Source organism: Pseudoalteromonas sp. SG43-5, from assembly GCF_014164345.1.
In the GTDB taxonomy this organism is placed as follows: domain Bacteria; phylum Pseudomonadota; class Gammaproteobacteria; order Enterobacterales; family Alteromonadaceae; genus Pseudoalteromonas; species Pseudoalteromonas distincta.
The window spans coordinates 1-50,319 of record NZ_JACJFA010000024.1 but is presented as its reverse complement, the minus strand read 5'-3'; the positions used below and the strand labels follow the sequence as shown (position 1 = coordinate 50,319).

Genomic DNA, 50,319 nt, shown 5'->3' with positions numbered 1-50,319 from the left:
ATCTTTGATCAATTTAACGAATTAAATTGCACTATAACGTCGTTAAAAATTTTTTATTTAGAACAACTAGATACAAAAATTTTTGCCTAGTTCTAGCGTAATTTTCTTAACGTTAAATAGACCCCATATATAAGCAGATTGGTATTAAAGGGATTTAAAATGAATAAAATTATTATTGGGTTTGCTTTTGCTATTTCATCATTTGGCGCATTTGCACAAAGTACTGATGATTGGCCAGAAGGCGGTGCAATGCACACGGGCAATACTTATAATTTAGAGGGCAATAGATACAAAACTAAAATCAGTAAAATGATGGATGAGATCTACCCGCAACTAACTGATGATTACCAAGTAGATGCAGTTAAAGCGCAAATAAAAGCATGGGAGCAGTATATAGATGCTACATGTAACGTTGTTGGCATAGCAACGGGTGCCGGTGGCTCTTGGCCCTCAACGTATAGTGTTAAATGCGAAAGAAGCCTAAGTTATGATAGATACTTTGCGACTAAAAATGCGCTGAAGTGTGTTAATAGGTTGAGCAAAGAAGAGTTTGTAGGACGTAGCGAAAAGTTAAACTGTTTAATCCAAACTCTAAACATAAAAATATTTTAAATTAGAGTAGCGCTACAGCTAAATTATACAGTTAGCTGTAGCATGTTAGGCTTTATAACACCTCAATACTTTATAGCAACTCAATACTTACTGTTGCGCCTTTTTCGATATTGCCGCTTTGCGCAGGCACTACAATTAAGCAGTTAGCTTTACTAAGCGACGAAAGTACACCCGAGCCCTGTTTATTAAACGGGGCAACCACTAAGTCACCTTGCTCGTTAATTGTTGCAGTACCGCGTTGAAAGTCAGCTCTGCCAGGGCGCTTTTTAATAACGGATGTAGTAACCGCGTTAAATCGCATTTTAGGATTTACTTCACCAAGACCCGACAGCTTTTGCAGTGCAGGCTCTACTAACTGATTAAACGTAACAGCAGCCGACACAGGGTTACCTGGCAAGCCAAAAAAGTAACTGTTACTTAGTTTACCAAAGGCAAAAGGTTTGCCTGGTTTCATGGCTATTTTCCAAAAGTGAATTTCGCCAATTTCGTTGAGCACTTCTTTGGTAAAGTCGGCTTCACCAACCGATACGCCGCCTGAGCTTATTACGGCATCGGCGAGTTCATTCGCTTTTAAAAATGCATTGGTGATGAGGTCTTTGTCATCAGGGATAATTCCTAAATCAAGCACGTCGATATTTTTTTGTTGCAGCGCACTAATAATAACAGCGCGGTTACTTTCAAAAATAGCGCCTTGCTTAAGAGGCTGACCAGGTTCAATTAGCTCATCGCCTGTAGAAAGTACGGCTATTTTCAAAGTTCTCACCACGTCTATATTGGCAATCCCTAACGATGCAAGTAACCCCACATCAACGGCTTTTAATTTATCGCCTGCTTTTAAAATAACATCGTCTATAGCAATATCTTCGCCAGCAAAACGCACGTTTTCATTTAGCTCAGGTTGCGCGGTGAACGTAATTTTATCGCCATCTACCGAGGCGTTTTCTTGCATTACAACGCCGTTAGCGCCTGGTGCAATGGCGGCGCCGGTCATTATTCTTACGCATTGCCCTGGGGTAAGTGTTCCTTCAAAAACTTGACCTGCAAACACGCTGCCTACTTGTGTGTAGGTTAAGCTTTTATCTGAAATACACAGCGCATAGCCATCCATTGCTGAGTTGTTATGAGCGGGTACGTTTATAGTTGACTTAACATCGCTTGCTAAAACGCGATCAACACTTTGCATTATAGAAATGGTTTCAACGTCTTTAACAGGCGTTATTGTGCCAAGTATATTTTGTATTGCAGTTTCAATTGGTAATAAACCGGGTGCATTGCAAACATCGTTCATATATATTGCTTACTTAAATCATTTTATTTTGAAACAATACTTATAATGTCAAAGCTTTACAATACATGGTTGGGTTATTTTTTGTGTGTGATATGCATGCTTTCGTGCAGCGTAAACGCAAAAGAAACGCTGCATGTAGCCGTAGCGAGTAATTTTAAAACTGTATTGGAAACCCTACTAAAAAAATCCCCATTACCTAATGTTGACGTGAAAATATCAGCCGCTTCTAGCGGTGTTTTATATTCGCAAATAGTGCATGGCGCGCCATTTGATGTGTTTTTATCGGCCGACGATTTTCGCCCGCAATCGCTTATTAAAGAAGGTTATGCCGAGCAAAGTAGTTTGATCACTTACGCGTTAGGCGAACTTGCTTTGTGGCAACCCAAAGCTGAAAAAGTAAATGATAAAGTAGCCATTGCTAATCCGCGTTTTTCACCATACGGACGTGCCTCAGAGCACTACGCGAATAACCATTTTAAAAAACCAATAAATTATGTGTACGGGAATAATATTACGCATGCGTTTCAGTTTGTGCAAAGTGGTAATGTAGGAGTAGGGCTGGTGGCTGTTTCATCCCTAAAGGCGGCTTACCGTAACACGCAAGATCAAAAATATTTAGATTATACCGTGCTGCCTACCAATCAATATCCCGATATAATTCAACAAGGCGTTATTATTAGCTCGACTAAAAAACATGCTAGCGCTAAGCAACTTATGCAATTTTTAATGGCAGAAGCTACGCAGCAGCAGTTAATTGAATTAGGTTACAGAATAAAGGACAACAATGCTTCAAAGTGATTTAACCGCGCTGTGGTTAACTATAAAACTTGCCTTTATAACCGCAGTACTTCTTCTTATTTTTTGTATTCCTCTGGCTTACAAGCTCGCTGGCTATAACGGTAAATTTAAACCATTTTTAGAGGCATTAATTGCAATGCCTTTAGTGCTACCGCCTACGTTGTTAGGGTTTTATTTACTTGTTTTGTTTTCGCCTGATCACGCTTTTGGGCAGTTTTGGTTTTGGCTAACGGGTACGCAGCTTGCGTTTAGTTTTCAGGGCGTGGTTATTGGCTCGCTTTTTTATTCGCTGCCTTTTGTAATGCAGCCGCTTGTGGCTGGGTTTAAGCATATTAATCAAACCTATAACGAAGCTGCCATTGCGCTTGGATTAAGCCCATTTAAACGCTTTGTGCATTTAATTATTCCGCTTTTAAAACCCAGTATTGGTAGCGCATTTGCTTTAGGCTTTGCGCATACATTGGGTGAATTTGGTTTGGTATTAATGATTGGCGGTAATATTCAGGGGCAAACACAGGTGGTGTCTATTGCGCTTTATGACCATGTTGAATCGTTAAATTATACGGCGGCGCATCAGCTTTCACTTATTTTACTGGCTATTTCGTTTGCCTGTTTAGTGCTGTTATTTAAGTTTAATAAAAGCATTGTAGGGGTTAAGCAATAACATGATTAAGTTAAGCCTTTTTAAAGCACTCAATAATTTTGATTTAGATATAAACCTTGAGCTTGAGTCGTTTAATGTATTGGGTGTTTACGGTCCTTCAGGCTCTGGTAAGTCAACATTACTGCGTTGTATTAGTGGTTTAGAGCCTGCAAAAAGTGTTCATATTAATAATCAGCCAGTGCATGAGTTGCCAAGTGATAAACGCGGTATAACGCTTCAGTTGCAATCGTGCCCGTTGTTTCCTCATTTAGATGTGGCAGGTAATTTAGCGTTTACACAAAAACACTGCGAAAATAAGCAAACCAGCTTAACGCTTCAATACGTTGTTAAAACACTTGAATTACAAGATTTACTAAATCGTGATGTACAAAGCTTATCGGGTGGCGAGCGCCAGCGTGTAGTATTTGCGCGCACTTTGCTTGCCGGTCAAAAATTTATAATGCTTGATGAGCCTTTTAGTGCGCTTGATTGGTCATTGCGTTTTAAAACGCTCACTAAACTCAATGAGTTAGCCGTTAAGTTTAATATTAAATTTATAATAGTAAGTCACTCATTAAAAGAGCTGCTATTTTGCTGCGATACCCTTATTCAGCTTGATAAAGGTAAGGTGATAAACCAAGGTGCAAGTGCGCACGTTGCAAAGGCTATTTACGCAAACGACAGGCAAACACCGCTGAGCTTAATTAATTACGATGTGGTTAAATTTGATAAAGACTACGGGCTATATCAACTGCAATTACAGCAAAGTGAGCAACCGCTTTTTGTGCTTCCTGCACTTGTCGATAGCAGTAATAAGCTAATTATAGAAAGTGAGCAAATGTCGCTTAGTGTGTTAAAGCCTGAGCAAACAACGCACAGTAATGTTTTAAGGTCGGTATTAACTCAGGCTGAGCTTATTAATAATAAGTGGCAGTTAACGCTTAATGTTGACGGGCAAACTTTGTTTGGCTTGGCTTCAAGGCGAGTGTGGGACAAAAACAACTTTAAAGTTGGCGATGTGCTTTATACAACAATCAGTAATCTAGAATAACTAAATGCTGCACACCGCACATTGACTGTTTTTAGCTATTTTAAAACGATTAAACTCCATGCTTAAACCATCCACCAGCAATAAGTGTTTGTCTAAGCCACTTGGCAAACCAGCAAGCATTTTTAGCGCTTCAGTTGCCTGAATACTACCTATTAGCCCCACAATAGGAGAGAGCACACCGGATTCAGAGCAGCTTTGTGTTTGTTCACTAAAAAATTGCGATAAACAACCATAACAATGACTGTTTTCATCCATAGTAAAACACGCGACTTGTCCTTCCATTCGTATTGCAGAGCCTGACACTAGCGGAACTTTAGCTTTAAAACAGGCGCTATTAAGTGCATTACGCGTTGCTAGGTTATCTGAGCAATCAATTACTATATCAATGTTATTAAATAGCTGCTCTGTAGAGGTATTTGCATCAAAAAATGCCTCAATAGTATTTATGTTTATTTCACTATTAAGCGCGTTAAGCTGTTTTTTAGCAACACTGCATTTTGAGATACCAATGTCGCTTTCTTTATACAGTATTTGCCTTTGCAGGTTGGTCACGTCTATTTCATCGTTATCAACTAAGGTAAGCGTGCCAACGCCAGATGCCGCTAAGTATTGACCTACCGCGCAACCAAGCCCACCCACACCAATAATTAAAGCATGCGATTGCCATAGTTTCTCTTGTCCGTCTATATCAAGCTGCGGCAGCATAATATGCCGAGAATAGCGTAGTTGCTGTTGGTACGTTAACGGTGCTTTTTGCATTTTTAAATATCTCATACTTTTTTTGAACAATACCAATTTGTTAAATCCTAGAGCAAGTAGTAACGCTTTTTATTTGCACTGTAACAGCCCTTACCCCCTCACTCATATAGTGCAACTATAACGCATTAAAATAATAAATACATATAACTAGCTGAAATATATGGTTTTTAATTAGTGGCTCAGTAATTGCTGTGTTTGGTTAACTAAAATTTAACAAAGTTTGAGCTACTACTCATATAAAAGAGTGGGGCATTTATAAAACAATAATACGTTTACGAGGAAATAAACATGCAACCGAGTTCTGGATTTAACTTAATATCCTTTAAAGGAAAAATGAAAGTATTACATCTGAGTTGGATGGTCTTTTTTGTGTCATTTTTTGTATGGTTTAACCATGCTCCTTTATTAGGTGCAATTGCGGGCTCGCTTGGTATTACCATGGCACAAGTTAAAACATTACTAATTTTAAATGTAGCGTTAACTATTCCTGCCCGTGTTGTGGTGGGTATGCTGACCGATAAATTTGGTCCCCGGATTGTTTATGCCGCGCTACTTATTACCTGTAGTATTCCGTGTTTTATGTTTGCTATGGCAACCACATTTGAACAAGCCGCTATAGCGCGTTTTGCGCTAGGCTTTATTGGTGCTGGCTTTGTTGTGGGCATTCGTATGGTGAGTGAATGGTTTCCTGCTAACGAGCTGGGCATAGCAGAAGGTATTTATGGCGGCTGGGGTAACTTTGGTTCAGCAGCAGCGGCTATGTTATTGCCAATTATTGCACTTATGTTTGGTGGCGAAGATGGTTGGCGTTACGCAGTAGGTTTAACGGGTGTATTAAGCGTTATATTTGGTATTATTTGGTACTTAAATGTAACCGATACACCAAAAGGCGGTACATACTTTAAGCCTAAAAAAGTAGGCGCAATGGAAGTAACCAGTAAAGGCGACTTTGTATTACTTCTTATTATGAAAATCCCTATGTATGGTGCACTAGCATTACTTACTTGGAAGCTTTCACCAACCGGTGCTAACCTAATTTCGGCTAACTTTGTACTTGCCGTGTATGCTTTTTTAGTTCTGCTTTATATTTACGAAGTGTATAAAACCTTTGACGTAAATGGTCATATTTTTAAAGAGCCTGTACCTGAGTCTCATCGTTATGAATTTAAGCAAGTGGCTGTTTTAAATATTTTATATTTTACAACTTTTGGTTCTGAGCTTGCAGTTGTATCTATGTTACCGCTATTTTTTATGGATGTGTTTGCGCTTGATATGGTGTACGCGGGTATTTTAGCCTCAGCTTATGCATTTATGAACTTAGCATCTCGCCCAGGTGGCGGTTGGATTTCAGATAAATTAGGTCGCCGTATTACCCTTATTGTACTTACAACGGGTCTTGCTGTTGGTTATTTTGTAATGGGCTTGGTTGATGCATCTTGGCCTTTATGGCTTGCAGTTGTTGCGGCTATGGCGTGTTCGTTCTTTGTGCAAGCTGGTGAAGGCGCTGTATTTGCCGCAGTACCGCTAATTAAGCGTCGTTTAACTGGGCAAATAGCTGGAATGACAGGTGCTTACGGTAATGTAGGTGCAGTAGTGTACTTAACGGCATTGTCACTTGTTGATTATCAAACTTTCTTTTTCATTATTGCGGGTAGTGCATTACTTGGTCTAGCTGCACTGTTTTTTATGAGAGAACCAGATGGCCATATTACCGAAGTAAATGAAGACGGCACCGTTGAACTTATTTCAGTGACTTAAGGCATTATTGGCTATGTTTGATGAAACACTCCACGCTAAATCGCTAAAAAATGAACTCAACGTTTCATTTGGCGGGCACAGTGCTAAAGGGTTAAAAGCAGAAAACCAAGATGCGTTTGCAGCTCTCAATACCAAAGCGCAAGAAAAAGAGTCTAAAGGCGTTATTGCCTGCTTAGCCGATGGGTGTTCATCAGCAAAAAATGCTAAACAAGCGTCTCAACTTTCGGTTACTCATTTTATAAATGAGTATTTAAATACCCCCGAAAGTTGGGCGGTTAAAAAGTCAGTGTCGAAGGTGTTAGCAAGTTTAAATCAGTGGCTTTATTCGCAATCGGTTAATTACAATCACTTAGGTCAGCGTCAAGCCGATTGGATGACGACTTTTACAGCACTTATTTTAAAGTCGGCAACGGGTTATATATTCCACTTAGGTGATACGCGTATTACTCGCTTGCGAGGAAATAAAATCGAGGCAATAACACGGGATCACAAAGTAAACGATACGCTAACGCGTGCTCTTGGCGCGCAACTTCATCAAGAAATAGATGTATACGAGGTTGACCTAAAAGCAGACGATATTTATATATTAACCTGCGATGGCGTACACGATGTGCTCCCAAGTAGTGATATAGCTAAATTAATTAACGAGTACACTAATTTAGAAAATGCAGCTAAAGCAATTACCGAACTTGCATTAGCACGAGGCAGTGACGACAACGTAAGTTGTTTACTGGTAAAAGTAGAAAATATTGCCGAGCAAAAGTTAGATGAACTTTACCATTCGCTAACACGACGAAAAATTCCACCTGCGCTTAATGTTGGGCAAAAAATTGATGACTACACGGTTATTCGTAAATTACATGCCAGTAGTCGCTCGCACATTTATTTAGTGCAACAAGCGCCCGATATACCGCCAGTGGTTTTAAAAGCACCTTCGGTTAATTTTGAAGACGATGTGCACTACCTTCAAGGCTTTATAAGAGAAGGCTGGGTAGGGCAACGCATAAACCATTTAAACGTGATGAAAGTGCTAAGTACGCAATCGCAGAGTCGTTTTTTGTATCATATTTGTGAGTACATGGACGGGCAAACACTCAGTGATTGGAAGCACGACGTGCCGCACCCAGAAATAACCCAAGTACGCAGTATTATTGAACAAATAGTACATGCACTAAGGGCGTTTCAGCGACTCGATATGGTACATCGTGATTTAAAACTCGATAATGTAATGATAGATGCGCACGGTAAAGTAACGCTAATAGATTACGGCACAGTAAGTGTTGCGGCTATGGACGAGTCGGTTAAACAAATTGCGGATGATTGCCCGCAAGGCACTGCCGACTACACCGCACCCGAAACACTTATTACTATGCACGCCGATTTTAAAAGTGATTTGTTTTCACTTGGCGTGATTGCATATGAGTTATTGTGCTCAAAATTGCCTTATAAACCACTGCCACTTAACCACGTAGCGCCAAAAGATTACAGCCATTGGCATTACACAAGTATTCGTAAATACAGAGCCGATATTCCGTTTTGGTTAGATCAAGCCCTTATGAAGGCGCTTGCCCCTAAACCTGAGCTCAGATACCAAGCTTTTTCTGAGTTTATAAACGATATCAACAAACCTAATCCTTATTTAGAAAGTACCGCTAATAAAAGTTCAATAATGAAACGCGATCCAGTTATGGTGTGGAAATGTATTTCGCTGTGTTTATTTATTGCTTTGGTATGTGTATTAATAATTAAAACTTAGAGAACCAAAATGCTTAATTACAAGAACAACTTACCTATTATTTTTATACTGGGTTGCTTCACTGCGCCTTTAATAAGCCAAGCTGCGCAAACTGATCTTGATTTTAGACTGCGTTTTGAAAGCGTTGATCAAGAAAATGCTCTAAAAGATGCAAGCGGCTTAACACTTAGAACCCGCTTAACGCATCAAACAGACGAGGTGAATGGTTTTTCAGCACTTATTGAAGTAGAAGACACTCGCAGCCTATTGGGCGTAGATGATTACAACAATACAGTGGGGAAAAACACTAATTATTCTGTTATTGCAGACCCAGAAAACACTGAGATAGACCAAGGCTTTGTTAAATATGCCCGCGATGGTCTATCGCTAAAAGTAGGGCGCCAAATAATAGCTCTTGATGGGCAGCGTTTTGTTGGGCACGTAGGTTGGCGCCAAGACAGACAAACCTTTGATGCCGCGACCATTAATTACGCATTTAATAACATAAATTTACAGTACAGTTATTTAAATAAGCGTAACCGCATATTTGCTGACGATAAAGACATTAAATCGTCCGATCATTTAATTAATGCAAGCTTTAAAACAGACTACGGTAAAGTGGTTTTATACAGTTACTTATTAAGTGACGATGCACTACAAGACGACAGTTTAGATACTTATGGCGTTTCTTTTAACGGTAATAAAACCCTAAACGACATAAAATTTTATTACAAAGCGGAGTATGCAACGCAGTCTGCTTCAACAAGCGTGAGTGATTTTGATGCCGATTACTATGCACTTGAAGGCGCTGTCGATTTAAATGGGTTGGGCATAAAAACAGTAACATTAAAAGTTGGCATAGAGTCACTTGGCTCTGATAATGGCGATTACGGGTTTGCAACACCGCTTGCCACGTTACATAAATTTAATGGTTGGACAGATACGTTTTTAAATACACCCACACAAGGTTTGGACGACACTTACATAAGCTTAAACGGTAAAGCGTTTGACGGAAAATGGCTGGTGGCTTATCACAGTTTTGATGCTAATGAGCAATCAAATGGGGTTGACGATTTAGGCAGTGAACTAAACGTACAATACGTTAAACCTATTAATAAACAATACGCAGTAGGTGTTAAGTATGCTGATTACTCAGCGGGCGATACTGCTGCTAATAAAGTCGATACTCAAAAATTGTGGGTATGGATGAGCGCTAAATTTTAACCCTCTCTATCTTCTAATATTCACTTGTAATTTATAGCGACACACGATGGTGCAATTGCACCATCTTGTGGGACTTTATGCTTTTCACCTCTGCACCAATGTAGGCAACTTGCTGATTTTAAATGCTTATATATTTGGCTTACATATTGCTATAACAAACCTATAACAAATTATTCGATTTCAATTTTAGTCAATTACTAAAATAGGTATCACTTTAAGGTGGGTAAATGTTAAGCAAGCAGCGTGTTGTAGTGGTAGGAAACGGAATGGTCGGGCACCATTTTGTGCAGCAGCTAGTTTCTCAAAATCAAGCTGATGAGCAATTTGAAATTACGGTACTTAGCGGTGAAGACCGTTTAGCGTATGACCGTGTACAACTATCCTCTTTTTTTAAAGGCAAAACCGCAGACGACCTCGCACTTACATGTAATAAAACCTATGACGATTGGCAAGTACGCTTTCATACTCATTCTAAAGTGGTTGATATAAATCGTGATACGCAAACTATAACGACCGCTAAAGGGGAATTGTTTGAATACGACAAACTTGTGCTTGCTACAGGTTCATTCCCATTTGTACCGCCTATACCGGGTAAAGATCGCGAGCATTGCCTTGTTTATCGCACCATTAACGATTTACACGCAATAAAAAATTCAGCCCACGGCAGCAAAGTAGGCGTGGTAATTGGTGGCGGTTTACTGGGGCTTGAAGCTGCAAACGCATTAAAGCAATTGGGTTTACATACTCACGTAATAGAATTTGCACCGCAACTTATGGGTGTACAAGTTGATGCTGGTGGCGGTCGGTTACTAAAAAACAAAATTACGGATTTGGGCGTTACTGTACATACAGCGGTAGCAACTGAGGAAATAGTAGAAGGCGAAAGTTGCCGTTATAAAATGTGTTTTAAAGGTGGCAAAACCCTTGAAACAGACATGATTGTATTTTCGGCGGGTATTCGCCCTTATGATAATTTAGCCCGCGAGTTTAATTTAGAGTTAGGCGAGCGCGGCGGTATTGTAATTAATAACCACTGCCAAACGAGTGATAAAAACATATACGCTATTGGTGAATGTGCACTGTGGAATAATTTTATTTTTGGCTTAGTGGCACCCGGTTACGCCATGGCTAAAATAGCAGTTGGGCATATTTTACAAGATACGCAGCAAGGTACTTTGCAAAGTACTGGCTTAGACAATAAAGCCGATGAATTTAATGGTGCCGATATGAGCACCAAGCTTAAATTAATGGGTGTTGAAGTAGGCTCTATTGGCGATGCACATGCACGCAGCGAAGGCGCAATAAGCTATTACTTTGAAGACCAAGCCAATGGTATTTATAAAAAAATAGTCACTAACTCACAAAGTAATAAGCTGATTGGCGCGGTACTTGTTGGCGATACCAGCGATTACGACAATTTGCTGCAATATCATTTAAACGACATTGAACTTACCACCGCTCCCGAAGCGCTCATTATGCCCCTTGCCGGCGACATAGCAGAGCTAAGCGCCGATGACTTGCCTGATAACGCCATTATTTGCGCGTGTCATAAAGTAACTAAACACACCATTGAACAAACAGTCGCTAAAGGCTGCATAGATTTGGCAAGTGTGCAGCAAAGCACCAAAGCCAGTACAGGCTGTGGAGGGTGTGAAAAGCTCGTTCAAAATGTAATAAACAGCGCGCTAGCTAAAGCAAGTAACACTATTAACGTAGTTACCCTTAATGAGCCTGTAAAACAGCCTGCATAAATTAAAGCACACTAAAAGAGAGCAGTATGACAACCGCAAACACGTCACCAACTATAAATAAAACCAGTTTAAAACAAACAACATGTGCTTACTGTGGTGTAGGGTGCGGTGTTGATATTTCACTTTTTAATAATGTGCCAACCAAGCTTGAAGGCATGCGAGAGCACCCCGCTAACTTTGGTCGTTTATGTGTAAAAGGCACGCATTTGCTAGACACCACAGGCAGTGATAACCGCTTAACGTCGCCCCTCATTAATAATAAAGCAGCCACGTGGGATGAAGCAACCGACCACGTTGCCAATAAATTTAACGACGTAATACAAAAGCACGGACCCGATGCGGTGGCATTTTATGTGTCAGGGCAGTTACTTACTGAAGATTACTACATCGCGAATAAATTAATGAAAGGCTACATAGGCTCAGGCAATATCGATACAAATTCGCGCCTGTGTATGTCATCTGCTGTGGCAGGTTACAAACGCGCTTTTGGTGAAGACGTAGTGCCGTGTACCTACGAGGATTTAGAGCAAACTGAGCTGCTTATTTTAATTGGCTCAAATGCAGCGTGGACTCATCCGGTTTTGTATCAGCGAATGGAGCGTGCAAAGCAGCTTAACCCAAATATGAAAGTGGTGGTTATTGACCCGCGAAAAACCGACACTGCTGAGCTTGCCGACACATTTTTAAATATAAAACCAGGGAGTGACGCCGCCCTTTATAACGGCTTGCTTAATTATTTAAATGAGCATAACCACCTCGATACGCAATTTATTGCTCAGCACACAAACGGCTTTGAAAGCGCACTGCAAGAGGCACAAAAATGGAGCTGCCAGGCAGTTAGCGACTTTTGCGATATAACAATTGAGCAAGTCACTGAGTTTTACACGCTATTTGCTAAAAGCCGAAGTGCGATTAGCTTTTACTCAATGGGTATAAATCAATCAAGCTCGGGTGTAGATAAATGCAACGCCATTATTAATGCGCATTTAGCCTCAGGTAAATTACTTAAGCCAGGTAGCGGTCCGTTTTCGATTACTGGACAACCCAATGCGATGGGCGGGCGCGAAGTAGGTGGTTTGGCTAATCAGTTAGCGGCGCATTTAGATATTGAAAACGAAGCGCATCAATCACTTGTACAACGTTTTTGGCTCTCGCCAACTATTGCTAAAAAAGTAGGCAGCAATGCCATTGATATGTTTGATGAAATAGCCGCAGGCAAAATAAAAGCAGTGTGGATAATGGCAACAAACCCAATGGTGAGCTTGCCTAATAACGCCGCTATTAAAAAGGCATTAGAGACCTGCGAATTGGTGGTTGTATCTGACTGTATTGCAAAAAGTGATACGTTAAAATTCGCCGATGTTGCTTTTCCATCAACCGGTTGGGGTGAAAAAAACGGCACTGTGACTAATTCAGAACGCAGAATATCAAGGCAACGACCGTTAGTAGCGCCTTATTCGGGTGCTAAAAACGATTGGCAAATTATGTGCGATGTTGCTAAAAAAATGGGCTTTGAAGGATTTGATTTTATAGACCCAAGTGGCATTTTTGAAGAATGGGCACAATTAACCGGCTTTGAAAATAACGGCAGCCGATTACTAAATCTTTCTGGTTTAGTTGGGCTCACAAAAAGCCAGTACGATAATTTAAAACCCATTATGTGGCCGGTTGTTAAAAATCAGTCTTATAAAAATGGTCAAGTTTTTACAGATAACCAATTTAGCACCGCTGATAAAAAAGCACGTTTTATACCCATAACGCCGCAATTACCTGTGCAACAAACATCAAGTGATTATCCGTTTATAATGAACTCAGGACGTATACGCGACCAATGGCATACGATGAGCCGCACGGGTAAAAGCACTGCGCTTTCATCGCATATTACACGCCCGTACATTGAAATTAATCCGCTTGATGCCAGTAAATTAGCAATTAAACAAAACGATTTAATAAGTGCGATTGCGCAAACTGGGCAGGTTACCGCGCATGCAAAAGTAACCGATTCCGTGCGAAAAGGTGAATGCTTTATGCCTATTCATTGGAATAAGCAATTTGCGTCATCAGCAACAGTAAGTGGGTTGTATCAATCGGTAGTTGACCCTCTATCTGGTCAGGCTGAGTGCAAACACGGCGCTGTTAATATAGTTAAGGCACCCTTTGTGCAATATATGCAGCTGTTTGTTAAAAACGAACTTGTTATAAACAGTGATTTTTGGCTCAAAGTTAATGCAAGCAATTGCTTTAATTACCAATTGGCGCTTAATGAACCACAAAGTGATTTACTGTATTACTGCCAAACCTTAACCGGTTTACAAGGGCAGTGGTCGGCTATGAACACGGCAAAAGCCATGCATGTGCAGTGTATTCAAAACGATCAATTAGCGTTTGTTGGTGTTATTTCTAACGAGCAAAAAGAAATATCACTTGAGTGGATAAACCATTTATTTGCAGAGCCATTACTGACCTTTACACAGTTACAGTCTTTGCTTTATGCAACCCCCGATGAAGAATTTACCCAAGGCGTGCAAGTGTGTAGCTGCTTTAAAGTAAGAGAGCAGCCAATTATAAACGCCATTAAAAACGGTGCAAACACAGTCGAGCAATTGGGGTCTGAACTTAAATGTGGGACGAACTGCGGTTCGTGTAAAACGCAATTAAGCCAATTAATAAAACAACATTACAAAGCCGGTTCTAGCAGCATTGATGTTGCGGTTGAAATGTAAACAAACAAGGAAGCATATGCTTAATGATCAATTTGGTCGGCAGTTTAACTATTTGCGCCTCTCAATAACTGATGTATGTAATTTTAGTTGTAGTTATTGTTTACCAAACGGGTATCAGTGCGATACGCCGCGTAATTTTTTAAATAAAAACGAAATTAGCACGCTAGTAAATGCGTTTGCAGAGCTAGGTACTAAAAAAGTACGCATTACAGGTGGCGAACCGTGCTTGCGAAACGACGTAACCGATATTATAAAACTCTGTAAAAATACACCTGGCATAGAAAAAGTAGCCATTACTACCAACGGGTTTAATTTATTAAAGAAAATTGATGAATTTGCTGAGGCAGGGCTTGATGCGCTTAATGTCAGTATTGATAGCTTAAATCCGAGTATGTTTAAACTCATAACAGGGCACGACAAACTTAACCTTATTTTAAAAGGGATTGAACGCGCGGTAGATCTGGGCATAAAAGATATAAAAATAAATGCAGTGCTTGCCAAGCAGTTTAATAAAAACCAATTGAAGGATTTTTTAGCGTGGGTAAAACACCACAAAGTTACAGTGCGCTTTATAGAATTAATGGAAACCGGTGACGGCGCAACATTTTTTGAAGAAAACCACTTAAGTGGGCAAACGGTTAAAGCCCAATTACTCGACCAAGGTTGGTTACAAGTCGTTAGGGGGAAATTAAACGGACCCGCTGAGGAATTTTGTCATCCTGATTACGATGGTCGTATTGGTTTAATAATGCCTTACAGTAAAGACTTTTGTAAAAGTTGTAATCGCTTGAGGGTGTCGGCTCTGGGTAAATTACACTTATGTTTATTTGCAGAGCAAGGTATAGATTTACGCGAACTACTAAACGAGGACGATACTGCAGCGACCGTAAAGGCAATTCAAGCCGCTATGGGCAATAAAGAAATAAGCCATGAGCTGGATAAACGCTTAACAGGTGCGACAACTCACTTAGCCATGTTAGGCGGCTGATATGAAACTTAAGCGAGATTTTACAGGTGTTGTGCTTGCTGGTGGTAAGTCATCAAGAATGGGCACAGACAAAGCCGATTTAGTTTTAAAAAATAAAACGCTATTGCACAATGCGTGTGATTTATTAAAAGACGTAGGCGCTAAAAACATACTTATAAGTCGCAACGTTACAAATCCAGTCAAGTCATTGAACCATTATTCACCGAGCGATTATCCCTCAGAAAAGTACGTTAAAGATATATACCCAAATAGTGGACCCCTTGGCGGAATTTATTCCACATTAATAGCCACTGAGCACGACTTACTTATTACTGCGGTAGATATGCCTCTACTTACGAGTAGTTTGTTAAGCATAATTGTGCTGGCTTCTCAGTCAAATAACGTACAAAGTGTGAGCAATCAATTAAATCAGTCACAAATACATGCTTGGCACTTTGAAAATGAACCACTACCGCTGTATATTCGTAATACAAGCAGTGTAAAAAATCATTTAAAACACATACTCACAAACGCTAACAGTCATAAATCAATAAAACAGTTTACCCAAAGCATTGGTGTGCAAACGCTTTTATGTAATAAAGCGCACGCATTAATAAACACCAATACACCGGCGCAATTTAAAGCTGTAAATGAGCATTTTGACCAAAGCATTAATCAATTAAGAAGAACATTATGAGTCACACAACTGAGTCACAAATAGCATTAAACATTGCCGTAATGACGGTAAGCGATACACGCGATGCGATTACCGATACTTCTGGTCATTACTTAATTAAAGCGCTAACTGAAGCTGGTCATCACTTAGCTGATAAAGACATAGTTAAAGATGACGTTTACCAAATGCGTGCAGTGGCATCGCAGTGGATAGCCGATGACACCATTCATGCTATTTTAGTGACTGGCGGTACAGGTTTTACTGAGCGCGATTCAACACCAGAGGCATTTGCGCCGCTGTTTGATAAAAGCGTAGACGGTTTTGGTGAGCTATTTAGGCACATATCGTACGGCGAAATTGGTAACTCTACTATTCAATCTCGTGCATTGGCAGGACTTGCTAATAACACCGTTATTTTTTGTATGCCAGGCTCTACAGGCGCATGTAAAACTGCGTGGACAGGCATAATAAAAGATCAACTTAACTCAATGCATAAACCGTGTAACTTTGTACCGCACATTACCATTGGTAAAAAGTGTGAATCGCGTGAGCAATAGTATGTTGAGTCACGTTGACGAAAACGGCCAAGCGAATATGGTTGATGTATCGCTCAAAGACGTAACCTTGCGCGATGCCTCAGCTGAAGCATTTATTAGCATGAGCAAGCTTGCCTTTGAACAAGTAATGCTTAATCAAAACAAAAAGGGTGATGTGTTAGGCGTGGCACGCATTGCAGGTATTCAAGGCGCTAAAAAATGCGCTGATTTAATTCCGCTTTGTCATCCGCTTGCACTTAGTAAAGTCGCTGTTGATTTTGAACTTGATGAAGCAAACAGCCAAATTAAAATAACCAGCTACTGCAAACTTGCAGGTAAAACGGGGGTTGAAATGGAAGCGTTAACAGCGGTATCTGTGGCTAGCCTTACTTTGTTTGATATGTGTAAAGCAGCCGACCCACTAATGGAAATTAGCGGCATGCGCGTTACTCAAAAAGCAGGGGGCAAAAATGGTAGTTGGCAACGCGATTAATCCAAACGATGCAATATCTAGCGCCGGGAAAGTAGAGTTATTGTTTTTTGGGCAACTAAAAGAGCGGTTAAAGTGCAGTAAATTAAGTCTTGAGATTACGCAGCCGCTTACTATTTCAGAGCTTAAATTAAAATTAGTGAGTCAATACCCGCACTGGCAACCGTGGCTGGAAGAGCGTGAGCTACTTGCAGCGCTTAACCAAACTATGTCATCAAGCGACGAAATAGTGAAAGCAGGGGATGAGCTTGCCTTTTTCCCGCCGGTTACAGGTGGCTAATGAGCATACATATTCAAGTACAAACCGATGATTTTAATGTAGGTGACGAGCACAATACGCTTTGTAGTAATAATAAAAGCGATGGCGCTGTTGTCACCTTCACAGGTTTGGTAAGAGAGTTCAGCAGTGGCGATAACGTTATTGCACTTGAGCTTGAACACTACCCTGGTATGACCGAGCAACTCCTTCAATCTATTGCAGAGCAAGCACAAACTCGCTGGCAACTGGCGCGAATATTTATTATTCACCGCGTTGGTTACTTAGCACTTGGCGAGCAAATTGTATTTGTAGGCGTAACGTCCCGCCATCGCCAAGCCGCGTTCGAAGGCGCACAATTTATTATGGATTACTTAAAAAACCACGCCACGTTTTGGAAAAAAGAGCACTTTAAAGACTCATCAAATTGGGTTGAGTTTAAACAAAGTGACAAACAAGCGCTGGATAAGTGGGAAAAGTGATGCAGATATTTCATTACTTGTGCTCTACAGAGGTTATATAGCTCTCAGTTTGCGTGTGAAGTCTGCGTTTTTCGTGTTATAAATCAGCAATATTAGATTGTTAGCTCGACCCAAGTCTGGAAGACATATGCGCACATCAAAAATGTTATATTTTACAATATTATTACTTGTTCTACTTTCAGCTTTTCTTGCTGTATGGGTATATGATTTAAAAGAAGGTAAAGATTTACTGAGCTTTACCATATCAACAGTAAGCTTTTGTATAGCCTTATTAGCCTTATTAGCCTTATTAGCTTTATTTATTACTGTTAGAACATATACATCAATTGATAGTGTAAATAATATTAGCAAAATGGAAGGTAACATTTTAGATAATGAAAATTACGTAACCTCACTTCCAGAGTTAATTAATCAGTTTAAGTCCCAAAATGAAAATACACTAGAGAAAGAAATTTTTGACTCTATTGAGCATAAACTAAAAAAAGAGTCAGAAACCGCCGTTCTTTTTGCCGATACCCTTCAGTATATAATTGACCTAATTGTATTATTTCCAGCTGTTTTTAATGCATCAGAAACTAACAAAGTACTTTATAAAAAGCGTATGGATACAATTTTGTCAGAAGTTGATAGGCGCTGTGAAATATTGCACTCGGTGAGTAAAGGTAATTCAATTCAAATAACGGAAACGATAAAGCTATTTAAAGCTGTTGTGTCTTACCAAAGTTTTGTAGCTGATGATAATTTTAATATTCATGCAGACTTACTTCATGTGAGAGGTCCAATTCTTCGTAATCCAGTGACAAAAACCATTTACCATAATTACCTAGGTTTGTATTACAACAAAAAAGGCATGCATTTGCTGCGAGAGTCGCTAAATATGAACTCTGTAGATATTTTGTCGATTGATGGTTTAGAGCTGGCTCAAAAAAATATTAATACCATAGAGCCATCAATACTTGAAGAAGTAAGTATGTATCTTAAATCTGCCGCTGAGCAGTTCGATAAAGCACTTAAAGTATCTAGCGAAGATGTTATGTGGCCTGGTTTTATTAATTACAATAAAGCACGTACGGTATATTTTTTAGCTTTACTATCAAATAGCGAACTTAATTGGTTAGATATTCTCGACGAAGCAATAGAGTCTCGCAGCAGGTTAAATCGACTAATTGACGAAATTTTAATGATAGACAGATCAAAACCAGCCAATATTGTTAGCACACATTTAAGAGAATTTTTTCTATATCAAGAAGAGTTAGCACGTACAGTAAAATTGAATATTTTACTGTCGAATAATCTAACCAGACAAAATAATGCACCTATTATATATAAAGGGATTAATATCACTGATATATCAAACGAAAAACTAACTGACTTATTTGTTTCAATACAAAAGTTTTCTACAGTTAGTATTTACCAAGAAAAAATTATAAGTCGACTCAAGAATAACCTCGCTGTGACAAACTAACAAAGCTTCAGCGAGAAAGTAGGGGATATACTATTTTTACGGCTTTTTGCTCATCATAAAAAAGCCACCTACCGATGCATGAAAAGTCATAGCAAGAATAAATGGCTCTTTATTAAAATGTTTTTTGGACTGAACTTATTTTATTACACTTTTCCAATGCTCAAATCAGGCATTAAATTTAGCCTGTTATGGATAGCATGATGGATGAAAGATAACTTAGTTCGCACCGCTTGAGTTAATACAAATGGGTAGGCATCGGCAAGTCCCATGCTGCGATTTAGTGAATTTAGAATGATCGAAAATTCCATCCAAGTATCTAAAATAGCATCAATCGATGTTTGTGAATTAAAGTAATATGCACTTTGTGGCAATCTAAGCTCGTCTGCTTCATCTAATTCAAACTCATTACCCGTTGTTGAGCCTGTAATTGAAAAGTTTTTGGCTGTTTCTAAAGTATCGATAATATGCATGTAATGCGCCCATGTTTCCGCCCAGTCTTCATAAGGGTGCATAGTAGCGTATTCACTGATAAAGGTTTCATGCCAGTTAGCAGGAGCGCCTTGTTTGTAATGAGTATCGAGCGCTTGCTGGTAATCTAATTCGTCATCACCAAAATATTGCTTACATAAAGCATGTTTTTTTGGTGAATTTGCGATTAGTTGATCAAAATAATAATGACCGAGTTCATGGCGAAAATGGCCAAGTAAAGTACGGTAACGCTCGCCCATTGCTATTTTAGCTTGAGAGCGTGCTACGTCGTCTGCCTCGGCTAGGTTTATAGTGATATGCCCGCAATCGTGTCCTGTAAATACAACGTCTTGACCTATAATAGGGCTTACAAAGTGATCGCTTACGTTACGGTCTGCTATAAAATCGAAGCTTAATCCGCTTTCAGGTTCTTGAATCGTTGTATTTAAAGGGAGTGATAATGATTTTAATGTATACAAAGCGCGACGTTTTGCTGTCTCCATTTTTTTCCATAATGGAATATGTTCAACAATACTTAAATCGGGCACCGTTTCATTAAAGCGGCATGAAAAACACAGCACTTCGTCTTTATCGGCAACAGGTATAAAGGTGTCTAAATTAACCATACCATTGCATACGTGATACTGAGCGTTGTTATCACATTTTTTATAAAAAACTTCAGGCGCTTCTGCTTTGTAAAATAACCCCGATTGCTCATCAATTTCATAGGGTTCAACTTGGTCGAACTCATCATCAATACCCACGGTTCTGCCGCAAGCCAAACAATGGCTGCTTTCAAAAAATAAAATAAGTTGATCTGTGCAATTACATTTAAATGTTTTCATATGTTACCGAATAAAAAAGAGACCGTATAAACCACTTTTACTTAGCGCTATGCTATTGGAGGATAGTGGTTAAATCCTTTTTAAAAGTTCAGACTTTTTAATATTAAATTCATCATCACTCAACGCATTAGAGTCGCGAAGTTGTGCTAACTTTTCAATAATTTGAAGTGTTTCGTCTACCGAGTATTGTCCCACAGTATTATTAGCCGGTGCTTCAACTTGGTTTGGTGTTGACGATGCAAAATTCGGCTGCGTTCCTTGCTGCGTAAAATCTTTTTGTGGTTCTGGAGGCGTTGGCGTTTGCCCTGAAATTAATGGCAGGGTATTTACATTAATTGTCCCCCACTGACTGTTAAATGTAAGAGAAGTATTATTGCCTTGCTGTTGGCTTACACCACCAATATTATGATCTAACGTGTCGTATACGCTCACTTGTCCATTTAATTCAACGGCTAAGCGATTAGGGAATATAGCGTAGCGAATATTATTTTGCGCACCACTGCTAAATGGGCTGCCTAGATTACCTGGCCACCACTGATTGCTGCCAGGCGATCCTGCAGGAATAACCGGAAATATTTGGTTATTGCTCAATATATTAGCAAGTTCGTTGCACAAGTTATCAACGGTTGATTTTAAACCGTTGTTAAACATGTCGCCAACCATTGTCATTCCGCCACGCATCCATTGACCAGAACCACCAAGTTCTGGGCAATTAAACTGTGCCATTGAGCAACCGCCATTATTAACGCTAACTAACATGTGAATTACTGCATCGTGACTGAGGTTATAACGAGATGCTATACCATTAACTAAGTTTTCACCGACATCTGTTAGCTTTTGCATAAGAGAATATCCTATTAGGTAGATTGGGTTGATTTAAAAAATCTTAAATACGCTAGGGCGTGTTGATTTTTGGGATTGAAATTTGTTCAATCTAGGGGCGATTTAATCGCGGCGCGAGGTTTGTACCCTAGTGGGCTAAGTAAAAACCGAGCAACAAAGAGTCAATCGTCCCTAGAAAGAACCCAGGGGCAGCGCATGTTTGGCATTTATGCTGCGTTATCGCCTATGTATGGGGAACAACCACACATCATAGACTCTGCCTTGCTTAAATACCAAACACACTGCTGCAAATTCAACCACCAAAGAACAACACGCCCTAGTGCTGCATTACCTTTAGCTTTGATGATAATGAAAAATTAACAGGTTAGTGAGGTGTGCTGGTTTTTCAAATTGGACGAGTTCTGTTTTGTCTGAAATGAAAACACACCACTGCAAAGCTAATCTTTAAAGTAAGCATCTATGTATTAAAAGTTGCTTGTTTTATCTCATAGAGATTGTTAGTTTTGCTGTAACGTAAGCGGTTAAAAATCGATCTAGTATAGCACCGTTACTTACTTTAACAGCAGCTTTATCGTGAACTATTTCTTACTATTTAATAATTACTTTGAATGATTTTTAAACTCTAAATAAATCCTTTTAATTATATCAGTTTAGCGGTATAAATAACGCAGTGAGTATTTTAAAAAATCTAAATATATTTGTTTTATTTCAATATTTTAAATTAACAGGATTTAATTGTAAGTTATTTTAAAGCACTATTTTGGTGCGTTTTCTGCACCATTAAAAATCTAAAATTGATGGTTTAAATTACACTAAGTTTACTATTTATTGAATAGGTGTGTTTTTCCTATTAATTAGGTCAAAACCTTTATGCATAACGTTGCTTTGTGCAAGAGCCGCGAGTGGATGAACAGTACTACTTAAGCAAGTCTTTTGGTATAAAAATTGCAAAAGTGAATTAGTCCAAATAATATTTTCAGCGTTATATTGTGGCCATACATTATTAAAGGGGAATTAATAGATGACAATTACAGTTGGGATTTCGCACCATACTCAGTATAAATACGACCGGTCAGTTAATATGGGGCCGCATATATTCCGATTACGTCCAGCGCCACATAGCCGTACAAAAATTAAAAGCTATTCTTTAAAAATAGTACCAGAAGATCATTATATAAATTGGCAACAAGACCCTTTTGGTAATTACCAAGCAAGGGTGGTTTTTAACAAACCAACCACCGAATTTAGTTTTACAGTTGATTTGGTCGCCGAACTAACGGTTATTAATCCTTTTGATTTCTTTTTAGAAGATTACGCCGAAAACTTCCCGTTTGTTTACGATGCTATTTCAAAGTCAGAACTCTCTCCTTATTTAAAAAAACGCAAAGCCAGTCCAAAATTTAAAGAATTAATTGAATCTTTAAACCCTAAAGAGCCGCTTAGAAGCGTTGATTTTTTAGTGGCTGTTAATCAAGCTATTTATGAGTTAGTTGGTTATGGCATTCGTTTAGAACCTGGCGTACAAACACCGAACGAAACAATAAGTAAAAAAACAGGTTCGTGTCGTGATTCTGCTTGGTTATTAGTACAATTGTTTCGTCATTTAGGGTTGGCATCTCGATTTGTATCGGGTTACCTAGTACAGCTAACCTCAGATCAAAAATCACTAGATGGCCCAAGCGGTCCAGAAGAAGATTTTACCGATTTGCATGCATGGACCGAGGTGTATATTCCGGGTGCAGGTTGGATAGGGCTTGATCCTACCTCGGGTTTATTTGCTGGTGAAGGTCATATTCCATTGGCGTGTACGCCAGAGCCAAGCTCGGCAGCGCCGGTAACCGGCGGTATAGATGACTGTAAATCTGAGTTTAGCTTTTATAATAAAGTAACGCGTGTACACGAAGACCCACGTGTTACTAAGCCGTATTCTGAGGCGCAGTGGGCGGCAATTAACCGTTTAGGTCAGCACGTTGACAATGTTTACAATGAAGAAAACATACATTTAACCATGGGCGGCGAACCTACGTTTATTTCTATTGACGATATGGAACATCCTCAGTGGAATACTGATGCCGATGGCAAAGAAAAAAGAATATTAGCTCAAAATTTATTTGTAGAAATGAATAAAGTATACACAAAAGGTGGCTTTACTCATTACGGACAAGGTAAATGGTATCCGGGTGAGCCATTACCACGTTGGCAATATGCGTGCTATTGGCGCAAAGACGGCGAGCCTTTATGGCAAGATGCCGCACTATTAGCCGATCCTAATAAAGATTATAAATTTGATCATACCGATACTAAAAAGTTTGCTGATAAACTGTGTGACTCACTTGGTCTTGAAACCAAGGCACTTACTACGGCTTATGAAGATATTTTATATCACATGTGGCAAGAAGCCTCATTACCTACCGAAATAAAGCCAGATCAACCAGAACTTCTCCATGCAATGAGCCGAAAAGGCTTTTTAGCTAAAATGGATAAAGGCATAGAAAAGCCTGTTGGCTATGTTCTACCTTTAAAATGGAACGATAGTAAAAACTGTTGGCAGTCGTGTACGTGGGAGTTTAAACGGGGTCATTGTTTTTTATTACCGGGTGAATCACCACTTGGTTATCGCCTACCTTTAGACAGCCTTGAGTGGAGCGGCAATATTATTGACCGCGACCCGTTTGATATTCCAGAAAATTTTACCAAAGCTAAAAAGCTTAAAAAGGGCTTTATTGGTAAAGAAATGGTTAAAACTGCGCTTGTAATGGAAGTGAGAGAGGGGCGTTTATATATATTTATGCCACCAACAAGTCATTTTGAACATTACATGGGTTTAATAAGTAGTATAGAGAGTGTGGCTAAAGAACTTAAAATGCCGCTTGTTATTGAAGGCTATAGCCCACCTAAAGATAGCCGCGTAGAAAAATACGCTGTAACGCCAGATCCAGGTGTTATTGAAGTAAATATTCATCCTTCAACATCGTGGGATCAATTAGTCAGTCGAACTACAACGCTATATGGTTTAGCAAAAGAATGCCGATTAGGTACCGATAAGTTTATGGCAGATGGTCGTCATACAGGTACTGGTGGTGGTAACCACGTAACGCTGGGTGGCGAAACACCTGAGCAAAGCCCATTTTTACGCAGACCCGATATTTTAAGAAGTTTTATTACCTATTGGCAGCATCATCCTGGTTTATCGTATTTATTTTCGGGGCTTTTTATTGGTCCTACAAGCCAAGCACCGCGAGTGGATGAAGCCCGTGATGAAGTTTTATACGAGCTAGAAATTGCCTTTTCGCATATGCCCGAAGGTGAGGTGCCTGAACCTTGGTTAGTTGATAGGCTACTTCGTAATTTATTAGTGGATTTAACGGGTAATACGCACAGAGCAGAGTTTTGTATAGATAAGCTCTATTCACCCGACTCAGCCACAGGTCGTTTAGGGATTGTAGAATTTAGAGGCTTTGAAATGCCTCCGCATTCACAAATGAGCTTAGTGCAAATGCTGCTGTTGCGTACTTTACTTGCTTGGTTTTGGAAAAAACCTTACCACAAGCCATTAATACGTTGGGGTACTGAGTTACACGATAAGTTTTTATTGCCACAATATGTAGAAAACGATTTAGCTGAAGTAAGCCGCGATTTACAACAGGCAGGTTTTCAATTTCAGTTAAGTTGGTTAAATCCATTTTTTGAATTTAGGTTTCCGGTATGTGGTACGCGAGAACTTGATAACGTTACACTTGAGCTTAGAACCGCAATCGAGCCTTGGCATGTACTGGGCGAAGAGGCGAGTGCGTCGGGTACGGCGCGCTATGTGGATTCGTCATTAGAAAGAGTACAGATAAAAGTACAAGGAACAATGAGCGACCGCTATGTTGTAACGTGTAATGGTCGAAGAGTGCCGCTTAAACCGGTTAAAGGTAAAGCAAAAGATGAAATGGTCGCGGGTATACGATACAGAGCTTGGCAACCACCTACAGCGCTTCACCCAACTATTGGCGTACATGCACCATTAGTTTTTGATTTAATCGATACGTGGGAAGGACGTTCAGTTGGAGGCTTTGTATATCATGTGAGCCATGCTGGTGGGCGTAATCCTGAAACGCTACCGGTTAATGCATTTGAAGCAGAAGGGCGCAGGGTTGCAAGATTTTGGGAGCATGGGCATACACCATCTTTACTTGCATCAGCAGAACCAAGCTGGAGCCCATCGGCGGTTACGCATAGTTTTCAATCGGCGCAAAGCGCAAGTGAATACGTAGTGCCTGATGAAGAAAGTAGTAATCCTGATTATCCAAATACCTTGGATTTACGCAGGCAGCCTAACTTTAAATAATAATTGATAGTTGTGTCATTCCACTTTGAAATTATTTAAAGTGGAATGACTAAATATTTTTAAAGCATCATTATGAACACGGCTATTTACTATAAATTGGAGCGCTTTCAGCTTGTATATTAACAATAACGCGATGCCGGAATTGCCTGAGTGGTTGTCTTTATACCTTGATAAATCACATGGACATGATGAACTAGCAAACCACAGTGGTTTAAACCCAGACCATTGGGATACTTTATTTAAGCGTTTAGCTAGTCTAACAGCAGATGATGTTAGTAGCCGCGCTACAGAAATTAGCCAATTGCTACAAAATGGCAATATTAAAAATGAAAGCAATAAGCAGTGGCACTTCGACCCATTGCCATTTATGTTATCTAAAGCCGATTGGGCATTGCTCGAAGAGGGAATAAAACAAAGAACCCTTTTATTAAATAAAATTCAGCAAGATATTTACGGTGACCAAACATTATTAGTCGATGGTCATATTCCTGCAAAGCAGCTTTTTCAAGACCCTAATTACTTACGCGAAGGTTTTAGCTTACCTAGTAACGAATTAACACTATTTTTTACTGCATTAGATGTTTACCGCACGCCAACAGGCGAATTTAAAGTATTAAGCGATCATTGTCAGTGCCCGTTAGGCTTAGGGCTATTAATTAAAAGCCGTATTATTGCAAGGCGTGTAATGGCTGAAGAATTTGCAGAATGTAATGTTCAGCAAATTAAAGAATTTTTAAATTTATTCCAAGAGGGTATTAACGAATATACCCATTATATGGATGACCCACGAATTGTAATTTTAACCCAAGGAATTGATGACCCTAACTACAACGAGCATGCATTCCTATCTACCTACTTTGGCTACACATTAGTACAAAGCGCCGACTTAACCGTACGTGGTGGTGACGTTTGTTTAAAATCGTTACAAGGCTTGGGTAAAATTAATGTCATTTTACGCTGGGTTTCTGATCGTTGTATTGACTCTTTAGAGCAAACTGAATATTCACTTCATGGTATTCCGGGCTTATTACAATCGGTACGACAAGGGTCGGTTAAGGTTTTAAACCCGTTTGGTAGCGGTGTGCTCTCGTCACCTTCAATAAAGTGCAACTTAGAAAAGTTATCGCAGCAAATTTTAAAACAACCGCTGTTATTAGGTGAGCCAAATTATTTAAGTGTAAAAGAAGCGCAAGCCGTTGATTGGAATAACCTCGAACTACTATCTGCTATAGACCCTACACTCAAGTTAGATGGAGTGTTAGACGAGCAAGAAATAAAGCTACTTATTAGCAAAGAACCCGATAATTACTTTTTCCAAGAAAAACCTTCTTTTAGCAGTGCACCATTTTGGCATGACGGGCAATTAATCTCCAAGCCAGTGGTGTTTAGATGCTATGCATTAACCACTGAAAATGGCGTAGAAGTACTTCCTTCAGCACTGTGTTTTTCGAACGAAAAAAGTAACAACCCAAGAGTATCTGGTTGGATCAAAGATACATGGATAAATACAGCCGATAGAGTTGATTTAGGCGAGCATAATCCACCGGTACCAATTAGAAAAAGAATGGATGTAACGCTACTCGAAGGGGTTATTTCGAGCCGTACGGCTGAGCACCTTTTTTGGTTGGGCCGATACTTAGAACGCTGCGAAAATACCATACGTATATTGCGTATTTTTATAGACAAGTACACCGAATTTTCTGTTTACCCAGATTCAATACGAAAAAGTATAGTTGCACGGCTTTCTAATGCCATTAGGTCGCAATATATTGTTTATCCATATGTAGAACCTGATTTAAAACTAGATGGCATTGATGTAAATCTGTCTAAAGAAACTGCTTTTCAACTCCTTGCAGACGAGCAATGCGCTGGCAGTATTATTAATACAATAAAGTACATTGCTAATGCGTCGGTGCAAATTCAAGAATTACTATCTCATGATAGCCGCCGAATAATTGATGATATTAATGAGCAAATTAAAGTATTTAAAAATGTAAATATTAATATTCCAACGCGTGCAATGCAAAGCAGCCTAGATAGAGTTATAGGCTCAATTATGGCTTTTAATGGCTCGATTACAGATTGTATGCCAAATAGTAATGGCTGGTTTTTACTCGAAATGGGCAGAAGAGTAGAGCGTAGCTTACAAATAACATCATTAAGTGCGGCTTTATTAACCAAAGAGTTAGACGAGCCCGAAGAGCTTGGCTTACTTGAAGCAGTACTAAGTTGCCAAGTTAGTTTAGTTACGCATAAGCGCCGATACAGAATGTATCAAACCATTGGTACAGGACTTGAGCTATTACTTTTAGATGCTGAATACCCACGTTCTTTATTATTTCAGTTAGAGGAAATTAATAAGTTATGTAAGCATTTACCCACAAAACGCAGGCAAGGCGTAATTGCGGCACACGAAAAAGCAATTTTACTATCTAAAACAAGTTGTTATGTAACTGAGAAAGATTACCTACAAAAAAGTGAAAATGGACAACGTAACCAGTTAATCGAATTTAACCATAATACGCGTATGAACTTAGATACATTTTGTGATGTATTATTACTACAGTATTTTTCTCATACCCAAACGGCAAATAAATTGAACTGGACTAATATTGAGCAAGCTCAATCGTGAAATATAAAATAAAGCACTCGACTACATACAACTATTCAGACTTTGTTAGTTTGTGTCAAAACCAAGCGCGATTAACGCCAAAAACGAATCGCGGGCAAATATGCCACAGTAGTCGTATAGAAATTGAACCTACTCCGACTTACTTACAAACATTTACTGATTATTTTAATAATCAGGTAACAGCGTTTGAAATAGCAATACAGCATAAAAAACTTAAAGTAACGATGATCAGCGAGGTAGAACTGTTAGTCGGCGCTAATAGCAATTTAGAGAGTGTTGATATTACTTGGCGAAAAGTACGTGATTTATTGGTTAAACCAAATACGGCAGAATTATTAAAAACGTCTGAATTTGTACTACCTTCACAACTTATTCCAATAGATAAAGGAATTAAGGAATACGCATTAATTTCGTTTGATGCACACAAAAATATAATTTCTGCATGCAAAGATTTAATGGCACGGATTTTTCATGAATTTCATTATGATCCTGGTTTTACAACAATTAGTACGCCTTTGAGCACTGTTTTTGCACAAAAAAGGGGCGTTTGCCAAGACTTTGCACACTTTGCGCTTGCATGCTTACGTAGCGTAGGGTTAGCAGGTCGATACGTAAGTGGGTACATAGAAACCATGCCGCCAGAAGGCGAAGAAAAGCTAGAAGGTGCAGATGCAACTCATGCATGGTTTGCGGTATTTGTGCCAAACTTTGGCTGGGTTGATTTTGATCCAACAAATAATGTTTTACCACGCGATCAGCATATTACTCTAGCGGTAGGGCGAGACTTTTCTGACGTAACTCCTTTAAAAGGAGTGGTATTTGGTGGCGGTAGTCAATTGCTTGATGTAGCGGTTGATATGATTCGAATGGAATAGCAGTTTAACTACGTCATATATGATGATGGATAAGGTGAAAGAGTGTATGAAAATTGATTGGAAAGCGTACCAAACAAAAGGTTTCTTTGATGAATTAATTGATGCACAAGGAAACGTTAGATCGCATGGAACACAATTAGCACAATTTTTTGCTAATTTATCAGCAGAAGAATTAGTAAAAGCCAGAGCGGTTGCTGATTTAGCAATTAAAGAAATGGGTATTACTTTCACGGTTTACAACGAAGGTAATATGATTGATAGAGCCTGGCCGTTTGATATTATTCCTCGAACTATTGGTAAAAAAGAATGGCAAAGCGTAGAGGTTGGTTTAAAGCAACGTGTTGAAGCGCTAAACCTTTTTATAGATGATTTATACCACGACCAAAAAATAATAAAAGATGGTGTTTTTCCAAAAGGGTTACTAGAAAAATCAGTTAACTTTCGCCAGCAATGTGTGGGAATAAACCCGCCAAATAAGATATGGGCGCATATTTGTGGCTCAGATTTAGTACGCGATGGTAGCGGTACAATGTATGTGCTTGAGGATAACCTGCGTGTTCCTTCTGGTGTATCTTATATGCTTGAAAATCGCTCTGTAATGAAGCGTGTATTCCCTGAATTATTTGAGCAAGTATCGATTTTACCTGTTGATGATTACCCTTCACAATTATTTGATATGCTAGCGGCAATGTCGCCTCGTCCACAAGATAAACCAGAAGTCGTGGTACTTACTCCAGGGGTATTTAACTCCGCTTATTTTGAGCATTGTTACCTTGCCCAAGAAATGGGTTGCGAACTGGTAGAAGGGCGCGATTTAGTTGTTGAAAAAGATGACTGTGTATACATGAGAACAATCACAGGGCTACAACGAGTTGATGTTATTTATCGTCGTATAGATGATTTATTTTTAGACCCAGAAGCCTTTTTACCAGAATCCCAACTTGGCGTCCCTGGATTAATGCGTGCTTGGTCTAAAGGTAATGTGGCTTTAGTTAATGCACCAGGCGCAGGTGTTGCTGATGACAAAGTAGTTTACGCCTATGTACCTGAGATGATTAAGTACTACTTAGGCGAGGAAGCTAAACTTGCTAATGTCCCAACGTTCAAATGTTTAGATCCGAAAGAATGCGACCATGTGATTAAAAATATCGATAAGCTTGTTGTTAAACCTGCAAATGAATCTGGCGGATATGGATTATTAATTGGTCCTAAATCGACTAAAAAAGAACAAGAAGCGTGTATTGCTCAAATTAAAGCGGACCCACGAAATTGGGTAGCTCAACCAACATTAGATTTATCAACAGTACCAACATTTGATGGTAATAAACCAGATGGTCGACATACCGATTTAAGACCGTTTATTTTATCATCAGGTAAAGATACGCAAGTTACCACTGGTGGATTAACGCGTGTTGCTATGGTTAAAGGCTCTTTGGTGGTTAATTCATCACAAGGTGGTGGCAGTAAAGATACTTGGATTGTTGACGAAGAGGCTAAATAATATGTTATCAAGAGTAGGCGAAACTTTATATTGGGTATCTCGATACATTGAGCGCGCGGAAAATGTGGCTCGTTTAATCAACGTTAACAATTTACTGATGATGGACTTACCCAAAGGCGTATGTACCGGCTGGGAGCCATTAATTGATATTATTGGTGTGCGTAAAGCGTATTCAGAAAACCATACTGATTTTACTGAACAAAAAGCATTAAGGTATTTACTTGTTGGTAGTGATAACAGCTCGTCAATTTTAAACTCTATTACTTCGGCACGAGAAAGCGCGCGTACAATTCGCGATGTAATACCGCGAGATGTATGGGAAGAAATTAACTCTCTTTATTATTATGTAAAAGATAATCAAAAAGAAGGGATAACAAAGCGCGGACGTTTTGATTATTTAAAAAAGATTATAGATTCAGCCCATCAAATATTTGGGGCGTTAGATGCCACAATTAATCATGATCAGGGCTATGTTTTTATCCGCTTTGGTTCGATTATAGAGCGCGCAGATATGACATCGCGAATTTTAGATATTCGCTCTGCTACGTTAATTACTAATGAAGAAGAAGTGAAGCCGTTTGATAATATTCAGTGGATCAGTTTATTGCGTTCGTTAAGTGCTTATCAAATGTATCGCCAAGAAATGGGCGTTAGAGTACAGCGTGCTGATGTAATAGAATTTGTGATGCACAGCAAAGTATTCCCACGATCTATTTTATTTTGTATGAATGAATTAAAAGCATTGGTTTTACCTTTGCCAAACTCAACAGAAATTATTAAATCAATTGATGATGCAATTGTTGAGTTAGAAAATAAAGACGTACGAGTACTTAAAAATGGTCTGTTGCATGACTTTATCGATGAAATACAAATAGACTTAGCTGGAATACATAACGGACTGGCCGAAACGTATTTTTTAAAACAAGCAGAATAATAAAAACTGTATATTGTGAGATGACTGCTTAGTCTTAAGCGGTCATTTTTTTGCTTAAATTTATTTATAATAATTTTAAAACCTGCATAATTAATCTTTACTTCCTCATCCGTTGGTATCGCAATGAAAATCATCTCGACTAATATCTCTAAAATTAAAACTCTTATTCATAATGGTAAAGAGGTGAAAACGGGAATATTCAAAACGCCAACTAACGAACCTGTTGTTATTGAAAAGCTAAATATTATAGGGGATGAGCAAGCTGATTTAGTTAATCACGGCGGGGTTGATAAAGCGGTTTACGCGTTTTCGCACAATCATTATGATTATTGGAAACAAACCCTCGAGAATGATGATTTGGCAGTAGGTGCCTTTGGCGAAAACTTCACGATTTCTGACCTTGATGAAGCGAATATACACATAGGTGACCATATTCGAATTGGTACTGCATTACTTGAAGTAAGCCAGCCTCGTGTGCCTTGTTTTAAATTAGCTATCGCCCTTAATAATAAAAACAGCCTTAAACTGTTTACGCAGCATTACTGCACTGGCGTGTATTTTAGGGTACTAGAGCAGGGCGTTGCAAAAACGGGTGATAGTGTTGTTATCGAGAAGAAAGCCTCGCACGACATATCAGTAAAAAAACTGTTCCAGGCTTTTTTTGATAAAAAATATCCAGATTATGAAAGTGTATTATTAGCAGCACTCGAATTGCCGGAGCTTGCTCTTGAGTGGCAAACTAAAATTAAAAAGAAGCTTTGTATTAAAAATGAACTAAGTTAAGCGTAAATTGTTATTTATAGAGGAGCTAGTAAAAAAGATAAAACCTGCTATACCTAATGTGATAAATACTATAATTATTATAGTGTTATTAAAAAACTGTTGGGTTAGTAGCTAAAATAGGTGTCGTATATGAATATCTCCAGAAAACTGATGCTTATTGTGATTTTAACAGCTGCAGAGGTAAGTATTACTGTTTACTCAGCTTTTGAAATAGCTAAAGGGGCCAAGTTTCACCAACTTAATTTTCTTCACTTAAAATATACTCATCAACTTACTAAGTCAGTTAAAAAAATAGAAAATGATCTCCCCATAGATATAAATACCATTGAGTCAGATATATTGTTAATTAGGCAGCAACCAATTGACTGTATTGAAGAAATAAATCCATTAAATTATGCTGTTATGAAATTTATTAACACAGAGCAAACTTTAACAATTTGTGAAAAAGATATAGAAATTGCGGATAAAACACTACTGTCAGTTACTCAGTATGAAAAAGGTGAGCTCAGTAGAGCTGATTTTTTACTAAACCTTAATGTTGCACTTGTCAGCTTTAACAAACACTCTGAGATGTTTGAAGAACCAATCAGAAAAACAGTATCGTTTATACTAATGACGTTAATTCCACTTGTTATCGTCATATCTTTTTTTAATATTATTTTTATAAGTTACCTTTCTCGTACTATATCCAGCTCTATTCGAAATCTTACCCTGCTCTTATCAAGTAAACCCGAAAGCAATATTAACCTAGATGATGAGCTTGATATAAAAACGTCGGGTGAATTAAAAGCACTCGTTATCGCGGCCAGGCAGCGGATTAAAAATGATCTTTTAAATATTGAAAACAGTATTGAACTCAAAGAGATTATAAATAGCCAAACAGCCTCCCTGCAGCAAGCAAATGACGAACTTGCACAGTTTGCTTATCAAGCTTCTCATGACCTGAAATCACCGTTGTCAGGGGCTAAATCCCTAGCGCATTTTGTTATTGAAGATATAAAAGCAGGAGATACTGAAGAGGCAAGTCGAAATGCATTGGTTATCTATCAACAAATGGAAAAGTTAGAGACACTTGTTGTTGATATTTTACTATTAGCTAAAGCTGAAATTGGTAGTGAAGATAGAGATGTAATTGATTTTAATCAGTTGATTATTGATATGAAAGAGCGACTCACTTGGCTTATGAAAGACAACCCTTGTAAGCTCGAGACAACAATTAATCTATCAGTACCTATAAAGTCAGAAAAAGCGCGTTTTTCTCAAATTATTGAAAACTTAATTTCAAACGGGTTGAAGTATTACGACAGAAATAAAGACTCCCCTTATGTCCGCTGTGATATTTTCAATGAGCAAGAGACGTTTTTTATTACTGTTACAGATAACGGAATGGGAATACCACAAAAGCATCAAGGTGAAGTGTTTGATATGTTTAAGCGATTTCATGCACAGACGAGTACGGGCTCTGGTTTAGGGATGGCGTTGGTTAAAAAACATATTGAGTACTTAAACGGTGAAATATCACTGCAAAGCTCTGATAAAGGCACAACATTTAAAATAGTAATACCATTGGATAAGCTAATATGACAAAAATTAAACCCCCTATATTAATTGTCGATGACAACGAAGTTGACCGGTATATTCTTAAAAGGCTAATAAAAGAAGCCAAGTTAGATCTTACAATTTTTGAAAAAAAAGATGGTCAAGAAGCATTAGAATTTTTAGAAAATTATGAATCTAATAGAATAAAGTACCCTGATGGATTTCCTCCAATTCTTATATTTTTAGACATTAATATGCCAAAAGTTAATGGCATTCAATTTTTAGAGAAGTTCTCTAAACTCAGAAAAATGATAGAGATAAGCTCGTGTGTAGTTATGATGTTTAGCTCATCTGAAAGAGAAGAAGAAAAAAAGATTATAATGTCACACGACTTTGTAAAAGGTTACCTTGTAAAAGGAAGTTTTCAGGCAGCAGAGTTAAAAGAAAAAGTCATGGCTGTTATTGGTCAGCATTTAGATAAATACAGCTGATGTGCATGTATTTTAAGTTTTAACCTATTAGGCTGTGCCAATTGAAGAGCCTTTAGTTTGAGTATGTGGCTCAAATCAAAGGTTTTTAGCTTAAAGTTATATAGGTGTCTGATTTAAGCTTCAATTTTACAGAGGCTCAAAATAACCTATTTATTTAAAGATGATTTTTTACAATAGTCATCGAGTATCAAGTTAATCTCGTTTGCAGGCATAGGTTTTGAAAATAGAAAACCTTGCAAGTAGTCTATGTTTAGTTTTTTACATAGCTGATGTTGGGCTTTCGTTTCGATTCCTTCAGCTACCACAAAAAAATCTAATTTTTTTAGCATTAAAGATAAACTCTCGATTATTTTTAATCGCTTATTATTTTCTCCATCCAACGACTGCATGCTTTTGTCTAATTTTACTATATCAATAGGGTAAGATATTAGATGAGATATGGATGAGTACCCCATACCAAAATCGTCCAAAGCAATCCTAAATCCCTTGTTAGACAAAGAAGTTAATATCTCAATCACTTCTTTACTATTTTCCATAAAAGCTGTTTCTGTTATTTCAAGAATAATACTGTTGGTTTTTAAGTTGTATGTTTTGACTGTCTCTAATAAATAGCTCTCTAAAATCTCTTTTTGTAGCTGAATAGGTGAAATATTGATAGATAGTGTTAAGGGAGTTTCATAGCTTTGCTGCCATAAAGATAACTGCTCTAAAGCGCTCGCAATTATCCATTTTCCTAGGGGTTTTATTAAGCGACATTCTTCAGCAATAGGAATAAATTCATCAGGAGTATAATGAATGGTTGTACCTGGCCAACGGATAAGGGCTTCGACACCTGTCATTATTTGTGTTTTTGAGCAATAAACAGGTTGATAAAATAGCCTAAAGTTTTTTTCCTCTATATGCTCTTTTATACTATTTTGAATATCTACTCGGCGACTAAATTCGTACTGATATTGCTCTTTGTAAAAGCTAATTCTACTTTTACCACTTTGCTTTGAGCGATACATTGCAATGTCAGCACATTTTAGCAGTTCATGAGATTCAGTAGCATCATTTGGGTATATGGCACTTCCAATGCTAACACTGCAATTTAAAGTTCTGCCTTCATGCAAAAAGGGTTTAGACACTTCAGCTAGTATTCTATTTGCTATCATACCTATTTGATTAATATTGCAAATTCCACCTATTATAACTGCAAATTCATCGCCTCCTAAGCGTGCAAATCCTTCATTTTGTCTCAGGCAACTATGAATCCTTTCTACTGTTTGTATTAAAATTTCGTCGCCGACACTATGGCCAAGCGTATCATTAATATTTTTGAAGTTATCTAAATCTAAAGCAAGTAACGCCACGCAGTTTTTAGCACGTTTATTGTTAGCTATCATTACTTTTAGTATTTCTTCAAAATGATATCGATTAGACAAACCAGTAAGCTGATCCCGTTCTGCCATATGCTTTACAGCAAGATAACTGTTGTGCATACGTTGTTCTGCCTCGAAGCGTTTTTTGGCATATATAAGCGCTTTATTTAAACTATCCCTCGTTATATCACCTTTTGGTAAAAAGTCTTGAGCGCCTGCTTCTATACACTCAATAGCCAAAGCTGAGTTCTCTGAGGAGCTAATCATGATAATTGCGGTGTTACCGAGTTTAGGCTTTGCACGCATTTCAATTAGCATTTCAATGCCATCTTCTTTAGGCATATTATAATCGAGTAGTATTATATCAAAGTGCGTGTCTTCAATGACTTTCAAGCCCTCGGATACGCACGTTACTTCGGTAATGTCATGATGATGAGAGCCATCAGAAATAAGCATTTTTTTAATTAATTTGCGATCAACTAAGTCATCATCAACAATTAAAATATTCATAAGTTCCTTCTAAGAGCAGCATCTACATGATGCTCGTTTATAATTGATAATTTCATAGTTAAACTTTGGGCCAAAAAATAGTGAATGTACTGCCGAGTTCCCCATCGGAGGCTACTTCAATTTTGCCCCCATAATTAATAATGAGCTTATTGGCAATACAGAGTCCGATGCCGCTCCCTTCAACATCATCTCGAGATTGCAATGTCTGAAATAACTTAAATATGAGTGAAAAATATTTAGGGTTAATTCCTGGACCATTATCTTTTATTTCAATAATGTAATATTGATTAGAGGGGATAAGTGAAATGTCGATAACCGAGTGCTCTTTATTGTTATGTTTTATTGCATTACTAATAAGATTTTGAAAAACAGTTTTAAAAGGGATCAGTGGTATATCGAGTACTTCGTTATTGGCGTGTATATCAACAGTGACAGCTTGTGGAACTTCTAAAATTTGTTCTATATCTTGGTAAAGACTTTCTAAAGATATGTTTGCACGAGTTGAATCACAGCTATTTATTCTCGAGTAGCTTAGTAAATCTTCTAGGAGTACTTGCATTCTATTAGCTCTGCTGAACACAAGCTGAAAATTTTCTAGGTGCTCTTGAGGGAGTAAATCTTTGCAATCATCATAAACCCATTCTAATAAACGTTTTATAGCATTTAATGGTGACTTGAGATCGTGTGAAGCAATACTGGTAAATTCATCAAGTTCATCGCTCATTTTTTGTAATTTTTTAATTAAGCGATCTTTTTCAGTTTCGTCTTTTTTGTTTTGCTCGCAAATTGTTGAGTTATACTTAGCACTGTTTATTTTATCTAATAAGTTTTTACGTTGGACTAACTGATTTACAAAGTTTTTTTGTAAACTATTTAAAATTGATTTTTCTTTTTCTGTAAGTAGTGAATCACTTGCTCGCTCGAATATCAACCATCCAAACTTAAGGTTTGAGGGCATTATAATAGGCGATATAACTCTAAATATTTTAAGGTCATGCTCAATAATCGATTCATTAAAAATATCATCAGCTAGTTGCTCTTTAGCTACTGCTATTTCTGAACCTGATTTATATAGCTCGACAGCACGTTGAGGCTGATTAGCAACAATAGAAAATGAGCTCGCATCAAAAATGTTTAAAATTAGCTCAGCAATGTTTTTTATGTTTGTTTGAATGTCATTATCAAGAGAAGTTGTTAATTGCTGCTCATCTATTAATGATACACCTTCTATATAACTCTCTACATTGGGCATTCAAACTCCTACAACAGTATTAAATATGCCTCATTAAAATGAGATGCAACAAATGATTAACTTATTGTAGTTGATTATTTTGAATGCGTTGAATAATTTGCATTATAAATAGACCTCAAATTAGGGTTTTACCTTATTATAGTCAGCAGGTTATGAATCAATTTTAAAATAAGGCAAAACTCAATATGGGTGTGAAATTTGTAACTTAATAAATAACTATTATTTAGGGTAGTGGTATTACTAAAGATCAACATGCCCAAGTAAAAACAGCATATTTAATCGCTCATTTGTACAATTGTTTGCGCTACGCTAAATAAGGTTTTATGCGTATCCATTGCTTGTTTTTGTAGCTGTTTATGGGCTTGCTCTTCGGTGAGCTTTAACTGCTCAATAAGTATGTACTTGGCTTGGTGAATTACCTTTTGCTCACTAATAACTTTTTTAGCGTCAAGTAACGCTTGGTTTATTTGTTTTATATGCTGGCTTTGCTCGATAATTAAATCATACATAGTTTTATTACTGTTGAGCTTATCGGCCGCTATATTTTGGTTTACTTCTGGCTCTGGTTGCTTAATGGCTAATTGGCCAAAAGTAGGGGCTATGTGTTGCTCTGCCATATTGTTAAGTACTTGCTTATTTGTATTTAAACTACGTTGAGCACAGGCTATTTGCATTGCTGCGGTATCAATTAATTGATCTGCTATATTTTGTTCAATTTTGTGCATTATATCTATGCGCGTAGTGGTTACTTCGTACCATACTTCGCTTAGTTGCGAGAGCGGTTGAGCATTCTCGTCATCGAGTTTTTGCAGTAAACTTCTAAGTTGCTCTACCTGATTATTAACCTGATGTGTTGTTAGTGTGGCAAAGCATTTTAAAAGGTGCGCATCGGCGTACTCATTAAAAAAGTCAAAGCTGTGGTTTTGCTCTTGTTCAAAATGCGCGAGTTGTTGTTTTTGCTCAGTGGTAAATTTACTCGCTGCAAATGCTTGTGCACCACAGGCGCGCTCTTGTCCTGCGTACTCTTTACCTTGCATAAAATTGAAAAATGCGACTAACAAACGCGTTATTTTAGGATCGCTTGCGCCATCTGCTGCCTCTAAAATAATATTGAGTAAACTAGCAATTAACTGAGTGAATGACTGCGTAGCATGCACTGCACTAATGTTTTGTTGTGCTATTTGATTGCGTAGTTCGGGCAATGCGTCAAGTGTTTGCAGGCTATAGGTAATTAAATTAAATAACCGAGTATGACCAGTATCGGCGTTGTCGTTTATAAATGTTTGTTTAAGAGAATCATAAAATGCAGTTTGTGCGCTGCTGCTTAAAGGGATTTGTTCTTGTAATTGGGTTTTAAATCGCTCGCGATTTGAGGCCAAAAAGATATTACTCATTGCACGTTCTTTTTGTAACTGATGTACAAAATCGCCTAACTTAGTAAGCGAGGCACAACTGTTTTGTAATTGCTTTAGCGCGTGTATTTCTTGATACTTAGCCGCTAATAAAAACTGTTTTGTGAGAGGGTTGCTTGTCGCCATTGGTATTATTCCACACTTTTTTGTTTTTAAAGTGCAACCACTGTTCCAATCATTAATAAATTTCATCATTGAATTTAAAATCAAGCTAATACAATTGCTTAAAGTATTATTTTTATTTGTCACTGTGTTTCTATAATTTAACTTGCCATTACTTTTAACTTATTTGGTGCATTTAAGTATGTTATTGCACACAACTTGAACCCAAATTAAAAACAAAAAAAGCGCCTACTCCTGGGGAGGTAGTAAGCGCGAAAAGTGCATTATTCATTTTACGTCATGCGTTAACATTTACACTGTTTAGTAACTCAGGACTAATAGCCATTTTATGATTTATTACTTCACCAATCATAATTAGGGTAGGGCCTTGAAGGTTGTGTTTAGCATGCTCATTTACAATCAGTTCAAGCGTACTGGTAATTACTTTTTGCTTAGTAGTAGTGGCATTCTCTATTAGTGCGATGGGTGTATTACTTGGCCAGCCCACTGATTGCAAACCGCAGCTTAGCGTTTGTAAGCGCGAAAGCCCCATATAAACCACTAAAGTGGGGTTGTTGTTTGCAGGCATAAACGCGTAATTTTGCCAATGAGGTTGCTTGTTAGGATCGGCAAACTGCGCTGTTAAAAATGTAACACTACGCGCTACATCGCGTGCTGTTAGCGGAATACCTGTATAAGCAGAAGTAGCACAAGCCGTTGTTACACCCGGAACAATCGCAAAATTAATATTATGCTCACTAAGCGCATCGGCTTCTTCGTTAATACGTGCAAATATACTCGGATCGCCGCCTTTTAAACGCACTACGTTTAAGCCTTGTTGTGCGTATTTAACCAGTAGTTCGCAAATGTTAGCTTGGGTCATCGAATGTTTACCCGCACGTTTACCTACAAATACTCGCTGTGCTTTTTTAGGAAGCGTTTTTAATAAATCATCGCTTACTAACCAATCGTATAAAACAACATCGGCGGTATTAATTAAACGCTGCGCTTTTACTGTAATTAGCTCTGCGTCTCCTGGGCCCGCACCAATTATATAAACGTTGCCGCTTTTGACGCTGCGACTATTTGAGCTTGTTAGCTTAGTAACAAGCTTATTTAGCCACACGTTTTCAATACCCGAAAAATAAGACAGTACACTCATACTATTCCCCTAAGCCACTGCTGTTGTAACTTTTGGTTCAGCGCTTATAAATACACTGCCGTCTTCAATTTTTGCATTAAAAACCGGTAGGTGTATTGCTTCTGCTTCTAAACATTCGCCTGTTTCTAGGCAAAAGTGTTGCTTATATAAAGGCGATGCGACAACTAATTTATTGTCGACTGAGCCAATAATGCCACGCGACAATACATTGGCTTTGCCAATCGGGTCGTAGTTGCTAATGGCAAACACAGCCGTTGGATTTTGTGGAATGTAAAAAATAGCCACTTGCTGATTATTAACTAATGCGCATACGCCGCTATTAGCCACTAGGTTGTCGATTGTTCCAATATTATGCCAAGACATCAGCTTGCTCCTGTTCAACTTCCATTACTGGAATACGGTTTTGTGTATTACGTTGCTCACGTTTTTCGGCTTCTGTAGCAGGGCGAATTTGGTTACGCTCTTGCACAAACAAAATGTTGTCGTCGGTTTCGGGGCTATTAACAAACTGGCGGAATCGTTTGGCAGCATCTGGGCTTTCAATCGCTTTTTTCCATTCACACGCATAGGTTTGTGTAATTAATTCCATTTGCGCTTCTAGCTCGTCGCAAATGCCTAAGCTGTCGTCAATTACTACGCTTTTAAGGTAGTCTAAACCGCCTTCAAGGTTTTCCATCCATACCGACGTACGCTGCAATTTGTCAGCCGTTTTAATGTAAAACATAATTACGCGGTCAATGTATTTAATTAGTGTTGGCGTGTCTAAATCGGTCGCAAATAAATCAGCATGGCGAGGGCGCATACCGCCATTACCACACACGTATAAGTTCCAGCCATTTTCGGTGGCTATAATGCCAATATCTTTACTTTGTGCTTCGGCGCATTCGCGGGTACAACCCGATACCGCCATTTTAAATTTATGCGGTGCGCGTAACCCTTTGTAGCGGTTTTCAATTTCTATTGCGTGTCCAACGCTATCTTGCACACCATAACGACACCACGTACTACCCACACACGATTTAACAGTTCTCAGAGACTTACCATAGGCATGACCAGTCTCAAATCCGGCTTCTATAAGTCGCTCCCAAATAACAGGAAGCTCTTCTAAACGCGCACCAAATAAATCGATACGCTGACCACCAGTGACTTTGCAGTACAGGTTAAAGTCTTTGGCTACTTGTCCAATTACAATGAGTTTGTCGGGTGTTATTTCGCCGCCAGCAATACGCGGTACCACAGAGTACGAACCATCTTTTTGCATATTTGCTAGGTACGTATCGTTAGTGTCTTGCAAACCAACATGAGCGGGCTCTAAAATAAAGTCGTTCCATGTTGAGGCTAAAATAGAGCCAATGGCAGGTTTACATATTTCACAGCCATGACCGCTGCCGTGTTTAGTTAGTAAGTCATCAAACGTTTTAATGCTTTCTACTTTTACCATGTGCAATAGTTCTTGGCGTGAATACGCAAAGTGCTCACATACATGGTTGATAACTTCAACACCACGACTTGCTAATTCGTTATCAACAACTGATTTTAGTAACGCAGCACAACCGCCACAGCCGCTTGCTGCTTTAGTGCATGATTTTACCGAGGCTAAATCGCATGAGCCGCCATCAATTGCACCTACGATGTCGCCTTTACTCACATTGTGACACGAACAAATAGTGGCGGTGTCGGGTAGGGCACTGCCAGATAACGACGCCGCGCCGCCGCTATCTGGTAAAATTAAACACTCAGGGTTTTCTGGTAAGTCCATGTCGTTAAGCATGTACTGCAATAAAGTATCGTAGTCGCTGGTATCGCCAACTAGTACAGCGCCCAGTAATTTATCGCCTTTTTCACTTAGTATGATTTTTTTATAACAGCCGCGAATAGCGTCTTGGTATATAAGCTCTTTACAGTCAGGCGTTTTTGCATGAGCGTCGCCAATTGAGCCTACTTCTACGCCTAACAACTTAAGTTTAGTGCTCATGTCGGCACCTAAAAACTCAAGCTCGCCACCACTTAATTGGCTCGCTGCAACGCGCGCCATGTTGTAACCCGGTGCGACTAAGCCAAATAGTTTTTTGTCCCACAGGGCGCATTCCCCAATGGCTAAAATATCAGGATCAGATGTTTGGCATTGGTTATTAATAATAATACCGCCGCGCTCACCGAGTTCTAAATCAGCAATTTTGCCGAGTTGGTCATACGGGCGAATACCAGCAGAAAACAAAATTAGGTCTGTTTCTAAAAATGACTCATCCGAAAAATTTAATCTAAAGCGACTGGTTTCGCCTTTTACTATTTCACTGGTTGCCTTTGATGTGTGTACCGTTACGCCAAGTTCTTCTATTTTATTTTTTAGAAGCGTACCGCCTTGTCCATCAAGCTGAACAGCCATAAGCTGCGGTGCAAATTCAACTACGTGGGTATCAAGTCCTAGTTGCTTAATCGCATTTGCGGCTTCAAGCCCTAACAAACCACCACCAATAACAACACCACTTTTACTTACAGCGGCACTGGCTTTTATTTGTTCTAAATCTTCTAATGTGCGATACACCAAACAATGGGGTTGGTCGTTACCTTTTATAGGCGGCACAAATGGGAACGAACCTGTCGCGAGTACAAGTTTGTCGTACGGGTATTGCTCACCCGTTAATGTGGTCACTATTTTTGCTGATCTATCAATGTCTTCAACCCACTGGCTGGTATGCACATTAATATTAAGTTGTTTGTAGTTGTCGTGAGTTGTTAGTGCTAAATCGGCGGCTGTTTTGCCATCAAATACACTTGATAAGTACACGCGATCGTATGCAAGATTTGCTTCTCCGCAAAGTACCGTAATGTCTGCGTTGGCATCGCTTTGGCGCATTTGCTCAACAAAGTGGTGTCCGACCATACCATTACCAATAATGAGTATTTTTTGCGAGGTTTGCATATGGCATTCCTTAAAGTGACGGTTTAAATACAAATAACAAAAAAGCCCGCCACAAATACGCATTAAGCATAATTGTGTGCGGGCTTCTTTGCCGATGGTTGCTAATAGCTATAGTGCCAACAACCTAAATTTTTGCCGTAAATAAAACTGGCTTGTTAATAGAGTGTTTGCAAAAACATAGCCAGTTTTTTAAGTTGTTGTTTAAATAGTGTTTAATGTTTTTTTAGAGTGAATAAAAAACCCGTTTTGACATATGTTGGTGCGCGTCTGGCACTAAGAGGGTGCAAGTAGTGTCATTGTTTTGTGCATTATCAGTCAATAAAACACCCATTATCATTCATTGAGTATTGGGTTAAATTTAGCCCATAAAATACGCACACGAATTACAAGCAAAATGATAAACACAAACTCAATAGATACTTCCCCTTTTCACGAAGGCGAGCTGGCAATACAAGACAAACTCGGTAAACGAGAAATAATGGAAACATTTAGCAAACGTGGCGTGCGCTCATTTTTGCCAGAGCAGCATAGAAAGTTTGTGGCTCAAAAGGTTACGTCGTTTATTCAGTTTTTATTTGAAAAGTTTGAAGCTAAGCCAAAAACAAAAAAGCCTAAAATCAGTTAAGTGATTTAGGCTTTTTGGTGCAGGTTATTAAATTTATTTTAAAATAACCACAGGCACATCGCTGTTCTCGAGCATTTTAATGGTGTTACTGCCCACAAAAAACTGCCTTAGTTTAGAGTGCCCAAATGCACCCATTACAATTAGTTCTACATTATTTTGTTCTTTATATTGCATTAACGAGTCGAAAATATTGCCCTCTAAAAAGCTTGCCGACACTTCGAAGTCCATACTGATAAGCTTGTGCTGTGCATTAACAAATTTTTCTTCAAGGTCTTTTTCGTTGTTTTTAATACTCACTAAATGACAATGCAAACCATGTAACAAGCCGCCATCAATAACTTGTTGTAGCGCTTTGTCGGCTGTTTCGCGGCCGTCATACGCAATCATAAATGATTTAGGTTGTTTAAATGTTTCAGGAATAAGCAAAATAGGTTGTGTTGCATTACGCACTAAGGTTTCTATATGTGAGCCCAGCACCGCAAAGCTATTACTATGTCCAGCACCATTTTGGCCAATAACAATAAGGCGTGTATCGTCTTTTAAGTCTATAACGGTATCGAGCAAATCACCGTGGCGCTTAATTAGTTCAAAATTAGTAACACCTGCCGATTTAGCATGCTCACTTACTGAATTTAATAATTCGTCAGCCATTTTTAAACTTACTTTGCAGCGTTGTTCGTCAAGCTTAGTCATTTCATCAAGAAGTGTTGACTGTGCACCAAGCCCAATACTACCAGAGTAGTCGCCGATATTAGTTTGCTGCGTTTTTTCAATTGTATGCACAAAGCTAATTGGTTTATTTAGCTTTTTTGAAGCCCAAATAGCAGCATCGGTTACATTTTTAGTAATGGCTGAGCCATCTACATAGGTAATTATTTTAGTCATTGCATTCTCCTTAATGTCCGCCAAGTAGTTTTTCGACTTCTTCAGGGTTGTTATGCACACCAAATTTATCAATTACAGTTTCGGTTGCGCTATTCATACCAATAATACTAACCGTTGCGCCTTCACGCCTAAATTTAATAACCACCTTGTCGAGTGACGATACACCAGTTATATCCCAAAAATGTGCATGGGTTAAATCAATTACCACGTTAGAAACCGCATTTTTAAAATCGAACGATGCAATAAATTGCTCAGCTGAGGCAAAAAATACTTGGCCAACGACTTCATAGGTTATTTTATCGTTGCTTTCATCATGCTTGGTTTTAACCACCATAAAGCGACCAATTTTATTGGCAAAAAACAACGTAGCTAACAACACACCAACTAAAACGCCAATGGCTAGGTTATGCGTGGCAACAACCACAATAACGGTGGAAATCATCACAACATTTGATGAAAGCGGGTTCTTTCTTAAATCCTTAACAGATGTCCACGAAAACGTACCAATCGATACCATAATCATTACCGCAACTAATGCTGCCATAGGAATTAAACGCAGCCACTCATCTAAAAACACCACCATGATGATTAAAAATAAACCTGCAATAAAGGTAGAAAGCCTGCCGCGACCGCCCGATTTAACATTAATAATTGATTGCCCAATCATAGCGCAACCCGCCATACCACCAAATAAGCCTGCGCCAATATTAGCAATACCTTGGCCCTTACATTCTTTATTACGATCGCTCGTTGTATCAGTTAAGTCATCAACAATAGTGGCGGTCATCATTGACTCAAGTAAGCCCACAACAGCAAGACCAATTGAATACGGTAATACAATTTGCAGTGTTTCGAGTGTTAGCGGTACATCGGGCCATAAAAATATAGGTAGAGTGTCTGGCAGTTCGCCCATGTCGCCAACGGTTCTTATATCAAGACCCAAAAATATTGAAATCAGTGTAATAACAACAATACACACTAAAGGAGAGGGAAGTATTTTGCCAATAGTTGGAATATACGGAAATAAGTAAATAATACCTAAGCCCGCTGCGGTCATCGCATAAACATGCCAAGTAACATTAGTCAGCTCAGGTAACTGCGCCATAAATATTAAAATCGCCAGCGCGTTTACAAACCCTGTTACAACAGAGCGCGATACAAAGCGCATTAATTCACCGAGCTTTAAAAAGCCTGCAAATATTTGTAGTACACCAGTAAGTAAGGTGGCAACCAGTAAGTATTCCAAACCATGGTCTTTAACTAGCGTCACCATTAACAGTGCCATTGCACCGGTGGCCGCCGATATCATGCCAGGACGTCCGCCTACAAAGGCAATAATAACCGCAATACAAAATGAGGCGTATAAACCTACTTTTGGATCAACACCGGCAATAATAGAAAAGGCAATCGCTTCAGGTATTAGGGCAAGCGCCACAACAATACCAGCAAGCACATCGCCACGAACATTAGAGAGCCAATCTCTTTTTACGTGATCAAACATGTAATAAACCTAATTAGTTAGTTTCCCAAAGTATAGGGGAGTATTTTATTTAAATAACAGTGATTCTCGCGCAGGCGGCGATTAAGGTTGCACGTAACGTGCTGATGAAAAAGGGGAGTGGTTGCCTAGGGCGGCGTAAGTTTCAAGAAAAAAGCTCCTTTTGATTAGTTTATATTAATAATGCGGACGAATTATAAACATCACGTATATATTAGCAATATGTTATTTGGCCTTAAAGACCAAACATTAATTTAATTATGCATTTGCTTATTTAAAACTCAAATGTAAAACCAAACTCTCTTAGTTTTTCGTATACGTTTATATCAAAACGGTACAAAGTAGCAGCTCGGTGAGCTACGTTGATTTGTTTTTCTTTGCAGTTTATTAGTAAGTTTATTTTTTGGAACTTACGTCTAAAGTTAGGCTTATCGAGTGATTTATTTAAAATCGACTCGTAAATTCCTTGTAGCTCAAGCAAGGTAAACTTTTCAGGGAGCAGGCTAAAACCAATCGGCTCGTGCCTTACTTTATAGCGTAAGTAATCTAAGCCACTTTTCAAAATGTCGGCGTGGTCAAACATTAAAGGGGGAACGTTATTTACATCAAACCATTCACATTCTAAAGCATTGTCGCCGCTCACAAGATTGGTTTCTTCAAAGCGTACGAGCGAATAGTAAACAATGGTTATAATACGTCTAGCAGGGTAGCGGTCAACGTTACCAAACGCACCTAACTGATCTAAATAAAGGTTTTCAACACCGGTCGTACTTTTAACAACACACAGAGCTGCTAACTAATGGTGACTTTGAAGCCGGTCTTGATTCATGGCAATCACGAGGCAGTGCTACTATTTCACTTGAAACAACCCAAGCTCACAGCGGGCAAAACCTATAATGTATCTGCGTGGGTTAAGTTATCTGACGATAACACAGCGGTATCGCCAGGAATTAAACTTACACTGCAAATTGAGCATGCGAGCACTGAATACCTCGAGCTAACCACTGTTACAAACGTAGTTGCAGGCGATTGGGTAAAGCTTTCGGGCACTTATACCCATTCAATAACAACCGAGGAAAGTGCGGCTTTACTTTATGTGGAGTCAAACGAACTGACTGCTGATTTTCATGCAGACGACGTATCGGTCATTTTGGTAGAACAATAAACCAAACTAAAAGTAATTAACCCCACATTTGATAGTCTGTATTTTTATACAGACTATCAAATGTGGGGTTTCATAAAAAGAAGTGCACTATGCTTTTATATTAGTAATGAGTATCGCTTTAAAGCGACATATACCGTCATTATAAATACATTAGCACGATAACGCCGGTGCGTGAAAAGCTATATTAGTTTGACTCAAATGACGAAAGTTTCTTTTGAACGTTATTTCGCAATACATCGTCTATGTACTCATTAAATGCCTTATTACCGGTTATCACGGGGTTTCGTTGATCAGATTTACGATTTTTTAATGTATTAATTTGATTAATTAGATCATGTGAAAACGGGTGGTTTGAGATACTTCCATCAACATCGTTTTTGTTTGCAATTTTTTGAAAATAATTTAAAGAGTGCAAATAAGTTTGATTTGCTTCTTTAGTATCCGGTAAACCGGTACCTCCCCAAAGTGCAACTGTATGAGGTATGCCATTATCTGTAACAGGTATTATCAAAGACAACCCACCAGGCGTATGTCCTGGTGTAGCAAGTACAGTTAAATTAGTTTTACCTAAACTTATTTTTTCGCCATCGATAACTTGGGTGTAAGTGCTAGGTAATGGTATTTCGGTAGAAAAGTTACCGAAAGGATCAGTTAATACAGGTGTATTTGGATTATGGATGTAGTCCCACTCATTTTTTCTCATTAAAATTTTAGCGCCATAATGTGATTCAAAGTAGTGAGCGCCGCCATAATGGTCGCTGTGGCCGTGAGTAACTATTACGTATTTAATATCTTCAGGATTTAAGCCTAACTCTTTTAGTCCAGGAACAATCACATGTTTGGCATCGTGCGGGGTCCACATGGTATCGATTAAAATAATGCCCTCAGTTGTAGTGATAACAAAAGTGCCTACGCTGATATATCCTACAAAATAAAGGTTATCAAATAGCTGAGTGGGTTCAACAACAGTGGTATTGAACAAATCACTAGAGGTTAGCGAGGAAGGTAATTTATTTAATCTAGTACTTATTTTATCTTCACTCAATTTTGTAATATTACCGTTATTTGATGTTGTGCAGCCGCTCAGTAAGTAAGTTATTACTGTAATCGAGAAAATGCCTAAAAATGTTTTTTTCATATTTTACACCTTAGTTAATTAGGCATATTAAAAGCCCAAGTAATAAACTTTAGTACGCCGTTTATTTAATTATTAAATACAGGGTATGAACTCAAAATTAAAATTTAATGGATAAAACAACCTTAGCCTTTGTTTGTTTAGAGATCGAGTTTGTTATCTTTATCCTAAATGAGAGATGCGAAAGCATTAGTCATTTTGTAAAAGAGGGTTTGAATAACGATAGAAGCGAATATATCGTTATTCATTGTATTTAAAATAGCTCTAGGTTACTTACTATCCTAGGCGTTTATATCATTGACTCGGTTAATTATGATATTAATTAAAAAAGCACATAAAATAACGGCAGGTATTGCATTGGCAACACTGTCGTAAACTACATGAAAAAATGTTGCACCAGCCATAATAACTAACAAACCACTTGCAGCTATAATGCTTAGTTTTTTTATCCAAATAGCAACAGCACCTGCAAGTTCACTTGCACCAATAAAATAGCCAAACCAAGCAGGTAAACCCATGAGTGCAAAAGATAAGTGCATTTGCTCAACTCCTGCTAGTTTTGCAGAGCCTGCAGCTATAAAGGCAAGTGTTGTTAATCCTAGTGATGTATACATAAAAATTCTTTTTACTTTTGTGCTCATGTTATTCCCAACTTTAATAAGAGTGATTTAAGCAGATGCTTAGCTTTTGACGTTAGAATAATCACAGCTCTTATTAATTAATATTGAATGTTTTTTTATAAGATATAAACTTTAGCTTTACATGTTTGGCGTAAATTATGAAATTAGAACAGCTTAGTATGTTTGTTACTGTTGCTCAGGTTGGATCATTGAGTGAAGCAAGTGCTCTTTTACACAAAACTCAACCAGCTATAAGCCAAGGTATTAAGCAACTAGAAAATACCCTTAACTTTGCCTTATTTAGTCGTAATGGTTATCGGTTAGAGCTTACCAGTGCAGGAAAAACTATGTTTCATAAGGCTATGAAATTGCTAGATGATGCAGCACAACTTAAACAAGTTGCACACCACATAGCACAGGGGAACGAGGTAAGTATAACGATTGCAATTGAAGCATCATTTAATTTAAAAGGTATTTTACCATTACTAAAAAATATGCAAAATCAGTTCCCTGAAACTCAAATAATAATCAGGCAAGAGTACATAACAGGTGCAATTGAAGCCTTACTTGATGGCTGTGCCGATCTGTGTATAACACCAACAATGGAATTTTCTGCACAAGAAGAGAAAATTGAAAAGCATTTGTTAAATAGCGGCTCATTAATCAATGTAGCTTCCCCTTTGTTGTTAAAGCGAAATCCAAACCTAAGGCAAGCCACTGATTTGTTGAACGAATACCAAATAATTGTGCAGGACTCAGGCACTGGTTCAAAAAACATAGAGTGGGGTGTACAGCAAGGTCAGCGACGATGGTATGTAAATGACTTTCCAACTAAAAAAATGCTTATCGAAAGTGCAATGGGTTGGGGCAAATTACCAGGTTATTTAGCTGATGAAGGTATTGCAAATAATACTCTGAAAATGCTGTCACTTAGTGATGTGCAAAATATAACGCCTCTAAAATATTACATTATTAAGAAAAGGGGAGAAGTGTTGGGACCTGTAGGAGAGGCCGTGTGGGAGCAATTTAAAAACTATCAGATATAACAATCTTATATATGTGAAAAACTTATTTAAGTGTTTATATTGAGGTAATTTTGCAGCTTGTAAAATTAACGAAGGATTGGTTGTTGCATCAACCGGTTGTAGGGCTTTGATTGACTCTACATCGCCACTGTCGGCAACGACCGTGGTTACTTTTTTGAGTTGTTC

Annotated in this window: 42 protein-coding genes and 1 pseudogene; 27 read left to right on the top strand and 16 right to left on the bottom strand. The window is 38.5% G+C overall.

What is annotated here, in order from left to right:
* Window positions 1-159: 159 nt before the first annotated feature.
* Window positions 160-612 carry a hypothetical protein gene (locus H5161_RS18040; RefSeq protein ID WP_024599117.1) on the top strand — a complete coding sequence of 151 codons (453 nt, stop codon included), beginning with the start codon at window positions 160-162 and terminating at the stop codon, window positions 610-612.
* A gap of 70 nt (window positions 613-682) precedes the next feature.
* Here the strand turns inward: H5161_RS18040 and glp are convergent, their stop codons facing one another.
* Window positions 683-1,900, bottom strand: a complete 1,218-nt coding sequence (gene glp, locus H5161_RS18035; protein ID WP_182769805.1) for a gephyrin-like molybdotransferase Glp — start codon at window positions 1,898-1,900, stop codon at window positions 683-685.
* A 96-nt stretch (window positions 1,901-1,996) separates the two neighbouring features.
* On the opposite strand from glp, the gene modA reads away from it, so the two are divergent.
* From modA to H5161_RS18020, 3 genes are read left to right on the top strand one after another with little or no spacing between them, the layout of a single operon-like run.
* The gene (gene modA, locus H5161_RS18030; RefSeq protein WP_259395917.1) at window positions 1,997-2,698 is read left to right on the top strand and encodes a molybdate ABC transporter substrate-binding protein; all 702 of its coding nucleotides are present in this window, start codon (window positions 1,997-1,999) and stop codon (window positions 2,696-2,698) included.
* Window positions 2,685-3,362, top strand: a complete 678-nt coding sequence (modB, locus tag H5161_RS18025) for a molybdate ABC transporter permease subunit (RefSeq protein WP_007375247.1) — start codon at window positions 2,685-2,687, stop codon at window positions 3,360-3,362. The genes modA and modB overlap by 14 nt, the downstream gene beginning before the upstream one ends.
* Window position 3,363: 1 nt before the next feature.
* Window positions 3,364-4,392, top strand: coding sequence for an ATP-binding cassette domain-containing protein (locus H5161_RS18020; RefSeq protein WP_024595621.1), 1,029 nt, complete (start codon window positions 3,364-3,366; stop codon window positions 4,390-4,392).
* On the opposite strand, the gene moeB is transcribed toward H5161_RS18020, so the two are convergent.
* Complete coding sequence (gene moeB, locus H5161_RS18015; protein ID WP_182769804.1) at window positions 4,393-5,151, bottom strand: molybdopterin-synthase adenylyltransferase MoeB; 759 nt, start codon at window positions 5,149-5,151, stop codon at window positions 4,393-4,395. It abuts the gene before it with no gap.
* 288 nt (window positions 5,152-5,439) lie between these two features.
* On the opposite strand from moeB, the gene H5161_RS18010 reads away from it, so the two are divergent.
* From H5161_RS18010 to H5161_RS17955, 12 genes are all read left to right on the top strand, one after another.
* On the top strand, window positions 5,440-6,909 hold the full coding sequence (locus tag H5161_RS18010; RefSeq protein ID WP_024595623.1) for a NarK family nitrate/nitrite MFS transporter: 1,470 nt from the start codon (window positions 5,440-5,442) through the stop codon (window positions 6,907-6,909).
* A 13-nt stretch (window positions 6,910-6,922) separates the two neighbouring features.
* The gene (locus H5161_RS18005; protein WP_024595624.1) at window positions 6,923-8,665 is read left to right on the top strand and encodes a bifunctional protein-serine/threonine kinase/phosphatase; all 1,743 of its coding nucleotides are present in this window, start codon (window positions 6,923-6,925) and stop codon (window positions 8,663-8,665) included.
* 9 nt (window positions 8,666-8,674) lie between these two features.
* Window positions 8,675-9,868, top strand: a complete 1,194-nt coding sequence (locus tag H5161_RS18000; protein WP_024603792.1) for an alginate export family protein — start codon at window positions 8,675-8,677, stop codon at window positions 9,866-9,868.
* Window positions 9,869-10,095: 227 nt separating this feature from the next.
* Window positions 10,096-11,619, top strand: coding sequence for an FAD-dependent oxidoreductase (locus H5161_RS17995; protein WP_182769803.1), 1,524 nt, complete (start codon window positions 10,096-10,098; stop codon window positions 11,617-11,619).
* A 26-nt stretch (window positions 11,620-11,645) separates the two neighbouring features.
* The gene (locus tag H5161_RS17990) at window positions 11,646-14,342 is read left to right on the top strand and encodes a nitrate reductase (RefSeq protein ID WP_182769802.1); all 2,697 of its coding nucleotides are present in this window, start codon (window positions 11,646-11,648) and stop codon (window positions 14,340-14,342) included.
* Window positions 14,343-14,358: 16 nt separating this feature from the next.
* Window positions 14,359-15,330, top strand: coding sequence for a GTP 3',8-cyclase MoaA (gene moaA / locus H5161_RS17985; protein WP_182769801.1), 972 nt, complete (start codon window positions 14,359-14,361; stop codon window positions 15,328-15,330).
* A gap of 1 nt (window position 15,331) precedes the next feature.
* Window positions 15,332-16,006, top strand: coding sequence for a molybdenum cofactor guanylyltransferase (locus tag H5161_RS17980; RefSeq protein ID WP_182769800.1), 675 nt, complete (start codon window positions 15,332-15,334; stop codon window positions 16,004-16,006).
* Complete coding sequence (gene moaB, locus H5161_RS17975; RefSeq protein ID WP_182695790.1) at window positions 16,003-16,542, top strand: molybdenum cofactor biosynthesis protein B; 540 nt, start codon at window positions 16,003-16,005, stop codon at window positions 16,540-16,542. The genes H5161_RS17980 and moaB overlap by 4 nt, the downstream gene beginning before the upstream one ends.
* A gap of 1 nt (window position 16,543) precedes the next feature.
* Window positions 16,544-17,014 (top strand): cyclic pyranopterin monophosphate synthase MoaC, encoded by a 471-nt coding sequence (gene moaC / locus H5161_RS17970; RefSeq protein WP_007375236.1) that lies wholly within the window; start codon window positions 16,544-16,546, stop codon window positions 17,012-17,014.
* Entirely contained in the window at window positions 16,992-17,291 is a 300-nt protein-coding gene (locus tag H5161_RS17965) for a MoaD/ThiS family protein (protein ID WP_182695789.1), read from the top strand. Before moaC ends, H5161_RS17965 begins: the two co-directional genes overlap by 23 nt.
* Window positions 17,291-17,749 carry a molybdopterin synthase catalytic subunit MoaE gene (gene moaE, locus H5161_RS17960; protein WP_182769799.1) on the top strand — a complete coding sequence of 153 codons (459 nt, stop codon included), beginning with the start codon at window positions 17,291-17,293 and terminating at the stop codon, window positions 17,747-17,749. The genes H5161_RS17965 and moaE overlap by 1 nt, the downstream gene beginning before the upstream one ends.
* A gap of 127 nt (window positions 17,750-17,876) precedes the next feature.
* Window positions 17,877-19,214 carry a hypothetical protein gene (locus H5161_RS17955; protein ID WP_182769798.1) on the top strand — a complete coding sequence of 446 codons (1,338 nt, stop codon included), beginning with the start codon at window positions 17,877-17,879 and terminating at the stop codon, window positions 19,212-19,214.
* Window positions 19,215-19,357: 143 nt separating this feature from the next.
* Here H5161_RS17955 and H5161_RS17950 read toward each other — a convergent pair whose 3' ends face one another.
* Together H5161_RS17950 and H5161_RS17945 are read right to left on the bottom strand one after the other, a co-directional pair.
* A complete protein-coding gene (locus tag H5161_RS17950) occupies window positions 19,358-20,527 on the bottom strand; it encodes a putative zinc-binding metallopeptidase (protein WP_182720471.1) in 1,170 nt (389 codons plus the stop codon).
* 69 nt (window positions 20,528-20,596) lie between these two features.
* Window positions 20,597-21,370, bottom strand: a complete 774-nt coding sequence (locus tag H5161_RS17945; RefSeq protein ID WP_182720472.1) for an SHOCT domain-containing protein — start codon at window positions 21,368-21,370, stop codon at window positions 20,597-20,599.
* 1,021 nt (window positions 21,371-22,391) lie between these two features.
* On the opposite strand from H5161_RS17945, the gene H5161_RS17940 reads away from it, so the two are divergent.
* The 8 genes from H5161_RS17940 to H5161_RS17905 all read left to right on the top strand — a co-directional run bounded on the left by H5161_RS17940 (window position 22,392) and on the right by H5161_RS17905 (window position 34,458).
* Entirely contained in the window at window positions 22,392-25,703 is a 3,312-nt protein-coding gene (locus H5161_RS17940) for a DUF2126 domain-containing protein (RefSeq protein WP_182769797.1), read from the top strand.
* A 112-nt stretch (window positions 25,704-25,815) separates the two neighbouring features.
* On the top strand, window positions 25,816-28,335 hold the full coding sequence (locus tag H5161_RS17935) for a circularly permuted type 2 ATP-grasp protein (protein ID WP_182769796.1): 2,520 nt from the start codon (window positions 25,816-25,818) through the stop codon (window positions 28,333-28,335).
* Window positions 28,332-29,210 (top strand): transglutaminase family protein, encoded by an 879-nt coding sequence (locus tag H5161_RS17930; protein ID WP_182695782.1) that lies wholly within the window; start codon window positions 28,332-28,334, stop codon window positions 29,208-29,210. The genes H5161_RS17935 and H5161_RS17930 overlap by 4 nt, the downstream gene beginning before the upstream one ends.
* A gap of 46 nt (window positions 29,211-29,256) precedes the next feature.
* A complete protein-coding gene (locus H5161_RS17925) occupies window positions 29,257-30,711 on the top strand; it encodes a circularly permuted type 2 ATP-grasp protein (RefSeq protein WP_007585223.1) in 1,455 nt (484 codons plus the stop codon).
* Window position 30,712: 1 nt separating this feature from the next.
* A complete protein-coding gene (locus H5161_RS17920) occupies window positions 30,713-31,645 on the top strand; it encodes an alpha-E domain-containing protein (RefSeq protein ID WP_007585221.1) in 933 nt (310 codons plus the stop codon).
* Between the two features lie 123 nt (window positions 31,646-31,768).
* Window positions 31,769-32,428, top strand: a complete 660-nt coding sequence (locus H5161_RS17915; protein ID WP_024604871.1) for an MOSC domain-containing protein — start codon at window positions 31,769-31,771, stop codon at window positions 32,426-32,428.
* A gap of 129 nt (window positions 32,429-32,557) precedes the next feature.
* Entirely contained in the window at window positions 32,558-34,012 is a 1,455-nt protein-coding gene (locus H5161_RS17910; protein WP_182769795.1) for an ATP-binding protein, read from the top strand.
* Window positions 34,009-34,458, top strand: coding sequence for a response regulator (locus H5161_RS17905; protein WP_024596059.1), 450 nt, complete (start codon window positions 34,009-34,011; stop codon window positions 34,456-34,458). Before H5161_RS17910 ends, H5161_RS17905 begins: the two co-directional genes overlap by 4 nt.
* 146 nt (window positions 34,459-34,604) lie before the next feature.
* Here H5161_RS17905 and H5161_RS17900 read toward each other — a convergent pair whose 3' ends face one another.
* From H5161_RS17900 to nirB, 6 genes are all read right to left on the bottom strand, one after another.
* Window positions 34,605-36,329, bottom strand: a complete 1,725-nt coding sequence (locus tag H5161_RS17900; protein WP_182769794.1) for a GGDEF domain-containing response regulator — start codon at window positions 36,327-36,329, stop codon at window positions 34,605-34,607.
* A 58-nt stretch (window positions 36,330-36,387) separates the two neighbouring features.
* Window positions 36,388-37,581: an ATP-binding protein gene (locus H5161_RS17895; RefSeq protein ID WP_182769793.1), complete on the bottom strand. Its 1,194-nt coding sequence runs from the start codon at window positions 37,579-37,581 to the stop codon at window positions 36,388-36,390.
* A 275-nt stretch (window positions 37,582-37,856) separates the two neighbouring features.
* Window positions 37,857-39,119, bottom strand: a complete 1,263-nt coding sequence (locus H5161_RS17890; protein ID WP_024606321.1) for a nitrate- and nitrite sensing domain-containing protein — start codon at window positions 39,117-39,119, stop codon at window positions 37,857-37,859.
* 274 nt (window positions 39,120-39,393) lie between these two features.
* Window positions 39,394-40,257 carry a uroporphyrinogen-III C-methyltransferase gene (gene cobA, locus H5161_RS17885; RefSeq protein ID WP_182755643.1) on the bottom strand — a complete coding sequence of 288 codons (864 nt, stop codon included), beginning with the start codon at window positions 40,255-40,257 and terminating at the stop codon, window positions 39,394-39,396.
* A gap of 9 nt (window positions 40,258-40,266) precedes the next feature.
* Window positions 40,267-40,620: a nitrite reductase small subunit NirD gene (nirD, locus tag H5161_RS17880; RefSeq protein WP_182693842.1), complete on the bottom strand. Its 354-nt coding sequence runs from the start codon at window positions 40,618-40,620 to the stop codon at window positions 40,267-40,269.
* Window positions 40,607-43,180, bottom strand: a complete 2,574-nt coding sequence (gene nirB / locus H5161_RS17875; RefSeq protein WP_182769792.1) for a nitrite reductase large subunit NirB — start codon at window positions 43,178-43,180, stop codon at window positions 40,607-40,609. Before nirB ends, nirD begins: the two co-directional genes overlap by 14 nt.
* A 394-nt stretch (window positions 43,181-43,574) precedes the next feature.
* Here nirB and H5161_RS20210 point away from each other — a divergent pair, with 394 nt between their 5' ends.
* Window positions 43,575-43,805: a hypothetical protein gene (locus H5161_RS20210; RefSeq protein WP_259398716.1), complete on the top strand. Its 231-nt coding sequence runs from the start codon at window positions 43,575-43,577 to the stop codon at window positions 43,803-43,805.
* A 33-nt stretch (window positions 43,806-43,838) separates the two neighbouring features.
* On the opposite strand, the gene H5161_RS17860 is transcribed toward H5161_RS20210, so the two are convergent.
* The 3 genes from H5161_RS17860 to H5161_RS20205 form a co-directional block, all read right to left on the bottom strand.
* Window positions 43,839-44,690, bottom strand: coding sequence for a universal stress protein (locus H5161_RS17860; RefSeq protein ID WP_024596346.1), 852 nt, complete (start codon window positions 44,688-44,690; stop codon window positions 43,839-43,841).
* 10 nt (window positions 44,691-44,700) lie between these two features.
* Window positions 44,701-46,191 carry a SulP family inorganic anion transporter gene (locus tag H5161_RS17855; protein ID WP_182711647.1) on the bottom strand — a complete coding sequence of 497 codons (1,491 nt, stop codon included), beginning with the start codon at window positions 46,189-46,191 and terminating at the stop codon, window positions 44,701-44,703.
* Between the two features lie 271 nt (window positions 46,192-46,462).
* Entirely contained in the window at window positions 46,463-46,831 is a 369-nt protein-coding gene (locus H5161_RS20205; RefSeq protein ID WP_310735994.1) for an NrtR DNA-binding winged helix domain-containing protein, read from the bottom strand.
* 216 nt (window positions 46,832-47,047) lie between these two features.
* Here H5161_RS20205 and H5161_RS17845 point away from each other — a divergent pair, with 216 nt between their 5' ends.
* Window positions 47,048-47,353, top strand: coding sequence for a carbohydrate binding domain-containing protein (locus H5161_RS17845; RefSeq protein ID WP_253947683.1), 306 nt, complete (start codon window positions 47,048-47,050; stop codon window positions 47,351-47,353).
* Between the two features lie 184 nt (window positions 47,354-47,537).
* Here the strand turns inward: H5161_RS17845 and H5161_RS17840 are convergent, their stop codons facing one another.
* Together H5161_RS17840 and H5161_RS17835 are read right to left on the bottom strand one after the other, a co-directional pair.
* Window positions 47,538-48,491, bottom strand: coding sequence for an MBL fold metallo-hydrolase (locus H5161_RS17840; protein WP_182769791.1), 954 nt, complete (start codon window positions 48,489-48,491; stop codon window positions 47,538-47,540).
* A 278-nt stretch (window positions 48,492-48,769) separates the two neighbouring features.
* Complete coding sequence (locus H5161_RS17835) at window positions 48,770-49,102, bottom strand: DoxX family protein (protein WP_240915869.1); 333 nt, start codon at window positions 49,100-49,102, stop codon at window positions 48,770-48,772.
* 164 nt (window positions 49,103-49,266) lie between these two features.
* Between H5161_RS17835 and H5161_RS17830 the strand changes: the two genes are divergently transcribed.
* The gene (locus tag H5161_RS17830; RefSeq protein ID WP_182747865.1) at window positions 49,267-50,154 is read left to right on the top strand and encodes a LysR family transcriptional regulator; all 888 of its coding nucleotides are present in this window, start codon (window positions 49,267-49,269) and stop codon (window positions 50,152-50,154) included.
* Window positions 50,155-50,175: 21 nt separating this feature from the next.
* On the opposite strand, the pseudogene H5161_RS17825 reads toward H5161_RS17830, so the two are convergent.
* A pseudogene (locus H5161_RS17825) lies at window positions 50,176-50,319 on the bottom strand (transaldolase family protein); the annotation flags it as partial.

Excerpts from the sequence above, each read along its gene's own strand:
- H5161_RS18040 (WP_024599117.1), top strand. The coding sequence starts at position 160 with ATGAATAAAATTATTATTGGGTTTGCTTTTGCTATTTCATCATTTGGC.
- glp (WP_182769805.1), bottom strand. The coding sequence starts at position 1,900 with ATGAACGATGTTTGCAATGCACCCGGTTTATTACCAATTGAAACTGCA.
- modA (WP_259395917.1), top strand. The coding sequence starts at position 1,997 with ATGCTTTCGTGCAGCGTAAACGCAAAAGAAACGCTGCATGTAGCCGTA.
- modB (WP_007375247.1), top strand. The coding sequence starts at position 2,685 with ATGCTTCAAAGTGATTTAACCGCGCTGTGGTTAACTATAAAACTTGCC.
- H5161_RS18020 (WP_024595621.1), top strand. The coding sequence starts at position 3,364 with ATGATTAAGTTAAGCCTTTTTAAAGCACTCAATAATTTTGATTTAGAT.
- moeB (WP_182769804.1), bottom strand. The coding sequence starts at position 5,151 with ATGCAAAAAGCACCGTTAACGTACCAACAGCAACTACGCTATTCTCGG.
- H5161_RS18010 (WP_024595623.1), top strand. The coding sequence starts at position 5,440 with ATGCAACCGAGTTCTGGATTTAACTTAATATCCTTTAAAGGAAAAATG.
- H5161_RS18005 (WP_024595624.1), top strand. The coding sequence starts at position 6,923 with ATGTTTGATGAAACACTCCACGCTAAATCGCTAAAAAATGAACTCAAC.
- H5161_RS18000 (WP_024603792.1), top strand. The coding sequence starts at position 8,675 with ATGCTTAATTACAAGAACAACTTACCTATTATTTTTATACTGGGTTGC.
- H5161_RS17995 (WP_182769803.1), top strand. The coding sequence starts at position 10,096 with ATGTTAAGCAAGCAGCGTGTTGTAGTGGTAGGAAACGGAATGGTCGGG.
- H5161_RS17990 (WP_182769802.1), top strand. The coding sequence starts at position 11,646 with ATGACAACCGCAAACACGTCACCAACTATAAATAAAACCAGTTTAAAA.
- moaA (WP_182769801.1), top strand. The coding sequence starts at position 14,359 with ATGCTTAATGATCAATTTGGTCGGCAGTTTAACTATTTGCGCCTCTCA.
- H5161_RS17980 (WP_182769800.1), top strand. The coding sequence starts at position 15,332 with ATGAAACTTAAGCGAGATTTTACAGGTGTTGTGCTTGCTGGTGGTAAG.
- moaB (WP_182695790.1), top strand. The coding sequence starts at position 16,003 with ATGAGTCACACAACTGAGTCACAAATAGCATTAAACATTGCCGTAATG.
- moaC (WP_007375236.1), top strand. The coding sequence starts at position 16,544 with ATGTTGAGTCACGTTGACGAAAACGGCCAAGCGAATATGGTTGATGTA.
- H5161_RS17965 (WP_182695789.1), top strand. The coding sequence starts at position 16,992 with ATGGTAGTTGGCAACGCGATTAATCCAAACGATGCAATATCTAGCGCC.
- moaE (WP_182769799.1), top strand. The coding sequence starts at position 17,291 with ATGAGCATACATATTCAAGTACAAACCGATGATTTTAATGTAGGTGAC.
- H5161_RS17955 (WP_182769798.1), top strand. The coding sequence starts at position 17,877 with ATGCGCACATCAAAAATGTTATATTTTACAATATTATTACTTGTTCTA.
- H5161_RS17950 (WP_182720471.1), bottom strand. The coding sequence starts at position 20,527 with ATGAAAACATTTAAATGTAATTGCACAGATCAACTTATTTTATTTTTT.
- H5161_RS17945 (WP_182720472.1), bottom strand. The coding sequence starts at position 21,370 with ATGCAAAAGCTAACAGATGTCGGTGAAAACTTAGTTAATGGTATAGCA.
- H5161_RS17940 (WP_182769797.1), top strand. The coding sequence starts at position 22,392 with ATGACAATTACAGTTGGGATTTCGCACCATACTCAGTATAAATACGAC.
- H5161_RS17925 (WP_007585223.1), top strand. The coding sequence starts at position 29,257 with ATGAAAATTGATTGGAAAGCGTACCAAACAAAAGGTTTCTTTGATGAA.
- H5161_RS17920 (WP_007585221.1), top strand. The coding sequence starts at position 30,713 with ATGTTATCAAGAGTAGGCGAAACTTTATATTGGGTATCTCGATACATT.
- H5161_RS17915 (WP_024604871.1), top strand. The coding sequence starts at position 31,769 with ATGAAAATCATCTCGACTAATATCTCTAAAATTAAAACTCTTATTCAT.
- H5161_RS17910 (WP_182769795.1), top strand. The coding sequence starts at position 32,558 with ATGAATATCTCCAGAAAACTGATGCTTATTGTGATTTTAACAGCTGCA.
- H5161_RS17905 (WP_024596059.1), top strand. The coding sequence starts at position 34,009 with ATGACAAAAATTAAACCCCCTATATTAATTGTCGATGACAACGAAGTT.
- H5161_RS17900 (WP_182769794.1), bottom strand. The coding sequence starts at position 36,329 with ATGAATATTTTAATTGTTGATGATGACTTAGTTGATCGCAAATTAATT.
- H5161_RS17895 (WP_182769793.1), bottom strand. The coding sequence starts at position 37,581 with ATGCCCAATGTAGAGAGTTATATAGAAGGTGTATCATTAATAGATGAG.
- H5161_RS17890 (WP_024606321.1), bottom strand. The coding sequence starts at position 39,119 with ATGGCGACAAGCAACCCTCTCACAAAACAGTTTTTATTAGCGGCTAAG.
- cobA (WP_182755643.1), bottom strand. The coding sequence starts at position 40,257 with ATGAGTGTACTGTCTTATTTTTCGGGTATTGAAAACGTGTGGCTAAAT.
- nirD (WP_182693842.1), bottom strand. The coding sequence starts at position 40,620 with ATGTCTTGGCATAATATTGGAACAATCGACAACCTAGTGGCTAATAGC.
- nirB (WP_182769792.1), bottom strand. The coding sequence starts at position 43,180 with ATGCAAACCTCGCAAAAAATACTCATTATTGGTAATGGTATGGTCGGA.
- H5161_RS20210 (WP_259398716.1), top strand. The coding sequence starts at position 43,575 with ATGATAAACACAAACTCAATAGATACTTCCCCTTTTCACGAAGGCGAG.
- H5161_RS17860 (WP_024596346.1), bottom strand. The coding sequence starts at position 44,690 with ATGACTAAAATAATTACCTATGTAGATGGCTCAGCCATTACTAAAAAT.
- H5161_RS17855 (WP_182711647.1), bottom strand. The coding sequence starts at position 46,191 with ATGTTTGATCACGTAAAAAGAGATTGGCTCTCTAATGTTCGTGGCGAT.
- H5161_RS17840 (WP_182769791.1), bottom strand. The coding sequence starts at position 48,491 with ATGAAAAAAACATTTTTAGGCATTTTCTCGATTACAGTAATAACTTAC.
- H5161_RS17835 (WP_240915869.1), bottom strand. The coding sequence starts at position 49,102 with ATGTATACATCACTAGGATTAACAACACTTGCCTTTATAGCTGCAGGC.
- H5161_RS17830 (WP_182747865.1), top strand. The coding sequence starts at position 49,267 with ATGAAATTAGAACAGCTTAGTATGTTTGTTACTGTTGCTCAGGTTGGA.